The following is a 43240-nucleotide window of genomic DNA, read 5'->3' as shown; positions in this document are numbered from 1 at the left end:
TGCGTCGGCATTGCCCGACAGGGTGATGGGTAAGGCGCCCTGTTCTTCACGCAGCAGTGTCTGAAGCTGCCAACCCTGTTGCGCGGCATAGTCGCAAATATTTTGCCGCGCGCGTTCAGGATCTAATGTTGCATTATCGATATAGTGCGTGTCTTCAATTAACAATCTGGTCGGCGAGAGCGGCAGGCTGTACACGAAGCGATAACCATTTTGCTGATCGACCGTGGCATCCATGATAATGGGAGACGATAAACCATGCGGTTGGCTCAATCGCCATTCCTGGCCAATAAACGCCTGGAAGCCCACGCTCAGTGCTGAGTTTGCCGCATAACCCCGCCCGTCAATCACCGCGCGTGCACCGATAACCTGACCCTTTTTCAACCGAACAGATTCCGCATTAACCTCTGCGACCGCGGTATCCATCCACAAGTGCGGGCCAAACTGTCGCTGTAAAACCTCAGCGAAACGCTGAGAAGTAATACAGAAGTAGCCGCTGTTCAGCTTACGACGGCGTGTGGGAAAGCGCACCTGATAGTCGGGCCAGTGATGAACCACCAGCGGAGCTATCCAACGATGTTGGCTCTCAGTCAAATCATCGTGGTGAAATGACCACGTATGATTCCCGCCCGCCTGGGGTGCGGCGTCGATAAGCAAAATACGCATATCAGGTTGCTGCTGCTGAAGACGCAGGGCGATAAGGCCATTCGCGAGTCCAGCCCCCACGAGAATCAGATCATAATGCGGTTGCATAGCCGCTCCCACTTAAGACAGGCTGACCGGTGCGCATAACCTGCTCAATGATATCGGCAGCGGCCATGGTGCCCCCTGCCAAACGAAGGGCGGTCTGGATCTTCGCCATGCGCTGCTGAAAGTCGACGTTGGTCAGCAATGAACGCATCTGACGAGCCAAAGCATGGCTGGTGGTAAAGCGGGAAGCACGCTTGCCGATGCCGTGATAAACGATGCGTGACGCGACGCCGGGCTGATCAAAGGCCAGTGGAAGCGCTAAAAGGGGCGTCCGGTAATTAATCGCGTCCAGTACCGTATTCATGCCGCCGTGGGTGATCGCCAGCTGCGCCTGTGACAGCGCGGCTGACTGATCGGCAAAATCCACCACCTGTGTATGACGGCTTCGCGCCAGTTCTTCACTCTGAGAGTCCGTAAGACGACCACAGTGGGCTAACAGGAGCTGACCGTCAATTTCTTCACAGGCTTTCACTATCGTTTTAAACAGCCCATAACGGTGTCCCTGAAGCGTGCCCAGCGAGGCGAAAATCCGGGGTTTTTCTGAGGATGTAAAATAACGGGATGAAGACGTTGATGGTGCGTACGTTTCGCGCAGAGGCCCGACGGCATGAAAACAAGCCGGTAACGCTTTGCGGGGAAAATCCAGTTCAGGAACAAGCTGGCTGATTTGCGCCAGTGGCGAAAAACACTGGTGAAGCTTTTGCCGGGGGGCTAAGCCCATTCTGTGGCTGTGTTCGGCAATGACACGGTCATGACGACGCATTAGCCAGTCATAAATTTTTTCACTGGCGGCATAACGTTCGCGAGCCGCGTCGCTGGTCCCGTATTCGAAAGGCATAACCGCCAGGGGCATATCCGGTTCACGATTGAGAGGCAGCGCGCAGGCTACGGAGATAAACGGCAGTCCCAGTGCTTCAGCAACGAGCGCGCCTGCCGGTTCCATTTGATCAACAATGACGCCATCTATCGCCAGATCGTTAAATGCCTGGGGGAGTTCGCGGCACAGCATATCGGTGGTGCGCGCCATTTCATTGATGAGCTTCAGCATTGACGGCCCCAGAGGATGAGCCGCCAGGTGTAGCACGCGCGTTAACGCGCCGGGGGGATGGCTGTCTGTCCCGACGGAATGAAATCCAATGGTTTCGCTATCGATCAAGTGTTTAATATCGTATTGCTGAATAAAGGTCACCCGATGACCGCGCGCGACCAGTTCCTGAGCGAGATTCTGTAATGCGCGAACATGGCTGTAAAAAGGCGGTGCGATCGCCGCGAAATGGCTCATGCAGCATCCTTAACTGACGGCAGCGAGTTTTTTGTCAAACCAGGCCTGAATAAAATGTTGAGTGGCGTGCCCGTGTTGGCAGGCCGCAGAGAGATGCTCACTGGCAAGATGAAGATGTTGTCTCAGACGTTCTTCAACCGCCCTCGGGCCTAACAGATTGACCAGCGTCGATTTACCGGCGTCCTGATTGCTATCCTTACCGGTGTCGGTCATGCCATCGGTCAAATCGTCCAGTAGTTGAAATGCCTGACCAAGATCAAGTGAAAAACGATGCAGGCAATCACGCGCTTCGCTGGAGGCATTCGCAACAATCGAGGCCATCTGCATGGAGGCACAAAACAGCGTGCTGGTTTTAAAGTGATTCGTCATCAGAATAGCTTCAGCGCTGCGCGGCTTATCCCCTTCAGACAGGTCCTTGAACTGACCCTGAACCAATCCTTGCATGCCGATGGCGTTTGACAGTTCAGAAACCGCCCGATTTTTTGCCAGCGGCGTGAGGCCATCTGCATCGGCAATTACGCCAAAGGCTTTACTCAGCAAGGCAACCGCCGCCAGTATTGCCACATGCTCTCCGTAATGAGAATGAATGGTAGGGCGTCCGCGCCGCAGCTTCGCATCGTCCATGCAGGGCATATCGTCAAGGATCAGCGAAGCCGCGTGGACCATTTCCACCGCACAGGCCAAATCCAGTAATCCGTCATGGCTGACAGCGCAACCCAGATCGCGGGCGGTCAGCAACAGCAACATGGGGCGAATACGTTTTCCCGGTGCCAGCGCACCTTCACGCATCGCGGCACCCACAACATCCCGTTCTCCCTCCACGGGCAATAACTGATCAAGGCGTCGATCAATATCAGCCAGTAACTGCTCCGCAGCATCGCGAGTGAGATGAACGTGTTTTTTTGCGCAGACCGTCATTCGGGCTGTCCTTATAAACGGATACATTTACGGCAACGCGAAAGATGCGGTGCCCTTCAAAAAGACGCTTAATCTGCCATAACATGGTTGGCAGGCTTACCCGTTATTTTACATTTAGGGTTACAGGTTTTTTTTGCTAAATCCACATCGTTAATACTAGTTGAGCTTGTGGAAAAGGTGGAAAATTCATAAACCTCCGTCGGATTGGCAGACCGTGCGGTACCTTTACCGGGTTGCCAGGGGTCAGCCTGTCAGCGCACGTAATGTTGCAATGACCTGAGAAACATCATCCGCACTGAGCGCCGTGTCTTTCGCAAACTTTACCTGACCATCAGGGTCCAGCACGATGACAGCGGCACCTTCTGGCTTAAGCTGCCAGCGATGTTGTGCCACGCCGCTACTGTCGATAATAAATTGTTGCCATGGTGAGGCTTTTTTACTGGAGCGGATACTGTTAATCACAAACAGACTGCTGCCAGGCAAAGCATCATCTGTATTCACGATGGTTGTGGTCTGGAACCGGTCTTGTGGCAGGTTGGCGCGCTGCAGGGCCGCAATAAGCGGGGCGGACTGCTCTTTGGCCGACAATCGTCCTGCAACATGAATAACTAAACGTGTCCGACCCGGAAGAGAAAGGCTGTTCCATTTTTGATAGTTAACCTTGCCGCCCTCCAGCCGCATTTCACCTTTATCCGCAATAAAAACCGACGGAAGGGGCTGCCCGATGACGATGTTATGCGCGCTGGCCCAGCAGGAAACGAGCAAAAGCGCCATCAATCCATAACGTTGCACAGTCTTATCCCTGTTTTTAGGATCTGAGTTACCAGCTTAGCAACTTTATTCACTTTCAACTGTTTTATGCCCAATCCTGTTTGAGATCAATATAGCCGGGGGAGGGCTGAACAAAAATGCATCAGCAAGTGAAGATCAGGAGGTGAAAAATGCACTCAGATCGTATGACATTATCTGAAATGGCAGCCTATCTAGGGGTTTCGCAGGCAACTCTGGTCAGGGCGCTTTGTAATGAGGGGGCGTTAGAGGGTGTGCCGCTTCCCGAAGGACTGGATCATCTGCCTCTGACGCAACGGCACTGGTTAAAAGAGGATGTCAGCCAGTTAAAACACGCGTTGCAACGCGTTCACGATATCCATCATGATTAAAGACACGGCTTAGCATGCATTCTGATTCATCAAACGCCCGCATAATGCGGGCATTTTTATTACTTGCCCTGCTCGTCACTTTCACCCAGGAAAAAATACCAGAGTGGAATCGACATTAAGCCGGTAAATACGGTGGTATAAAGCAGAATCATCATGGCCTGAGTGATATACATCATTATCGTCCAGTCGCTGAACGGAATATTGTATTGCTCAATTACGCCACTCACCATGGCGCGTGCCATAACGGTTCCCACAATAATTGCCAGAATGACCACGCTGCGCAGGAAATAACGCATCTCTTTACGCTTAACGGCAAATCGGGATTGAACAATCGCCAATGGAGACTGCTTATCCAGCGGCGTGACAACCTCCTGACGTGAAGCACGCTGTGCTTTCCGCCAGCGCTGGATATCAAGCAGTAAGAAGGCCAGTAAACTCACGCCCATCAACGGCAGCGCATAACCGAATGCGAGAGCCAGGATCAGGCTGGCCCCCTGCTGATAGCGCGGTAAGACCTGCCATGCTGCCAGCAGCGTTTGCGCGGGATTGGCCTGCGGTAATGCCGGGCGGCGAATCCACCACATGCGATAACCCAGAACGATCATCGCACATAACCCCGTACTAAACAGCGCCAGGATGAGTTGGTTCGGTAGGCCAAACAGCACGCCCATATGTGCATCCACGCCCCAGCGTGTCAGCTTCGCGACCAGCGGAAAATGGGCAAACTCCACGTGATCGACAATGCTGAAGTCATCAGGATTAACGGAAACCGAATCGACCTGACTTGGCCAGCGGCGATCGATCTCACTCACTGTCCATGCCTGACCGGCACTTTTCGGCTGGCGTAATTCAATTTTTGCCGCCTTGATACCTGCGCTACGTGCGGCCGCCTCAACCCTGTCCCAGTCAGCATCAGGCTGATTAAGGATAACGGGTTTGTCGGTCTTATGACCCGGCATGCCGGTCAGTGTGCCGCCCATTGCCATACCGTCCATCGTGGCATGATGTTCGGCATGAGGATCGGCAGCCACCACCGGTGCATCGCCATTTAGCGCTGTTCTGACCTGAGGCGTCAACCAGCCAAAATCGCTGCGCATTTTATCAATATTACTACCTGCCCACTGTGACCAGGTTAATCCCGTTACCGAGAAAAAGACCAGACCAAGGGACAGGACTAAGCCGAGCGTAATATGCCAGGAACGCGTTAATAAAAAGCCAGAACGCGGCTGTCTGACTTTGCGCCGCGGACGCGTACCCAGCCACAGCAGAATGCCACCCAGTGCCGCAACCCATAACCATGACGCCGCCAGTTCGCTGTAATTACGGCCAACATCGCCCAGCAGCAGACCGCGATGAACCTGATCGAGCCACATGCGAAGAGGTAATACGCCGCTGGTGCCATAAACCGTCATGTCCCCTTTTACAGCGAGCGTATAAGGGTCGATAAAAACAGAACGTGATTCTGAAGGGCCTGACTGCGGCTCTGAAAACTGCACACGCGTCGTGTCGTGTTCGCCCGGAGCGGGCCTTACGGCATAAATCCGGGCATTACCGGCATAACGCCTGGCCGCACTAATTTGATCGGAAAGCGGCTTTGCAGTGCCCTGGGCGTTGGTGGTGAGTGCATCTTTATAAATCAGGTTCTCTAACTGCGGCGTAATGACATACAGCGTGCCGGTTAATGCCGCAACAAAAATAAAGGGCGCAATAAACAGGCCAATATAAAAATGTAAACGACGAAGAACATTCAACATCGCCCCGCGTTGAGGAAGATTGTTTTCCCGTGAAAAAGTCATAGCGATTCCATATTTTCAGAATACCGGGCTTTTCCTCCTGCGCCATGGCGTAAGAAGAAAAGATCACATCGAGGAAATAAACAACCGGGGCAAGGGTGGTGCGCGGGGTCGATAAATACCGTTCAGGCGCGGTAACGCCAGGCGCGCAATGTGCCGGGGCGGAGGAGCGCGACAGGTCAGGCAGATCAACCAGATGAAGGGAATAAATACCCACAACATTAACGGAACATGCACCAGCAGATCGCAATAACCGCAGGCGAGGCCGTCGTTCATCATACTGTGATCGGTCATCGCCATATCGCTGTGATGATCCATCATCGGCATATCCGCACTCATGCCTGACATCGTCATCGCATCATGGCGTTCAGCAAGATTTTTTGATACCACAGGTGCAATAAACAACAGCAGTACAGCCAGTATCGCAATACAGGCGCTCAGTCGTTGTTGTTTACAGCGGGTGGATTTCATTATCAGAACAGGATAGTTATTCACAATTTCAGGGCGGCAGTGTAACGCGACGGAGATAAAAGGGTTAAAAAAAATGGCATTTAAGCCATCGAAAGTCGCACCTTTTGAACACCTTCACTCAAATTGGCTTTGAAATTAACTTTATCGTTACTCATGCCGTACATTTGAATAACATTATTTGTCGGTGATATCGTAATAAAGGAGATCTAATGAAAATCGTAACACTCGATGGCGACACATTGCCCGTGCCACCGACTCAGCCCGCCTGGTGTAGTGACTGGCAATTTCGAACGGACACGGCCGAAGACGAGATCGTTACAGCACTAAAGGGGGCGACCATTGCCATCACCAACAAGGTGCCCTTACGTGCGGCGACGCTGGCACAGCTCCCCGACCTGCGATACATCTGTGTCACGGCAACGGGCTATGACTGCATTGATATTGCAGCCTGCAAAGAACGTGGCATTGTGGTGAGCAACATTCCGGGTTACTCAACGCAAAGTGTTTCGGAAGGCGTGATAGCCTTTATTTTTGCCTTGCGGCGCCAGATCGTGGAATACGCCAACAGCACGCGTCACTCCTGGCCTGAATCCTCTCATTTTTGCCTGCACCGGGCGCCGATTCAGGATATTGCTGGCGCAACGCTGGGTATTGTTGGAAAGGGCGACATCGGCAGCGCAGTCGGCAGGCTGGCACAGGCCTTGGGAATGCGTGTGCTTTATGCCGAACGCAAAGACAGCAGCAGGATCCGTGACGGCTATGTCAGCTTTGATGCGATGCTGGCCTCCAGCGATATCATTTCACTGCACTGCCCTCTTAGCGAGCAAACCCGTCATCTGATCGATCGCGAGACGCTGGAAAAGATGAAACCCCAGGCGTTACTGATTAACACCGCGCGGGGCGGCTTAATTCACGAGGCGCAACTGGCAGATGCCCTGCGGAATGGCACCCTTGCCGGTGCAGCGCTGGACGTTCTCAGCAGTGAACCCCCTGCGCGGGATCACCCTCTACTCCAGCCCGATATCCCCAATCTTCTCCTGACACCGCACATTGCCTGGGCGAGTAACAGCGGCATGCACAATCTGCTTCAGGGACTCATGGTGAACCTGGCGGGATTTGAGCAAAACCGGCCCGTGAATGTCGTGAGCTGAATCAGAATATCGAACGGCCGAGTTTGTCAGTCAGGCACTCCAGCGCGGCGGTGCCGGCTAACGAATTGCCCGCGCTATCCAATCCGGGTGACCAGACCGCGATGCTCATTTCACCAGGAATGACGGCAATGATACCGCCGCCAACCCCGGATTTGGCGGGCATGCCCACCCGCCAGGCAAATTCGCCAGCCCCGTCGTACATACCGCTGGTAATCATTAGCGCATTGATCTGCCGCGCCTGGCGGGACGAAATCAGGGACGCGCCATCCAGGGTTTTTCCCTGATTAGCCAGATAATTAAAACTGCGAGCCAGTTCAATACAGTTCATGGACAATGAGCAGTAGTGAAAATAAGTCTGCATAACGCTGGTGACGTCGTTGTCAAAATTACCAAATGACTTCATCAGCCAGGCGATAGCCGCGTTGCGGGCAGAGTGTTCGTATTCAGAACGGGCGACGTGACGATCGTACTGAATATCCGATTGCTGACTGAGCTGACGGATTATTTCCAGCATACGCTGACGCGGTGCTGTCAGTCGGGTTTCAAGCAAATCGCAGATCACCAGCGCCCCGGCGTTAATAAAGGGATTACGGGGTTTTCCCTGCTCCAGTTCAAGCTGAACCAGCGAATTAAAAGGCTGACCGGAGGGTTCTTTACCCACTCGCCGCCATATCTCCGCATCCTCATAACGCGTCAGCGCGACGGTGAGTGAGAGCACTTTCGAAATGGACTGGATCGAAAAACGAGTTTCAGCATCGCCTGCCTGAAAAACTGTGCCATCACGTAAACAGACCGCTATACCCAGATGGTCGGCCGCGACGTCAGCCAGCGCCGGAATGTAATTAGCGACTTTGCCCTGATGAACTAACGGACGGACCTGCTCAAGAACGGCTTCAAGCAGTGAATTACTGAGAGTGGTCACACACGCGTCTCCAGAAAGATCGTTGATGGCGCAGGATGATGAGCGTCCTCAGGCTGCAAATCAATGGCTTGCAGATAAAATTGTCAGAGGAGGCCTGAAATTTTATCAGGCGTGATGATTACCCTACATCATCCCTTATGCAGCAGCAGGTTGCTGATTTAGTAAAATTCGGAGATAAATAAAAGCGAGGAATTATGGCGGGGATGCGATAACCTCTGGATTTAATTTGCATTGTTGGTGCTGTTCAGCACGCTAATTTTGAGGTCAGGCATGCGCGCTTTTGTCTCAAACCGACCCGGTCTTTTTCGCCCCCGTCGGCTACGGTTGTTACAATATCTTATTCGGCGAGATAAAACGCCGGTTGCCTTATTACTGCTTGCCGCGCTGGTAGGCGTATTAACAGGCCTGACGGCGGTGGCATTCGACAGAGCGGTAAGCTGGGTCATACATTCCCGCCTCCACTGGCTGAGCCAGTTTGAAAACAATGCCTTGTTAATGGGCTTATTTGCCTTTATTTTTTCCGCAGGGCTGGCAGCGTCAGGCTATTTTCTTGTCAGGCAATTTGCGCCTGAAGCGGGTGGATCGGGCATTCCTGAAATAGAAGGTGCGCTGGAGGAGTTAAGGCCCGTACGCTGGTGGCGAGTTTTACCGGTGAAGTTCGTTGGGGGGCTGGGCGCGCTGGGCTCGGGCATGGTGCTTGGGCGAGAAGGGCCGACAGTTCAAATTGGCGGCAACATTGGACGCATGTGTCTGGATATCTTCCGCATGCGGTCTTCTGAATCCCGTCATACTATTCTGGCTACCGGTGCTGCTTCAGGCCTGGCCGCCGCCTTTAATGCCCCGCTGGCAGGCATTCTGTTCATCATTGAAGAAATGCGCCTGCAGTTTCGCTTTAGCCTTATTTCTATCAAAGCCGTGTTTGTTGGGGTCATTACCTCAAGCATTGTTTTTCGCGCGCTGAACGGTAACGAACCCATCATTAACATCGGGCAACTGAAAGATGCGCCGATACAAACCCTGTGGTTATATTTGCTGTTAGGGATTCTATTTGGTGGCTGCGGTGTGGCCTTTAATCGTCTGATATTCACGCTGCAGGATCTGTTTCAGACTCTTCACAAGGGCCAAACCTCGCGTTGGGTGCTGGGCGGTGCAGTGTTGGGCGGATTATGCGGTCTGCTGGGGCTGGTACTGCCTCAGGCCGTTACTGGCGGTATTACGTTAATTCCCGACTTTTCAGCCGGTACATATACCTCCGCCGCTTTACTCTCCCTGTTTTTTCTTCGCGCGCTGACCACCTTGCTGTGTTTCGCATCCGGGGCGCCAGGCGGTATTTTCGCGCCGATGCTGACGCTCGGCACATTACTCGGCATCAGCGTCGGTCAACTCTGTGTTGCGATGTTTCCGGCGTATCATCTTGAAGCGGCAACTTTTGCCGTTGCGGGCATGGGAGCGTTATTTGCGGCCTCGGTACGCGCACCCTTGACCGGCATTATTCTGGTGCTGGAGATGACGAATAATTATCAGCTTATTCTGCCAATGATTATTACCTGTCTTGGGGCTACCCTGTCTGCGCAATATTTCGGCGGAACGCCGTTGTATTCAACGCTTCTCGCCCGGACTCTGGCAAAGCAGCAACAAAGTGAGGCGGAGGCCAATGCAACGCACGATCGGGCCTGAGTGAGCAGGGCGAAATTGCGCAGATATTAACGCTAGGAATCTGGCCTGAGGTCGGACGGCAATCATTCTTGAAACGGGTCAGCGAGCTGAAATCAGTGGTTTTTTCCACTATGCAGTCCTTTAACCAATCCATACCGGTTGAAGAGCAACTGCGGGCATTGTCACAACATCCTGCGGGCGAACCTTTACCTGCCGCTGCCCGGTCTCAACTGGAAATGCACCTGAAGCAACTGACGGCCCGTTATGCTGAAATAACACACCAGGGTTCACAATAAAGGTGGGGTAAAAACTTCACGAGGTTCAGTCTGTTACCCTACGATTTTCCCTTTCGGTAGCGGGCGATCGCGCGCTGCCAAAACAGGTATCTTGCGACGTCAGCAAGTCAGTGAGTGCGGTGTATGACAAAAGGCGTCTATCGGAACGGCACGCTGTGGCGATGATTGCAGCCATCGCTTGCAAGAAAAAGCGGGTTTTGCAGAACAGTACAGGGCAGCGGTTGCGCCAAGGGAAGGTTATGCAAAATTGTCTGGTGAAGGTGTCTTATTGCAGTGTGAAGACCGCCCAGCAGGTAGCGATGTATCTGACCTACAGGAGAGAAATTTCAAAATAGCGCGAACATTAATGCTACCGGAAAACTCATAGGCCATGTTGCACCAACCAGAAAAGCACTCAACAGTTTGATGCTGAGCTTGTCTTTGGCGATAAAGAAGGTGATGAGTGCCGCTACCGAGGCAACAATGCCATAGAAGACCAGCATGTGTTGATAAAGTGTCATTTTTGCCTCAATACCTGTTTAAATGTTTGATGCAGATCATGCGGATTTTTGTGATTCAGATCAAGTATCAGGCCTTTTGTGTAAATAAAAAAAAGGCGTCAGACCGGTTTGCTACCGGCAATCTGGCGCTAAATACTGGCGATTTCACCCTGAAAGATGACAGTAAAATAAGCCTTATTCCCCTTCACAGGCCGATCCTTAAGGCCTGTCGCCCCTGGCGAACTGCCGTTTTTATTTCTCTTCTCCTCTCTTCTGTGGGCTCCTGTCTCACTTCTCTGTCGGGTTTTGAGACATATACTGTTTCACTGTGGATTGGATGAATTTCACTCTCGTCCCAGGATAACCTCTCGATAACACAGGAGTATCAGGTGAAAAAATTTCCTTATCTGTTGTTAATCTTTTTATGTCCTGCTGCATTGGCTTTAACCCTGCAGTCGAAAGACTTCAGCGATAATGGCTTGTTAGATAAAAAATTTGCCGGTGCGAATAAAAGTAATGCGGCCTGTACCGGCGAAAACGTATCACCCGAACTTAACTGGTCAGAGAGTCCGGCCGGTACCAAAAGCTTTGCCTTACTGATTACCGATCCCGTGGGGGCTAAAGGTCTCGGGGTGAGTCATATGGTGGCTTACAACATTGCTTCTGAACGCAGTGCTTTTGCTCAGGGTGAACTGACAACGGGGAAAGGTTACACGGGTGGGAAAAACTCACCGGGCACCGCCCATTACTACGGCCCCTGTCCGCCTGTCGGTTCAGGCATTCACCACTATAACTTCGTGCTGATTGCCACGGATCTTGCACCCTCTGCGCTTGAACCGGGTTTGACTCATGACGAGCTGTTGAAGAAACTCAAAGGACATGCCCTGGGTGCGGCCAGCACGGTGGCCCGGTTTGGTAATGACTAGACTGAATGTACACATAAAAAAACACCCTGCGGACAGGGTGTTTTGGATGAAAACGGCGGGTTATTTCGCGTCAGCTGGCGCGGGTCGATCGGATTCAGCCTTTCTGTCCATTTTATTAATCAGGCTTTGGGCTTCGGCTTCGCTTGCGACAGCAGGAGAAGAGCCGGTTAAGGGCTTACGGGCCGTTTCACGTACCGTCAGAATCGTCAGTAATCCCACCACCCCTGCAACCATCATGTAGTACGCCGGCATCATGGTATTTTGCGTGGTATCAACCAGCCATGCGGTAAGTAAAGGCGTGGTGCCGCCAAACAGTGAAACCGAAAGATTGAAGCCGATCGCCAGTGCACTGTAACGAATATCAGTGGCAAAAAGCGCGGGTAGCGTTGAGGGCATGGTGCCACTGAAGCAGGTGTGCAGAATACCCAGTATGAGCAGGCCGGCAAAGACTGCCCACATATTATGTGAACCGATCAACATAAAGCTGGGGATAGCGAGCAGGATCAGGCCCACTGCACCGAAGCCAATCACCGGGCGACGACCAATTCGATCGGTCCAGCGGCCCCACATCAGCGTTAACGGCATCATGACAAACATCACGATCATTACCAGCAGCAGCCCGCTGAGCTCAGGTAAACCCAGTACGCCGGTAAGATAGCTGGGCATATACGAGGTCAGCATGTAGTTGGAAACGTTAAACAATAAGACCAGCCCGATACACTTCATCATGGGCACGCGGTGCTTACTTAACATCTTGAAGAGCGTCAGGCGCGGTTTACTCTGCTCCAGCTCCTCCTGCTTCTGCATATGTTGTTTAAAAGCCGGTGTTTCCTCGAGTTTCAAACGCACATACAGGCCGAACAAGCCAAGGGGCGCGGCAATAAAGAAGGGCACGCGCCAGCCCCAGGACATCATGGCTTCTGATGAGATAAAGCTCGTCATTACGGTCACCAGACAGGCACCCAGCAGGTAGCCGCCTAATGTACCGAACTCCAGGAAGCTTCCCATAAAACCACGACGTTTATCTGTCGAATACTCTGCGATGAAGGTTGCTGCACCGCCATATTCGCCACCGGTAGAGAATCCCTGAACGAGTCGGGCCACCAGCAGCAGGATGGGTGCCATGATGCCGATTGAGGCATAGGATGGAATGATGCCGATGCAAAATGTGCCTATCGACATCATGATCATGGTGATGGCCAGCACTTTCTGACGTCCGATTCGGTCACCCAGCGGACCGAATACCAGACCGCCCAGTGGGCGGACTAAAAACGCCGCTGCAAAGGTACCAAAGGTCGCGATCAACTGAATTGCCGTATTGGCATCGGGGAAAAAGACCTTACCAATGATAACAGCCAGGTAGCTGTAGACGCCAAAGTCAAACCACTCCATGGCATTACCCAATGCGGCGGCACCGACAGCGCGTTTTAACATGTCATTATCGATAACGGTTATGTCATCAACCGTGAGTTTTTTTTGCTTTTTATTCCAGAAATGTTTTTTAGGCCTGGGTGACGATGAACGGTTTGTATCCATATTTTCCTCAAACTACTTAAATGAAGACGACCTATAGCTTTCGCAGCCAGTCAGCGAGGTTAACGGAAATAAAGGAAGAGAAAGCTATAAGAGGCCAGTGACATTAATGATAGAGCGTTCTTAACCGCAGCGAGAAAACATAGTACATGAATGTAATTTTTTGCAAGTAATCAGGAAAAAAGAGTGATTAATAAGTGAGATAGACATAAATCATTTTTTACCTTTGTTTACATTTTGGCACATCTGATGGTGCCTGAGTCCCTTTTAAACGGTATTCAGGATGGCGGATTCGCCTATTGCATGCGGTATTCAGGGGCAAACCAGAATCCGCCAGCGTGAGATTGCTGGCAGATTACCCTTAATTATGCCGGTTCAGCCGCCGGCGTTCGTCCGGTGCTCCACCACAGCAGTAAGGCCACCAGGGCGATACAACCCAATGCGCTAAAGGCAATACTGTAGGAATAGCGAGCCACAATCAGCCCCGTCATCGCCGGGCTCATGGAGGCACCTACGCCTTGCATTAGCATCACCACACTCTGACCCGCATTAACGTGCCCGCTGCCGCGCAGCAGGGAGACAATGTAGCCCGGCACGGCAACGCCCAGTATTCCTGCCGCAATGCCATCAAGCACCTGGACTGGAATAACGAATAGCGTCTCTGGAAATTCTGCCGCAATAAGCGCCCGAAGCGGCATCATTAACAGGGCCGTCATGATCAAATAGCGATAGCCAATTTTATCCACACGGCGTGAAACGTAAATCGCGACAGGGATCATCACCAGCTGAGAAATAACAACCGTTGCCGCAGCATACAAACCGGGATCGACCGCATCTGGCCCGGTTGATGAGGCAACGCGCATACTCAGCATGGGCAACAGTGCGGCGTTGGCCAGATGAAACAGCAGTAAAGTCAGACCGGTTACCAGCAGTGCGGGTTTGCGCGCCAGGATCCACAGGCTCAGCGTCGGCTTTTGAGACTGATTGTCTTCTAATCCGCGCGCAACCTCATGATTGATATCCTCTCCACGTATCGCCAACGTCGCGATGGCGGCAAAGACGGCCATTATCATCATTAAAATGAAAACGGCGCCGAGCCCCCATTTCCAGGCTGCGAATCCTGCCAGTACAGCCGCCAGAGTGTTTCCGGCATGGTTGTAAGCCTCGTTCCGCCCCATCTGGTGGTTGAACCCTTTTTGCCCCGTCAGGCCCAGCGTTATCCCTGCTACGGTCGGGCCAATAAAGGCGGCAGCAATACCGGCAACGATCTGTGAAATGATCGCCGTCCAGGACTGGTTGCTGTACCAGAGTAATAAGGTCGCAACGGTAATCACGATGCATCCTGTCAGGATGACAAGACGTTTATAGCGCGTTGCATCCGCCACCACGCCTGCGGGCAACGTTGAGAGGAGCCCTGCAATGCCGCCTGAGGTCATGACCAGGCCTATTTCATCCGGGCTCCAGTGGCGTTCTGTCAGAAAAATGCCTAAAAATGGTCCCAGACCGTCTCTGACGTCGGCCAGAAAAAAACTCATCAGACACAGTGCCTGAAGTGACCGTTGTGACATGTGATTTTCCCTGTAGCAATAGTAAGGTTTGGGTGACCAACACATTTCAATAAGTAACGCAATGAATCATGGCAGCAAAAATACCAAGTAACATAACGTTAAAGTTACAAAATGAAAAAATTCACTTTTTATGTAATCTGGTCTAGCGGCGGTGGGGTCTGAAGGCCGTTCTGTGGTGAGAGGTATCCATGCAGGGGTACACTGTCGTCCACCTTCTCTGGCGGCGTCGACAACTGTCCCATTTAAGGCGTTCCAGAATCAAAATTTTCTGCTGTGAGCCCGGTTAGACTCAGAGGACGTGAGAGGCTGAAGAAGGCGAAGCCCTATGTTAAACACACGAAGCCATGTGCAGGGCATTCCTGCGTTCACTGGGGTAATCGGGCAGGCGGTAAGCTTATCCTTGCCGTACATGGCTATTTTTCCCATTAAAGAAGATCAATGCATTGAGATTCTGGCATCTGAGGCTGTAAAAGCGGGATATAGCATACTGAGTTTCGATCTTCCTGCTCATGGTGAAAGGCGTCATGTAGAGTCTGAATACCATGTAACATAAGCCGTTGATGACATTAAAATCATGCTTGCTTATGCTCAGAAACGATTCAGTGCAACGGCACTATTTGCCTGCAGCATTGGTGCCAGTTTTAGCATGATTGCAGCTCAGAAAATAAAAATAAGTCAGGCATTATTTCTTTGGCCTGTTATCAATCTCGACAGTCTCATCAGAAAAATGATGGTCAAGGCTGATGTTGATGAAAACCGGCTCAATCGCGAGAAGGTCATCATTGCTTCTGACGGCACGGTTTTTCGAGCCGATTATCTTGCGTATCTTCAGCAGCACCGGGTTTCGGGAGAAAACTTGCCCCTGAATATTATGGATGGAAGCCAGGACCAGATTGCCGATTTCAGTGCGGTTGTCACCTTTCACACCGCCACAAAGCGGTACTGGCGACGGTGCAAGGGGCTGAACACAATTTTCATCACCCTCGGAGACATCAGGCGTTGAGGGCGTGGGTTCAGCGCATTTTACATAAGTGAGTTAATTATCTGAAACGTAAGGGTTTTGCGGATCCCGAACCCAGAATGTCACATCGCTTATCCAGTAAAGACTCAACGGAGGCGCGATTGCCTTTATCCCAGCCGCGACGGGTTGCCAGCAGGATGAACCCTTTTTCACCCGAGAACGTTGTCGGCACTAACGCCACGCCATATTCAGCCAGCATAGGCGGCGTCAGGCGAAAGTAGTGAGCAACGGACGCGATAGGGTAAATGCCCATCGCTGTAGGTTGAAGGACACGGCGAGCGTAATAAGTATGCGTTAAGAGCTTATCGGGCAGGGGATGCCACGCATCCTGAATATAGGGACGTTCAGCCCTTAACTGCCTGTAAACATCTTCTCGCAGGCAGGTGAGGTGGATATGTAGCTGATTCTGACTGCGGCCCCAGGCCGAGTTGATTGCCATGCCCAGCATGTCCTCCGGCACAGGCCTGCCGTATTGAGACATCAACTGATAACGCATCAGCCAGGCGTAGCCGAAATAATCTGGACGGCCAGGCATGAATAGCCACGGGCTTTCAATACCGGATACCGGAATCGTGGGAACCAGAATGAAATGATAGGGATAACGAGGGTTTTGAATAATGCTAAAACCCTGCCGTTTGCCCTCTGGAATATAGATTTGCTGACAGGGTGACGGGTGGCCAGTGTAGTGATAATTCACCATGCAAACGTTGTCCGTTACCGCCCATAATGCATCTGAGCGTGCGCATCCCGCCAGCGTGAGTGCCATTATAGTCAGTACCATCAGGCGAAAGAGCAGACTTAGCATAAACGCAGCCGTTCACTGTCAGGTACCGGCAACGTTTCACAACCTTTGATTTTTTTAACGCTCACCGCCCTTGCTGCCATATCGCCTTTGTCCTTACGTCTGAGCGGATTGGAATGCCTCTACGTTAGCGCCACTCCGTTATAAACACCATTGGGTTGACCAGAAAGTACTGAAATATTATGACCTAACCTGCCCATCCGATTCTGGCAGCACAGGTATAAACGTTATAATGACGTTATATTATCCGCCATATTCCATTACTCACCCTGCGAAAAAGCGATTAAATTCTCTCGCAATCAACGAATGGTTAACTGCGTTAGCGTGGTTAATAAAACATCCACTTTGGGCAGGAGCTGCTTACGCCGGGGCCAAATCACACTGAGTGGCAGCCCCTCGGGTTGCTGCTGCGGCAGTAAGATTTCCAGTTCACCACTGTCAACGGCGTTCTGTACCAGCCACGAGGGCATTTGTGCAACGCCTAATCCGGCAATTACTGCCTGTAGTTGTGCATCCACATCAGCCAGCGCCATGCGAAAGGGAACGTCCCGCCAGTACGAATGACCGTCTTTACCACTAAATAACCAGGGTTTTGGCGTGTTATCGGCCCGTTCATACAGAATGGCCCGATGCTGCATGAGTGCCTGTTCATTTTGCGGCCTTCCTTCGCGTTCCAGCCACGCTGGCGAGGCACAAAACACCATGCGTTCACGACCAATATGACGGCAGCCCATTGATGCGGGTAAATCATCTGAGCCGCCAATTCTGACCGCAACGTCGATGCCTTCATCAAACAGATCGATGAAGCGATCTGAAAAACTCATTCTCAATTCAAGCTCGGGATGCTGCTGACAAAACGGAATCAGCAACGGCATCACGTTCAGCCGACCATAAGTATGCGGCACGGCCAGTCTCAGACGGCCGGAAGGAATAATCCGTTGCGCAGCCAGGACGGCTTCTGCTTCGGCCAGCTCTTCCATGATGCGTAAGCAGGTTTGGTAATAGGCGCTGCCCGCATCCGTCAGTTGCAGTTTTCGCGTTGTGCGTTCGAGCAGGCGCGAGCCCAGTCGCATCTCCAGTCGGCTAACGCTTTTACTGATGGCAGAACCCGTGACATGTAAACGGGCAGCCGCAGCGGTAAAACTCCCGCTTTCTACACTGGCCACAAAAGGAACAATGTCTTTAAGACGCTGATCGTGCATGATTGATGAACTCAGGTTGATAATGATGTGAATTATTACCCAAAATAGGAATGAAATTCTCTATTACGCTTAGCATTACGCAAAAAGAGGAGAATTAACATGCAAAAGCAGGCTTTGATTGTTGGAATCAGTGGTGTGATTGGTCGAGCGTTAGCAGAAAGGCTAAATAACGAAGGCTGGCAGGTCAGCGGGTTGTCACGGGGCCGCAGCGCGGTACCTGAGGGCTGCAGCAACCTCACCGCAGATTTAACCGATCCTGAAGCGGTAAAAACGGCATTGAAAGCGGTCAAACCTGATGCAGTGTTCTTCAGCGTCTGGGCGCGCCAGGACAGTGAAAAAGAGAATATCCGCGTCAATGGCGGCATGATCCGCAACGTTATTGAAGCGCTTGGCGAACGCCTCCAGGGCGCACATGTGGCGCTGGTGACGGGCCTTAAGCACTATCTGGGGCCATTTGAAGCTTACGGCAAAGGCGCTGTGCCGGTCACGCCTTTCCGCGAAGAGCAGGGTCGTCAGCCGGTAGACAACTTCTATTATGCCCAGGAGGATGAAGTCTTCGCTGGCGCCGAAAAATATGGCTATCGCTGGAGCGTCCACCGTCCGCATACCATCATTGGCTATGCGCTCGGAAATGCCATGAACATGGGGCAGACTCTGGCCGTTTACGCCACCTTATGTAAAGAAAAAGGCTGGCCGTTTATCTTCCCGGGTTCACCCGAGCAATGGAATGGCGTGGTGGATATGACCGACGCCGGTCTTCTGGCTGAACAACTTGAGTGGGCGGCGACCAGCCCGGCCGCGGCAAATCAGGATTTCAACGCGGTAAACGGTGACGTTTTCCGCTGGAACTGGATGTGGCCAAAACTGGCGGCGTATTTTGGTCTTGAGGCTGCCGCTTATCCGGCGAAAATGATGCCGCTTGACGGGCGCATGCAGGAGGCGGCCAGCGTATGGCAGGCGCTTGCTCAGCGTGAAAACCTGCGTGAACAGGATATCACGCGTCTGGCCTCATGGTGGCACACCGACGCGGATCTGGGGCGACCCATGGAAGCCTTCACCGATATGAGTAAAAGTCGCAAGGCGGGCTTTACTGGCTACCGGAGCACTCTGGATTCCTTCACTCAGCTTTTCGATAAGCTGAAGCATGAGAAAATCATTCCTTAATCATGTCCTGGAGCGCCCCGACGGGCGCTCATTACCGCTGCGCTTATTGTCTATACTGATATCTGACTTTTTCAAGGGAGCAGGACGATGACGACATGTTTTATTATTGGCGCGGCGGGCAACGTTGGCTCTCATCTGACGAAACAGCTCAGCGCTAAGCAACATGCGGTTTCTGCACTGCATCGTAAATCTGAGCAGGCTGAAGCACTTAAATCCGCCGGAGCGGTTCCCGTGGCGGGGGATCTCCAGAAGCTGACCGTGGATCAACTGGCGCAGAAAATGGCCGGCCACGATGTGGTGATTTTTAGCGCTGGGGCGGGAGGCGCGGGGATTGAGCTGACCAACGCCATTGACGGCGAGGGGTTGTCCCTGGCGGTTGCCGCAGCCGAAAAGGCCGGTGTGAAGCGGTTTTTGCTGGTCTCAGTCTTCCCGGATGCCGCACGTGGCGAAAAGACATCTGAAGGTTTCGAAAATTACATGCGCGTGAAGCGGCTGGCTGATGTTCGCCTGGTCGAAAGCCAACTCGACTGGGTGATTCTTCGTCCCGGTACGCTAACCAATGTGGCGGGCCGCGGCACCGTACGTGCAGATTTTGCCATTCCTTACGGGTCGGTCTCGCGTGAGGATGTGGCCGCCACGCTGGCGGCTCTGGTCGAAACACCGCAAATTTCGCGCAAAATTATTGAGCTGACCGAAGGCGACGAAAGCATAAGCGACGCCATGTTCCGTCTGCAACGATGATAAAAAACGGCCCCTGTAACGGGGCCGTTTCATCATGTTTACCGCCGCGTGTTTATTTCACACAGCGCGAGCAGTGCTCACGTTCGATATGCTGGAAGAAGTCATTTCCTTTGTCATCCACCAGGATAAAGGCCGGGAAATTTTCGACCTCTATTTTCCAGATAGCTTCCATCCCCAGTTCGGCATACTCCACGCACTCCAGACTCTTGATGCTCTGCTGCGCCAGAACGGCAGCCGGACCACCAATGCTGCCTAAGTAAAAACCGCCGTGCTTGTGGCAGGCATCGGTGACCTGCTGGCTACGGTTACCTTTTGCCAGCATGACTTTGCTGCCGCCATTTGCCTGCAGAAGATCGACATACGAATCCATGCGGCCTGCCGTCGTCGGGCCCAGTGAGCCAGATGCGTAACCCTCCGGTGTTTTGGCCGGACCTGCATAATAGACAGGGTGATCTTTAATGTACTGCGGCAAGCCTTCGCCGTTATCAATGCGTTCTTTTAGTTTGGCATGGGCAATGTCACGCGCAACGATGATGGTCCCGGTCAGGGACAAACGTGTCGAAACCGGGTATTCCGAAAGCTGGGCAAGGATGTCATTCATCGGGCGATTCAGGTCGATGTGAACCACTTCGCCTTCACCTTGCTTGCGCAGTGCCTCAGGGATATAACGCCCAGGATTGGCTTCCAGTTTTTCAATCCAGATACCCTCGCGGTTGATTTTAGCTTTAATATTGCGGTCAGCGGAGCACGAAACCCCCATGCCAACCGGGCAGGATGCGCCGTGGCGAGGCAAACGCACTACGCGGATATCATGTGCAAAATATTTGCCGCCGAACTGTGCTCCCAGCCCAAGCTGCTGCGCCGCTTCCAGTAACTCCTGCTCAAGCTGAACATCACGGAACGCCTGACCATGCTCGTTACCTTCTGTAGGTAAACCATCATAGTAGTGAGTCGATGCCAGCTTGACGGTTTTCAGTGTACTTTCGGCAGAGGTGCCGCCAATGACAAAGGCGATATGGTAGGGAGGACAAGCCGCAGTACCCAGCGTACGCATTTTATCGACCAGATAATTTTTAAGCTTGCCGGGGCTGAGCAGTGCTTTGGTTTCCTGATACAAATAGGTTTTATTGGCGGAACCGCCGCCTTTGGCGATGCAAAGGAATTTGTATTCATCACCGTCCACGCTGTAGAGGTCAATCTGCGCCGGAAGATTGGTGCCGGTGTTCACTTCTTTATACATATCCAGCGCGGCATTTTGGGAGTAACGCAGGTTATCTTCAATATAGGTATTGTAGATACCTTGCGACAGCGCGGCTTCGTCACCGCCACCGGTCCACACTCGCTGGCCTTTTTTGCCCATGATGATGGCGGTGCCGGTGTCCTGGCAGGTTGGCAAGACACCTTTAGCGGCGATCTCGGAGTTTCGTAAGAACTGCAGTGCGACGTATTTATCGTTATCGCTGGCTTCAGGGTCAGCCAGAATTGACGCAACCTGCTGCTGGTGGGCCGGGCGCAACATAAAAGACGCATCATGAAAGGCCTGCTGGGCCAGCAGCGTCAATGCCTGTGGGTCCACTTTTAATATGGACTGGCCGTCAAACTCAGCCACGGAAACGTGGTCGGGGCTAAGCAAATAGTATTCGGTGTCCTCGTGGGCAAGAGGAAAGGGGTTCTGATAAAAAAAAGGTTTGTTCGACATAGTATCTCACTTAATGACGTGCTGGCTCCGTTAACGCAGGCTGACAGGAGCAACATCAAAGGCGAATGAGTTGTTTATTATGCTTGCCAGCCATAAGCACAGGCTGGCAAGTGTTGGCATGTTATCGTATGACGCGTCGAAATGCATTTGACACAATCAGAACATCCACACCATCCAGGGGTAGGCGATGAGCATCATAGCAATCAGGAAGATAGCGCCAAAGATGGTGCCCAGACGCCAGTAATCTTTCGTAGGTAAATAGCCGCTGCCGTAATAAATAGGGCTTGGGCCGGTACCGTAAGGGGTGATAATCCCCATCACACCCAGTGAAGTACACAGCATCAGGCAAAACACGGGCATGTTAATACCTGGAATGGAAGCTGCAATGGTTAACATCGCAGGCAGCAAGGCGGTCGTATGCGCGGTGGTACTGGCAAACAGGTAGTGCAGCAGGAAGAAGGCAATCAACAGCACCACAGCCGACACTTGAGGATCGTATCCCTGCAGTAACATTCCCCCTTCTTTGCCTAGCCAGGCGATAAAGCCTACGCGGGCTAAACCATCGGCCAGCGCAACCAGTGTGGCAAACCAGGCAAAGGTGTTCCAGGCGGCTTTATTGCTGGTGATGTCGTTCCAGTTAAGTACCCCGGTCCACAGCATCAGGATAATCACCAGCAGAGCGGCCATGGCCGGTTCGATCCAGGCAGTGGCAAAAATCCACATCAGTAGCGCACAGACAACAAACACCAGTAACAGGATTTCATTACGGGTCAACTTACCCAGTTTTTCCAGCTCAGCAATCGCCCAGCGAGGCACTTCATCATTCACCTTCACTTCAGGCGGATAGAACCAGTACGCCAGCAGCGGCATGGTCAGAATCAACAGCAGGCCCAGTGGCAAAAAGGCAAGGAACCACATTCCCCAGGAGATATCAAAACCAATGACGCTTTTGACCAGCGCAAGGGCGAGCAGGTTGGGGGCCAGGGCGGACAGGAACATGGAGCTGGTGATACAGGCAGCGGTGATAGCAACCCACATCAGATAAGATCCAATTTTACGCGCGCTGGGGTCATTGGGTTTTGAACCATAAAGCGGCGGCAGATTGGCAATGATGGGATAAATGGTACCGCCACTGCGGGCCGTGTTCGACGGGGTGAAAGGGGCCAGCAGCAAATCCGCGAAGGTGATGGCATAGCCGAGGGTTAAACTCCGGCGGCCCAGGTATTTCACCAGAATCAATGCCAGACGGCGGCCGAACTGGGTCTTGTCATAGCCCGCAGCGAACATGAATGCGCCAAAAATCAGCCAGACGGTTGAGTTACCGAAGCCGCTGACCGCCCATTTAAATGACTCACTTGCCACTTTAAATTTGGGGTTGGCCAGTTCTGCCGGGCTAAAGAGCAGGAACTGGCTGAACAAGGCGATGACGACGACGCCGGTCAGACCAATCACTGCGCCGGGCAAGGGTTCAAAAATCAGCCCGACGATGACGCCGACGAAGATGGCAAAGAAGTGCCATGCATAAGGTTCAAGACCCGCTGGCACGGGGACGAGTAACAACAGGACGGCGACCAAAACCGGCAAAAGAAGCATAAGTGCTTTATTTTTGCCCGCAGCTGCAGGGGCTGCTTTTGGAGGCTCTTTGACGTTTGAGAGTTTTTTCATAGTATTTTTCTACGTGTTAAGGATAATTCGAGCAGCGTCCCGGCAATTCGTCCATAGGGAATTTTTTATTCTAAATTATGAGAATAAACCGTGATGCCTTATAATTCTTTAACTTGTCCTCTGGTGCGATGGAGGCATTTATAAAAGATTATGTGGATATGATGCGATTAATTAAAAACAGAATATTGATCCAGATCAAGTAAGTTAAAATATACGATTAAATTTTTAACAACTAAATTATTAATAACCTAGAGCCAAATATTTAAACTGCAAGAATAAGGGTTTTAAGCTTCACTTTGGGAAGGGCGAGCAACAAAATTATATGTTTAAGCTATTGTTTTTATTGTAGTATTTTTAATTTCCCAATTCTCATTGATTTTCTTTAACTATTGATTAACAATAAATATACATCACGATCCTGCTTTAATCAAATAGTAAACCTGAAATATTTAAAAGTTAAAAAACTAAAATTAAAACTTATGAAACTAAAATAATTGGTATATTAGCGTTATGACATCGGACCACTTATTTATTAATAAAAAAAGCGTCCGCACAGAATTCCCGAGTTTTGAATTTTTGGAGTTAATCGCAATGAATACACTCACCCCCATTCTCAATCCCATTACGTTGCCGCGTGGCGCAGTTTTAAAAAATCGCCTGATCATGGCACCCATGACAACCTGCACCGGTTTTTATGACGGAACGGTCACCAGTGAACTGGTTGAATATTATCGTGCCCGTGCTGGCAGCATCGGAACGGTCATTGTTGAATGCTGTTTTATCGATCCAAAAGGTCCCGCGTTTCCAGGGGCTATAGCCATCGACAGCGACAACAAAATTCCGGGCCTAAAGCGAATTGCTGACGCCATCAAGCAGGAAGGTTCGACAGCGATTTTGCAGATCTATCACGGCGGCCGCATGGTTGAGCCTGAGCTGATAGGGGGGAAAACCCCTGTCGCCCCAAGCGCCATTGCCGCACCTCGTGAGGGTGCCACGACGCCGCGCGCGCTAACGGCAGAAGAAGTGGATACCATGATCACTAAATTTGGTGACGCCGTTAACCGCGCCATTAAAGCCGGATTTGATGGCGTTGAAATTCATGGCGCAAACACCTATCTGATACAGCAATTTTACTCACCCAATTCCAATCAACGCGATGACAAATGGGGCGGCAGTCGCGATAACCGTGCCCGCTTTCCGCTGGAAGTCCTCGAAATTACCCATAAAATGGCCGCGCGATTTGCACATAACGGGTTCATCATCGGCTATCGTTTTTCCCCTGAAGAACTTGAAGTCCCGGGCATCCGTTTCGATGACACCCTGTACCTACTGGAAAAGCTGGCGGCACGCGGGCTCGATTATGTCCACTTTTCTGTTGGGCAGCTTATGCGCCCCTCTATCGTTGATACCACCGATCCAACCCCGCTGATTGAGAAGTTTATTAACATGCGGTCCCCAACGCTGGCGAAAGTGCCGGTCATTGGCGTTGGCGGTGTGGTAAACAAAGAAGATGCGGAAAAAGCGCTGGAAAAAGGCTATGACCTGGTTGCGATTGGTAAAGCCTGCATCGCTTATCCCGACTGGACAGATCGCATTATCAATAATGAGCATCTTGAACTTTACATCGACAGTAACCAGCGTGAAGCGTTATTGATCCCTGAACCGCTGTGGCGTTTCTCGCTGGTTGACGCCATGATTCGCGATATGAGTGAGTCGGGACGCAAATACAAAGCCGGTGTTTATCAGGAAAAAGTTGAGGCCGAAGCGCTTAAGCTGAAGATCAACGTCACGCTGGATACCGACCGTATTACAGATATCTCGCTGGTACCGGACGACACGCTGGACGTTGACTTCACTACCACCTTCGAAAGCCTGCGTAATCGTATTCTGGTGGCTAACAGCCCACACGTTGATGCTATCACCGGCGCGACCACGCAGAGTGAGGCCCTGAAAAAAGCAGTATCGCGTGCAATGACCACTTCAAATAAAGCCCATGTGATTGAAGAGGGCGGTAATCCCAATGCACCGCAACAGTATGATGTGGTGGTCGTGGGAAGCGGCGGTGCCGGTCTGGCCGCGGCCATTCAGGCGCATGATGAAGGTGCCAAAGTGGTTGTCATTGAGAAAATGCCCACTATCGGCGGTAACACGATCAAAGCATCCGTAGGGATGAACGCCGCCGAGACGCGTTTTCAGAAACTGAAAGGTATCGAAGACAGCAAAGAACTGTTTTATGAGGAAACGCTCAAGGGCGGTAAGTACAAAAACAACCCGACCCTGCTGCGCGAGTTCGTTGATTTGGCGCCTGAAGCCATTGACTGGCTGGCCGATCACGGTATCGAACTGAATGACATCACCATCACCGGCGGCATGAGCATTGATCGTACGCACCGTCCTGCCGACCGTTCGGCCGTTGGCGGCTTCCTGATCAGTGGGTTAGTGAAAAATATCAATAACCGTAATATTGACGTCCTGCTTGAAACCGCCGTAGAGGAAATTTTGTTCGACAACGGCGCGGTCAGCGGTGTCAAAGTGGTGGATGAATACAACGACAGCCGTATTCTCAATGCGAAAAGCGTCATCGTCGCAACAGGTGGCTTCAGCGCCAACCGGGAAATGGTGGTGAAATACCGCCCTGAGCTGGATGGCTTTGTCACCACCAACCATAAAGGGGCCACTGGCGCAGGCATTGCGATGCTGCAAAAAATTGGTGCGGATACTGTGGATATGGGCGAGATTCAGATTCACCCAACGGTTGAGCAAACCACATCCTATCTGGTGTCAGAGTCTATTCGTGGCGGTGGGGCCATTCTGGTCAGCCAGGCGGGACAGCGCTTCTGTAATGAGATGGAAACCCGCGATAAAGTTTCTGCGCAGATTATTGCACTGCCGGAGAAAAGCGCCTGGATTGTCTTCGATGAGCAGGTTCGTATGAATAACAAAGCGGCCGATGAGTATATTGCCAAAGGATTTGTCATCAGCGCGCCAACCGTAGGCGAGCTGGCGGTGAAACTGAATATGGAACACCGGACGCTGGAAGAAACGCTGCATCGCTATAACGGCTTTGTGATAAAGCAGAAAGACGCGGACTTCGATCGTCAGACCGCGCTGCGTCATCCGTTGAACGAGGGCCCTTTCCATGCGATCCGCATCGCGCCCGGTGTTCACCACACAATGGGTGGCGTCACCATTGATACCACCACAGCCGTGCTCGACAGCCATAAACAGCCAATCCACGGTGCCTGGGCGTGCGGTGAAGTTGTCGGCGGGATCCACGGTGCAAACCGTATCGGTGGTAACGCGGTTGCGGACATCATCATCTTTGGTATTCTGGCAGGTGCCAACGCTGCGGCGTTAGCCAAACGCTAGTCGTCACCGCCGGCATCTGCCCGCATGCAGGTGCCGGTTTTATTCCCTCCCAGAGCGGTGTCGCTTATGCAAACCGAGTCGCAAGTCTGTGCTTATTCCGCCGTCCTGATGGGATCGCCCATTCTGCTTAAGCTATTCGAGCACGACGAAAAGCTTGCGGCACAGGCTTTCAGATTAATCAAACAGTACGAAAATCTGCTGACGGTTAACCGGACGCACTCCGAAGTGATGGCGATTAACCATGCTGCCGGTCAGCATCCCGTGAGCGTCAGTCAACCCGTCTTTGATTTAATTCAGCGCGCACTTAACGTCAGTCTGTTACCAGACAGCAGTTTTAATCTCACGATTGGCCCGCTGGTGAAATGCTGGAAAATTGGCTTTCAGGGTGACTGCGTTCCTGCGCGGGAGACAATACTGGCAACGTTGCCCTTAACCTGTCCTGAAAATGTCCAGCTTGATGCGGAAACGCGTTCGGTGTTTCTGAACAAAACGGGGATGGAAATTGATCTGGGTGCCATCGCCAAAGGCTACATTGCCGATCGTGTGCAGGCCTTTTTGCAGCAGCAGGGCGTCGATAGCGCGTTGATTAACCTTGGCGGCAACGTGCAAACATTAGGCGCACCTCGTGATGCGCCGCAGCAGGGATGGGCAATCGGTCTGAAAACCCCTTTTGCGGCCCAGGATGCCCTGATTGGGGTCATTCATGTTGTGAACAAATCCGTTGTGACGTCCGGGATCTACGAACGTTACTTCGAACAGGATGGCGTCTGTTATCACCATATTCTTGACAGACATACCGGCTATCCGCTGGATAATGAGCTGTATAGCGTGACCATTATTTCCGACCAGTCGATCGACGGTGATATTTATACCACGCTGATTTATGGCATGGGCGTTGAGAAGGGCATTGCGTATCTGAAAAGCCATCCTGATATTGAGGCTGTCTTCGTGACGCGCGACAAGCAGGTCATTTGCTCGTCACAACGTCACTTTCACTTCACCTTACTGGATAACCGCTTTCAGCTCCGTCATTGACAGTACTGGCGTAAAAGCGTGTGGTACTCCGGCTGCAGACGATAGCGATACACCGGACGTCCCGTGACGCCGTAGTGAATACTGGTAAACAAAATATTGCTCTGCGCCAGCCAAATCAGGTATTTACGGCACGATACGCGAGAAATATTCACCTCAGTGGCCAGCTCATCGGTAGAAAACTCGGTACCGGGGTGCGCATCAATCCACAAACACAGCGTGCGTAATGTCTGTGGCGTCAGCCCTTTTGGCAGGCGTTTTGTCTCGCTGGCATTGGCCTGATTACCATGCAGCAGTTGATCCACATCGGCCTGCTGATAAAACTGATGATTATCCATCAGCCGTTTTTTCTGACGCCATCCGGTCAGCGCCTCTTCAAAGCGGGAAAACTGAAAGGGTTTTATCAGATAATCCACAACGCCGTAGTTCAGCGACGTTTTAATGGTCGCCGCATCGGCAGCGGATGAGATGATAATGACGTCAACCGGACGCCCCGCACTGCGCAGCTCTGGCAACAGGTCCAGTCCGTTTTCCTGCTGCATATAGATATCCAGCAAAATAAGATCAACGGGCGGATCTGTCTGCAACAGGCGCTCTTTGGCTTGCTGTAAGGTGGACGCGGTACCACAGCAGGTAAAACCGTCAATCTGCCCGATATAGCATCGGTTCAGTTCGGCCACCATGGCATCATCGTCTACGACTAACACATTGATCATTCGCTAATATTCCCTCTTTCCCACGGAAGTTGAACCAGAAACTGGGTATAAACGCCCGGTTCTGATTCCACGCTGACGTTACCGCCCAGACTTTCCGTTTGTTGCTTGAGTAAAAACAGTCCAACGCCACGATCTTCACCTTTGGTAGAGACGCCGCGTTCGAAAATGGCGGCGAGCTGATCGGCAGGAATACCGGGGCCATCGTCACTGACCTCGCACGACAGCCAGCCGTTTTGATAATGCAGCATGACATGGATTTCCCCTTCCATTTCCGGATCAAGCGCTTCCAGCGCGTTTTCAATCAGATTGCCCAGTACCGTGATAAGTGCTGCGATTTGCTGTTCACTGCCGTTGTCGGGCAGATAGCTGGCTTCGCTCAGGATCAGCTGGTGGCCTTCATCTGTTACGCGGTTAATTTTGCTCAACAGGAAGCCTGCAATAACAGGCGACTTAATCTTCTGTAGCAGCGAACCTATTTCCGTTTGATAGTTATTGGCCGTTTTAAGGATGTACTCTTCCATCTGCGCATAGTTTTTCATGTGCAGCAGACCAAGAATCACATGCAGCTTGTTCATGAATTCATGGGATCGCTCCCGCAGTGCATCGACATAGTTTACCATGCCGTCGAGACGCTGCATTAGCTGGCTGATTTCTGTTTTATCCCTGAATGTGCTCACTGCCCCAATAATACTGTCACGACTGCGCACCGGCACGGTGTTACTGATCAGTATTTTGCCGCGTACGTTGAGCTCTTCGTCATAAGAGGCTTTGCCTTCGTGCAATGCATCGCGTAAATGCGTCAGCATCTGTGCATTTTCCGGCACGCGGTCACCGCTCAGAAACGCTTCGCGGGTGGTTTCTTTTAACAGCTGCTGCGCAGCCTGATTAATCAGGCTGACGCGGGATTGATCGTCAACCGCAATCACACCTTCTTTAATCGAATCGAGAATAGCCTGACGCTCTTCAAACAAGCTGGAAATCTCATACGGCTCTAATCCCAGTAAAATGTGCTTTAAGCGTTTCACTAAGATTAATATGCCGAGCATGCCAACCAGTCCGCCAAACAGCACGGTCCAGAGAATATTCCAGCGGCTTTTCGCAATTTGCGCCGCGACGTCATTCACCGAGATCCCAATGGCCACCACGCCAATTTGCTGATGCGCCTGATTGAAAACGGGCGTAAATACCCTGAGCGCCTCAACCAGTACGCCATGATTCACCGCGACATTCTCCCTGCCGCGTAACGCCGGTTTAATATCGTTCCCGACAAAGTGCTGATTAACCACTTCAGGGTTCGGGTGAGAGAAGCGAATACCGCGCATGTCGGTGACGACGACAAACAGCAAATCGTTACGTTTTCGCGTTGCCTGCGCGATCGGTTGAATGATGGTGCTTCCGTCTGGCCGCGTCAGGGCCTGCTGAATCTCCGGGCTGTCGGCCAGAGTGCGCGCCACCGCCATCGCTTTATCTTTCAAATGCGAACGGGTGAAGTTATCGATCTGGATGTAATAAAGCAGATGGACGCTTAATATTACGGTCATCAGCACGGCCGCCATCATCAATGACGACAGGGTGCTGAGCTTCATTGGGCGCTTCTTTAACGATCGTTGTGGCCGGGAGTCATTCATAGTCAGCATCAGATGTGTTGAGGTACGCGTTGCAACATACGCGAAGTCGTCGCACCAGTACAGTTTGCGCCTGAAATCCAGTAAATTAAGCAGGTTAGCGTGCTTTTAACCGTGGATATCTGGCATGATGACGGACAACGCCTGTAAATCATACTGACAGCATGGCAGGTAAATCAGAGAGTGCTGGACAAAATGTATGTGTGAATCGACATATTCGTTTTCGCGCCGGTAAGCATTACGCCAGGTTGCGCTTGCAGAGTCAGGACAGATGAAGAAAAAAAACAGTACACCCACGCCTCACGATGCCACCTTCCGCCAGTTTCTTACGCAGCCAGAGATTGCGCGTGATTTTATGGAATTGCACCTGCCTGCGGAATTACGGGCCGTGTGCGATCTCAGCACGTTAAAACTCGAATCCGGATCTTTCGTTGAAGATGATCTTCGCCAATATTTCAGCGACGTGTTGTACAGCCTGAAAACCGCACAAGGCGATGACGGCTATGTTCACGTCCTGATCGAACATCAGTCCTCACCGGATAAGCACATGGCATTCAGGCTGCTGCGTTATGCCGTGGCGGCGATGCAGCGCCACCTTGAAGCCGGCCATAAAAAATTGCCGCTGGTCATCCCTGTCTTGTTCTATACCGGGAAACGTCGTCCTTATCCTTATTCCACGCGCTGGCTGGATGAATTTACCGATCCTGCGCTGGCCAACCGGCTCTATAGCACGGCTTTTCCGCTGGTGGATGTCACGATTATTCCTGACGAGGAGATTGCAGAGCACCGCAGTATGGCCGCGTTAACCCTGCTTCAGAAACATATCCACCAGCGCGATTTAGCGGAGTTGGTTGATAAGCTTGTCCCGGTCTTACTGGCGGGCTATCTTTCTTCATCACAGGTCGTATCGCTGATACACTATATCGTGCAGGCGGGAGAAACCGCCGACGCCGAAGCATTGGTAAGAGAACTGGCACATCGCGTGCCGCAACACGGAGACGCACTGATGACCATTGCGCAGCAACTCGAACAAAAAGGCATGGAAAAAGGCATCCAACTGGGTCGCGAAGAAGGCCGCTCAGAGGGAGAGCGCGAAGCGACGCTGAAAATCGCCCGTACTATGCTTCAAAGCGGTCTTGACCGTGAGACGGTTATGAAGATGACCGGCCTGAGTGAAGACGAACTGGCGCTGATTCGCCACTAATCCGTGTCCCTGAAGGCGTATCGTTCAGGGACGTCAGGTTGCGTGTACTGCCCATACTTTTTCGCCAACCGCCTCATCCTGTTCCGTGCATGTTAATGCACGTTTGCCGCAGTAAATAACCCCACTTTCCGGTCAGGCGCCGCCATTTCCGTTTATTCGTCGCACAGAGAATATTTGTGTTAGGGCATTGTATATTTCGAAACGCCCCTTTATTGTGTGGTTAAAATATATCGATAACAAAGTTAATCTTTTGTAACTAAATTAACTGCTAAACCCTGTCTTTTAATTTTTTAACTATTTTCATATTAACTACGAAATAACAATATTTTAAAGTTTCGGAACTTTTTTTAACTAGTTCTCCACGAAATCGTAGATCCCTAATGATTAAATCAACTAAATTTGTACCTGCACTGTCGCTTGCAGCGTTACTCGTTTCTTCAGTGACCCACGCTGAAAATTCACCAGAAAAAACAGATGTTCTGCTGATTGGCGGCGGTATCATGAGCGCCTCTCTGGGCACCCTGCTGGAAGAGCTGCAACCGGGCTGGAAACAGATCATGGTTGAGAAACTTGATGGCGTAGCGCTGGAATCGTCCAACGGCTGGAACAACGCCGGTACCGGCCACTCAGCCAACATGGAACTGAACTACACGCCAGAGCGTGCAGACGGTTCTATTGACGTGACCAAAGCGCTGGAAATCAACGAAGCCTTCATGATTTCTCGTCAGTTCTGGAGCTCTCAGGTTAAAGACGGCGTGTTAAATAATCCGCGTTCGTTCATTAACTCAACGCCGCACATGAGCTTTGTCTGGGGCGATAACGTTGATTATCTGACGAAACGCTATGCCGCACTGCAGAAAACTGTGCTGTTCCAGGGCATGAAGTTCTCAACCGATCACAAGCAGATCGCGCAGTGGGCGCCGCTGGTTATGGAAGGTCGCGATCCACAACAAAAAGTGGCTGCTACCTGGACGCCAGTAGGAACCGACGTTAACTATGGTGAAATCACCCGTCAGTTAATTGGCAGCCTGAAGAAGAACGATAATTTCCGCCTGGAAACCTCTTCGGAAGTGACCGATTTTAAACGTAACAGTGATAATTCCTGGCACGTTACCATTAAAGACGCCAAAAATGGCGGCGAACGTACCGTAGACGCGAAATACGTCTTTATCGGTGCAGGTGGCGGTGCGCTTAAACTGCTGCAAAAAACCGGTATTCCGGAAGCCGACAATTACGCAGGTTTCCCGGTAGGGGGATCCTTCCTGGTGACAGAGAATAGCGCCATTGCCGATCGCCATCTGGCAAAAGTGTATGGTCAGGCTTCCGTGGGTGCGCCACCGATGTCGGTTCCGCATCTGGATACCCGTTACCTTGATGGTAAGCGTGTCGTGCTGTTTGGACCTTTCGCAACGTTCTCAACCAAGTTCCTGAAAAATGGTTCGTTGTTTGATTTACTGAGCACAACGACCACGCACAACTTTATGCCGATGACCCACGTAGGCATGGATAACTTTGACCTAGTCAAATACCTGATCGGTCAGGTTATGTTGAGCGATGATGACCGTTTTGCCGCGCTGAAAGAGTACTATCCTGAAGCGAAGAAAGAAGACTGGAAACTGATTCAGGCCGGTCAGCGCGTGCAGATCATCAAAAAGGATGCGGATAAAGGCGGCGTGCTGAAACTGGGTACGGAAATTGTGACCGATCAGCAGAAAACCGTTGCCGCATTGCTGGGTGCATCGCCTGGCGCATCCACGGCTGCACCTATCGCAATCAATGTGATGCAGAAACTGTTCCCTGAACAATTCAAGTCAGCAGAATGGCAGGAAAAAATCCGTAAAATCGTTCCTGCTTACGGCCAGAAACTGAACGACAACCCTGCGCTCACGCAGCAGGTCTGGGATGAAACGGCAGCAACGCTGCAGCTGACCAAGCCGCCGGTTATTCAGATGGGCAATCAGCCAACTGAAGCGCCCGCTGCTAACAGCGAAAAAGCCCCAGCCTCGGCGAAGCACGATATGGCGCTGTAATACGGTCATCTGAACGAAACTAAGCCCGCGCCATCCGTGACGCGGGCTTTTTTTTTGTTTAGAAGGGCGTTAACACGTTTTCAGGTTTTATCTTCGCGCCAGTTAGCCCAGGGATCATCACTGGCTGGGGGCGCAGAATCCGGCTGAGATTCACTCAGCGAAGCCAGATAGAGCGCTTCCACTTCTGCCCGCGCCCACGGCGTACGGCGTAAAAACTTCAGGCTGGACTTCACGCTGGGGTCGTTTTTAAAACAGTTAATATTGATGCGCTTACTCAGTTCAGGCCAGCCATACTGTGCGACAAGGCTGTTGACCTGCATTTCAAGCGTAACGCCATGCAGGGGATCTTTAGAGGCGTGAACGGTCATAGTCTTTCCGATAAATGCGGTAAAAAACCGATCCTGCAGTATGGTGCCTCAGGGTGCAAGCGCTGACTGAACATATTCGCTGTCTGTTCTGAAAATCTGCTGCACGCATTCCTGGGCTATCTGAGCGCGCTGTATCATTTCACTCTCTGCGCCTCACCGACTTCGGGAACAAAACAGACGAAGCGCACCTTTCGCCTTCCCCCGGTCACTGCCGGGCCCGTTAGTCACAACGATCTACCCGGCAGGAATAACATCCTTGCCTGGCGTTATGGACCTGGATATAGCGCACCGTCGGGTGGCTAAAAAAGTGCGTTATCATTTCGTCTGCTGCTTTTCCTTCACAGACGTCTGCCTGGATAAGTAAATCTTGCGCATCAAAGCCCCGTGACGAAAGAAGCCGGTGCGTCATGACCGGGGGTAATGCATTAATGTAAATGCCCTGTTGGGTACAGTGCTCCCAGAGGTAGATCGCATGAGAACCATAATAAGGCGTTTGGGCCGGTTGATAGAGATGATTAATCAGCAGCGCGGTTTCACCCGCCGGGATATCACGCAGTGAAATTCTGTCGGGATAGCCAGGAGCGTTTTCTACTTTCAGTCTCATTACGCCATGTTGTTTTAAATAGCGCTCGTTCTGTCCGTAAAGGTGAGTGAAAGCATCGGCTTTCAGGCCTGAGATTTGATAGGTCATTGTGATCCTCCGGTTATCAACAGAAGGACGATAACGTTTCTGCGTCAGCCGTTCTCGCTGTTTTCGGCCACGGAGATGATCACGCCAGTGGTGCGCGATATCCCATAGGTGCTGCGCTTTTTCTTCGCCTTAAAGAGATCTGCAAACGGCAAGTCCATCAACGCCGTGACGTCCAAACAGATGATAACCTGTTGATTAAAGGGGCAGGGAGGCATTCAGAGGGAGGGTGCAGCGGACTTATGCGCCAGCAGCATGGGAAATAAAAGCGCTATGCCGGTGACACTGTCACCGGCATGATGAAGCACTTAGCGTAATGACTGGGCTGTTTTCTCAAGCAGTGCCAGCAGGACGGTAATATCTTCCAGCGTCACGGTTGGATTTAACAACGTCATTTTCAGACAGGTAACGCCGTTATGCTCGGTCACGCCAACGTTGGCGCGACCTGATTCCAGCAGAGCATCGCCAATACGCTGATTGAACAGCGCAACGTCGGCATCGCTCCACTCCGCCATCTGTTGTGGACGATAACGGAACAGGACGCTCGCCAGTTGAGGTTTCATAACCAGTTCCAAGGCGTCGTGCTGCTCAACAAACTGCGCCACCTGCTGAGCCAGCGTTACGCCATGGTCGATAATGGCGGCGTACTGCTTCTGACCGAGGGCTTCCAGCCCCATCCACAGTTTCAGCGCATCAAAACGACGGGTGGTCTGCAACGATTTCGAAACCAGATTCGGCACGCCCTGTGCTTCATCAAACTCAGAGTTCAGGTATGCCGCCTGATAGCGCATCAGCTCATAGTGACGGGCTTCTTTTAACAGAAAAGCACCGCAGCTTATGGTCTGGAAAAACTGTTTGTGGAAGTCCAGCGTAACGGAATCCACCAGGTCCAGCCCGTCCAGATAATGACGATACTTCTCTGACAGCAGCAATGCACCGCCCCAGGCCGCGTCAACGTGCACCCAGATTTTCTGCTCTGCGGCCAGTTTGACGATATCACGCAGCGGATCGATAGCACCGGCGTCGGTGGTGCCTGCTGTCGCGACAATGGCCAGCACCTGTTCATTATTGGCTTTCGCCTGTGCCAGTTTGTCAGCCAGATCGGTCATGTCCATGCGTGCAAACTCATCGCATTTCACTAACGTCACGGACTGGTAGCCCAGGCCGAGGAGCGCCATGTTCTTCTGCACGGAGAAGTGGGCATTCTCTGAACAAAAGACTTTGATCTTTCTGAGATCGCCGATCAGCCCGTCCTGCTGAACAGAATGGCCCTGACGGGCAAAGAAGGCATCACGCGCCAGCATCAGCCCCATCAGATTGCTCTGGGTGCCGCCGCTGGTGAACACGCCGGCATCGCCTGCCTGATAACCCACCTGTGAACGCAGCCATTCAATCAGCTTCATTTCAATCAGGGTGGCAGAAGGCGCCTGATCCCAGGAATCCATACTCTGGTTCGTCGCGTTAATCAGCACCTCGGCAGCCTGGCTAATGACCAGACTCGGGCAGTGCAAATGCGCCACACACTGTGGGTGATGGACCGACAGACTGTCTTTCAGGAAATACTCAATCGCGCGCTCAATGGCGGCCTGGTTGCCCAGGCCCTCGGGATTAAAGTCCAGTTGGATACGTTCGCGCAGTTCAGCAACTGTTTTACCCTGATACATTTCAGGCTGTTCCAGCCACTTAACCACTGCCGCACTGCTTTGTGCGATAGCCTGCTGGTAAGCCTCAGTGCTTTGCACTGAGGACGCCAGAATCGGATTTGACCGTGACATCGAATTTACTCCACTCAAACTGCTTCGACGCCAGCGGCAAGCAGGGCGCTTTCGAACTTATCCAGGAAAACCTGCATTTCGTCATGATTGATCAACAGGGAAGGCAGCAGACGCAATACGCAACCGTGACGTCCCCCGCGCTCAAGGATCAGACCGTTTTCAAAGCATTTCTTCTGAACCAGAGCCGATAAATCGCCATCGGCCGGGTAGCAACCCATATGATCCTGCGCTTCGTTCGGCTTGACCATTTCAATACCGATCATCAGGCCAAGACCGCGAACGTTACCGATGGCAGGATAACGTTTCTGCAGTTCGGCAAGTTTGCCTTTCAGCCACTCACCTTTTTCAGCGACGCTGCCAGCGATGTTGTTTTCTTTCAGCAGCTTCAGCGTGGTCAGGCCGGTTGCCATGGCCAGCTGGTTGCCACGGAATGTCCCGGTGTGGTGGCCAGGTGACCAGGCATCAAACTGCTTTTTGATCCCCAGCACGGCAAGCGGCAAACCGCCGCCGACGGCTTTTGACATTACAATGATATCGGGCTCAATACCGGCATGCTCGAACGCAAAGAATTTACCGGTGCGGGCAAAACCTGCCTGAACTTCATCCAGAATCAGCAGAATACCGTGTTCCTGGGTGACTTTACGGATGCGCTGCAGCCATTCAGCCGGGGCAGGGTTCACGCCGCCTTCACCCTGAACTGCTTCGAGGATCACGGCCGCAGGTTTGCGCACACCACTTTCAACGTCGTTGATCAGGTTTTCGAAGTAGTAGGTCAGCGCTTTTACGCCCGCGTCACCACCAATGCCCAGCGGGCAACGGTACAGGTGCGGATAAGGCATAAACTGCACTTCAGGCATCATGCCGTTAACGGCTTCTTTCGGTGACAGGTTACCGGTGACAGAAAGCGCACCGTGCGTCATGCCGTGATAACCCCCTGAGAAGCTGATCACCCCTGAACGGCCAGTATGTTTCTTCGCCAGCTTGATAGCGGCTTCAACGGCATCCGCGCCGGAAGGACCGGTGAATTGCAGGCAGTATTCTTTGCCCTGACCCGGTAACAGGGAGAGCAGGTATTCTGAAAACGCATCTTTGAGTGGCGTGGTCAGATCCAGAGTATGTAACGGCAAGCCGCTGGTAATGACATTTTGGATGCTTTGCAGTACGTCAGGGTGATTATGACCTAACGCAAGCGTTCCGGCACCGGCAAGACAGTCAAGATACTGTTTGTTCTCGACGTCTGTGATCCAGACACCATTAGCTTTCGCAATCGCTAATGGTAATTTACGCGGATAACTTCGAACATTTGATTCAAACTCGGCCTGGCGGGCCAGATAAGACTCATTGTTACCGTTTAATGTATTCGCATTCAAACTATCAATACGGACTTTATCCGTCATCATATCTCTCCTACAACCGGGCGTGGCATCACGCTGCAGTTGGATAAGTGAATAAAATTTAGAGCTAGTGTTAAAAACGCGGCCAATATATTGGTTTTTATCACAGGACTCAATGATTAATTTTATGAGGATTTGTTAATGTATTTACTTTATAAACCAGCGACTTAGACCCAAATTAACGGTCAGGGCAGCCACTTTTATCAAAACCTGTAAACAATAAAGCGCCAAAAAACACCTGCTTATCGCATTTCAGCATCAGTCTGGGCGAGAAAAATAAAGTGTGTTAGCAAGCATTTCTGCGCGAATAAGCGATAAAATTTGAGATTAATCAAGCCACAAAATGTAAAACGCGCGCCATTTGAATGACACATTTAAAGCGTACTGCACATCATTCGTATAACTTCTATTTAACATTTAATTAATGGCAATAAAGATGAAAACGGCGCTTTACTGACTTCCCGCTCCGTTAACGCATAAATTGCACAAAGTGGTGAATGTCGGCCAACGCCTGCTCAATTCGCGAGGGTGAAGACGTAATACTCAGCAGATCGGCGTAGCCGTTGAGTAAGGCGTTAAGCTGGCGTGCGCTGCGTGCCACATCATCCGTATGCAAGCACCCTTGTTCAACGCCCGCGCGAATAATCTTGCAGAGCAACGCATCCCAACCGGCGATAATCTTGTCGGCCAGTTCAGCGTAATCGGCATTATGGCTGGCCATTTGCCAGAAGGAAGCATAAAGCCGCCAGACTGAATCTGATGTGTCAGGAATGTGGCCTTCAATCATAGAGTGTAGTTGCTGCACAGGATCCAGCGCGGCCAGCTCAAGGGTGAAATCATCCAACTCGCGCTGCATATAGTGCTCCAGCGCAGTCAGGGTGAGCGTGTGCCAGTCAGGAAAGTAGTGATAAATATGGCTGCGTGAAATACCCAGCGATTCCGTTAAGTCACGTGTCGTGGTTTTTTCAATTCCCTTCTCGATAAACAGCGCGATGGCGCCCGCAATAATCGTCTCTTTGCGTGTTTCTCCAGACGTTGCCGTTGATGCTTTCATTGTGACTCCTGGATTGACTTTGAGCAATCGCTCAAATACGATGCGCTGGCTATTGAGCGACCGCTCAATTTTAACCGTTTACCAAAAGAAAATCATGTGTTCTCACAAAACAATAACGCCGGAGACGGCGCCGCAAAATGCCATTGCCACCCTCAAGATGCTGGGACGTCGTCACAGTAAAAAGCTCTTTCTTACCCTGCTGTTAGTGGTGGCGGAAAACGTTACCTACCTGCTTTATCCGCTGTTAGCCGGGTTCGCCATTAACGCCATTGTCACCGGGCAGGCGCTTCATGCTGTGCTTTATGCGGTCATGGTCTTTGCAATGTGGGCAATAGGCGCCGCAAGACGCAGCGTTGATACCCGCACCTTCGCCCGTATTTATGCCGAACTGGCCGTGCCGGTTATCGTGGCACAACGTCACGAGAAGCAAAATGCTTCCACTATCGCCGCTCGCGTGACATTGTCACGTGAGTTTGTCGATTTTTTTGAGCTGCATCTGCCAACGCTGATCACCTCTCTGGCATCGATTAGCGGCGCAGCCATTATGCTTCTGGTAATTGAGTTCTGGACGGGCGTGGGCTGTCTGATCATTTTGTTGATACTTGCCTGCTTTCTGCCGGGCTTCTCGCGCAAGAACGAAGCGCTGTTTGGCCGTCTGAATAACCGGCTTGAAAAAGAGGTTAGCCTGGTCACCGTTGCCCAGGCACCCGCTCTGGCGAAACACTACGGCGTACTGGCGCGATTACGCATAGGGCTATCCGATCGCGAGGCGTTAGGTTTTATAACGATAGGTACAGCAGCGGCGCTGCTGTTTGCCTTTACCATCCTGTCCATGACCCGTAAAGGGATGGGTGACGCAGGGCACATCTATTCGGTCATGACCTATCTGTGGATGTTTGCCATGAGCCTGGATGACGGACCGCGATTGCTTGAAAAATATTCGCAACTGAAAGATATCGGCAAACGCGTCAATACGGGAAGCTAAGTTGAACCTGGGCAGCCGCAGGCAATCGTCTGACGCGGCCCATTTCTGCTGCTGAGCCGGGCAAACGCTACCTCGCTCACCGGACTGTCAGCGGAGACTTGTCACCAGCCATTGTGCAAGCTCATCCAGTTCGTGCTGCTGCAGCGGATAGTCCGTTTTCAACGTTTCTACATGCTGAGCCATAACGTCAGGCTGATAGGCTGCACCCTGTAAGCGGGAGGCCAGCACCTCCAGTGGCGCAGGGTTCAGGCTGTCGCTAAATATCTGACAGCGGCTAATGGCGCCCCGTTCAACATCAAAATGTATCTCCACGCCGCCCCATACAAAGCGATGATCCAGAAGATGCGAAAAGTCTGGCGCCTGGCCAAAATTCCACGCCCAACTGCTTTGACGGGCAAACTGTTGTTCAAAGCCCGGCAGATCCGGCAGGTTATCAGGAGAAATAACATCGGGTTCACAGCGAGTTGCAAAGTGTTCAAAACAGGCTTCCGTGATGGCATGGCAAAGGCGTTCGTAGCTGATATTGGGCACCAGCGTTTGCAGGTTTGTCACGCGTGCTCGCACGGAGGCGATGCCTTTCGCCTGTAACTTTTTCACGTCGGGATTGAGATAATCAGCCAGGCGCGACAGATCGGCATTAATTAGAACTGTGCCGTGATGAAAGCCACGGTCGGGCGTTTCGCGATAAGCAGAGCCGGATATTTTGCGCACGCCATCACCGGTGTCGATCACCAGATCGTTTCGTCCTGAAACCTGCGCATTGACGCCCAGCGTTGCCAGTGCCTGCAGGATGATAGCGGTTGAGACACTTTTATAGTAACCTGGCTTGCCCGCCATAAAGGTAAAGCAGCAGTTGCCCAGATCGTGAAACACCGCGCCGCCTCCACTGCTGCGTCGTGCCAGCTTAATACCGTCCTCTGCCATACGACGTGTATTGCACTCTTTCCACGGGTTCTGCGCCCGACCAATGACCACCGTTTCCGCATTACGCCACAAAAACAGTACGCGCTGGTTAGCCGGCATCTGGCGAAAAATACACTCTTCTACCGCCAGGTTAAACCAGGGATCGTTCGATTCTGATAACAGTAAACGTAATGGGGGCATGATCAACTCCGTTTGCTTGAGAACGTGTGCCGCTGCAGCAGGGCAGAATGGCAGTTTACTTCACTCCGCTTCAAAGACAACGATCGCCCTCCATAGCCTGAAAATGCCACATGGGCCAGCGTGCTCTGAGTTCCGCTTCGTATCAAATTTGTTTAATATCGATTTAATATATTTATAACCCAAGCAACTATCTGGTTTATCCTCAGCGGATTGTTAACATTTAGTTAATTACCAGTGGATCATTGAGAAAGAGACGTTCATGATCCCGCAGACTGAAAGCGGCAGATGGCAGACTCACCAACCATTATGCTGTTGAATTGGCGCTTAACCAGCGGCTTCAGGTGCGAACGCGGCAGGGAATGGCTGTGTATCCTGGCCCAAATATTATGCGCACTGCCAGCACAATAATCCGTATTACGCAGGCTGATTTGCTGCCAGCGACAGGTGGCTTTTACTGGAAGATATGATGAATCACTATTCACGCCGACGCGTGCTGAAGATGGTCGGTCTGGTTGCTGTAACCAGCGCTGCCGGACATCTGCTCCCTCTTGCTCGCCTCAACGCCGCCCAGCCCGATGCCCAGACAGATGAGCTGGATATCTTTATGCAGGTTTCTCAGCAGCTTACCCAGCAGGATGAACTTAACGAAACCGTGGGTGCTGCGCTGTATGACACGTTGAGTCAGATCCAAAAGAATTTCTCCTCTGCGCTTTTGCGTTTGAGTAGCCTGCTGGCCCATCAGCCCGATCTGTTGCAACAGGAACGCCTGCCGTTTGCTGAGAGTGACGCAGGTAGCGCGAAGCTGGCGAGCACTATCCTGAGCGGCTGGTACACCGGGGTTGTGGGCAAAGGCAAAAATGCACGCTACATCACCTACATTAACACGCTCGCGAATCAAATTGTGAATGACAAACTGGTACCGCCGAGCTTCTCCTATGGCGTCTGCGGCAGCTGGGCGAGTCAACCGTGATCCTTTTTATGAGTAATGTCATCAATGAAGAAGAATGAGTCGGCGGATGTCGTTGTGATAGGCGCGGGCGTAAATGGCGCTTTGCTGGCTACCCGACTGGCCAAAGCGGGTAAATCCGTTGTATTACTTGAGTCCGGGCCGAAAATTGGGCGCGATGAGCTGGTCGAGCGCTTTCGCAGTTCCGCCTTTAAGTCTGACTTTATGTCACCTTATCCCTTTTCTCCCATGGCACCTCAGCCACGCTATACGCCTGAGCCTAATGATTATCTGCAACAGCTCGGTCCGCAGGCGTTTAATGCGCAATACATCCGTATTTTTGGCGGCACCAGCTGGCACTGGGCTGCTCAGCTGTGGCGCTTTGTGCCAAATGATTTTCAGCAACACACCCTTTATGGCGTGGGCAAAGACTGGCCGATCGGCTATCAGGATTTGGAGCCCTATTACTATGAGGCAGAGGTCATTGCTGGCGTCGGCGGTTCGCCTGATAACGGCTCGCCACGCAGTAAACCGTTTCCGATGGCGCGCGTGCCGGCTTCATGGCTTCAGCAACGCGTCACGGCCAGACTGGCACCCGACTTCACCGTGCTGGACGACAGCACGGGACGCAACAGTCGCAGTTACGATGGTCGCCCGGCCTGCTGCGGTAACAACAACTGTATGCCGGTGTGTCCGATTGATGCTCAGTATCACGGCGGTCTGGCCGCTCAGCAGGCTGAGGACACAGGCGTTCAGGTGATCACCGAGGCGGTCGTGTATAAGCTTGAGCATGACGCGCAGGGCAGGATTGTTGCCGCCCACTATTATGACTGGAATAAAACCAGCCATCGCATTACGGCACAGACATTTGTTCTGGCGGCCAATGCGATTGAAACGCCAAAGCTTTTACTGATGTCGACCAGCGATAAATTTCCGCACGGGATTGGCAATGCCCGTGACAATGTTGGTCGTAATCTCTGCGACCATCCCGCCATTGGCGTCACCTTCGACGTGGATGAAGAGATTTGGCCCGGACGCGGACCTGTCAGTCCCTGTTCAATAGGGCAGTTCAGAGACGGCGAATTCCGCCGCGAACATGCGCCATTCCGTCTGGATATCTCCAATGCATCACAGGTGGCAGCGGTGACGAAGGAAGTGCTGGAAGAGGGGTACTTTGGTAAAAAACTCCAGGAGCAGGTTCGTTTTCGTGCGGCCCGCCGACTGAGCATTAAAAATGCGCTGGAACAGCTCCCCAATCCCGATAACCGCGTGACCCTGAGCAGCAATAAAGATGCATTAGGATTACCCACGCCTGCGCTGTTCTGGGATGTGGATGACTATGTGCAGAAGGGCACGGAAAAAACGCGAGAGTGCTACGATGCGATAGCGGCAAAACTGGGTGGGACCAATATCCGACACAGCAAAAGCGGTAAATTTTCGAACCGTCAACATATCATCGGTACGTTGTCGATGGGACTCGATCCGGCAACCAGCGTAACCGATGTCTGGGGACGGGCGCACGATCATGAAAACCTGTTTATGGTCGGTACCGGCGTGATGCCAACGGTCGGCACCTGTAATGTCACGCTCACCGCCATGGCGCTTGCGCTGCGTACCGCTGATAAGATTTTGCAGGAGACACAGCATGGGTAAGCGATTGAGCCGATTGCTGCCCGCCACGCTGCTAATGCTGACTGCAACTCAGAGTAGCGCGTGGGCGGAAAGCCAGACTGACCTCATAAAACGAGGGGAAT

Annotated in this window: 37 protein-coding genes and 1 pseudogene (1 of these 38 only partly in view); 16 read left to right on the top strand and 22 right to left on the bottom strand. The window is 52.0% G+C overall.

All coding sequences use genetic code 11. The features are described 5' to 3' along the window. The 4 genes from crtY to DFO57_RS15820 form a co-directional block, all read right to left on the bottom strand. On the bottom strand, positions 1–750 hold a 750-nt coding region (gene crtY / locus DFO57_RS15835; protein ID WP_110015514.1), incomplete at its 3' end, for a lycopene beta-cyclase CrtY. Beyond that, the gene (locus tag DFO57_RS15830; protein WP_029571296.1) at positions 734–2029 is read right to left on the bottom strand and encodes a glycosyltransferase; all 1296 of its coding nucleotides are present in this window, start codon (positions 2027–2029) and stop codon (positions 734–736) included. The genes crtY and DFO57_RS15830, both read right to left, overlap by 17 nt. A 9-nt stretch (positions 2030–2038) precedes the next feature. Further along, positions 2039–2947: a polyprenyl synthetase family protein gene (locus DFO57_RS15825; RefSeq protein WP_014333254.1), complete on the bottom strand. Its 909-nt coding sequence runs from the start codon at positions 2945–2947 to the stop codon at positions 2039–2041. Positions 2948–3190: 243 nt separating this feature from the next. Next, positions 3191–3739, bottom strand: a complete 549-nt coding sequence (locus tag DFO57_RS15820; RefSeq protein ID WP_105080746.1) for a YtfJ family protein — start codon at positions 3737–3739, stop codon at positions 3191–3193. Between the two features lie 149 nt (positions 3740–3888). Between DFO57_RS15820 and DFO57_RS15815 the strand changes: the two genes are divergently transcribed. After that, positions 3889–4107 (top strand): helix-turn-helix domain-containing protein, encoded by a 219-nt coding sequence (locus DFO57_RS15815; RefSeq protein ID WP_014333252.1) that lies wholly within the window; start codon positions 3889–3891, stop codon positions 4105–4107. A gap of 59 nt (positions 4108–4166) precedes the next feature. Here DFO57_RS15815 and DFO57_RS15810 read toward each other — a convergent pair whose 3' ends face one another. Together DFO57_RS15810 and DFO57_RS15805 are read right to left on the bottom strand one after the other, a co-directional pair. Beyond that, entirely contained in the window at positions 4167–5903 is a 1737-nt protein-coding gene (locus tag DFO57_RS15810) for a DUF2534 family protein (protein ID WP_105080747.1), read from the bottom strand. A gap of 63 nt (positions 5904–5966) precedes the next feature. Beyond that, entirely contained in the window at positions 5967–6371 is a 405-nt protein-coding gene (locus DFO57_RS15805; protein ID WP_233255869.1) for a DUF2946 domain-containing protein, read from the bottom strand. A 209-nt stretch (positions 6372–6580) separates the two neighbouring features. Here DFO57_RS15805 and DFO57_RS15800 point away from each other — a divergent pair, with 209 nt between their 5' ends. Next, the gene (locus DFO57_RS15800) at positions 6581–7522 is read left to right on the top strand and encodes a D-2-hydroxyacid dehydrogenase (RefSeq protein ID WP_013027987.1); all 942 of its coding nucleotides are present in this window, start codon (positions 6581–6583) and stop codon (positions 7520–7522) included. Position 7523: 1 nt separating this feature from the next. Here the strand turns inward: DFO57_RS15800 and glsB are convergent, their stop codons facing one another. Continuing rightward, the gene (gene glsB, locus DFO57_RS15795) at positions 7524–8444 is read right to left on the bottom strand and encodes a glutaminase B (protein WP_105080748.1); all 921 of its coding nucleotides are present in this window, start codon (positions 8442–8444) and stop codon (positions 7524–7526) included. 258 nt (positions 8445–8702) lie between these two features. Here glsB and clcA point away from each other — a divergent pair, with 258 nt between their 5' ends. Both clcA and DFO57_RS15785 read left to right on the top strand, forming a co-directional pair. Then, positions 8703–10121 (top strand): H(+)/Cl(-) exchange transporter ClcA, encoded by a 1419-nt coding sequence (clcA, locus tag DFO57_RS15790; protein ID WP_072137458.1) that lies wholly within the window; start codon positions 8703–8705, stop codon positions 10119–10121. A gap of 77 nt (positions 10122–10198) precedes the next feature. Beyond that, a pseudogene (locus tag DFO57_RS15785) lies at positions 10199–10396 on the top strand (VasL domain-containing protein); the annotation flags it as partial. Positions 10397–10722: 326 nt separating this feature from the next. Here the strand turns inward: DFO57_RS15785 and DFO57_RS15780 are convergent. Next, a complete protein-coding gene (locus DFO57_RS15780) occupies positions 10723–10896 on the bottom strand; it encodes a GhoT/OrtT family toxin (RefSeq protein ID WP_014333244.1) in 174 nt (57 codons plus the stop codon). Positions 10897–11264: 368 nt separating this feature from the next. Here DFO57_RS15780 and DFO57_RS15775 point away from each other — a divergent pair, with 368 nt between their 5' ends. Next, the gene (locus DFO57_RS15775) at positions 11265–11801 is read left to right on the top strand and encodes a YbhB/YbcL family Raf kinase inhibitor-like protein (RefSeq protein ID WP_024471506.1); all 537 of its coding nucleotides are present in this window, start codon (positions 11265–11267) and stop codon (positions 11799–11801) included. Positions 11802–11861: 60 nt separating this feature from the next. Here the strand turns inward: DFO57_RS15775 and proP are convergent, their stop codons facing one another. After that, a complete protein-coding gene (proP, locus tag DFO57_RS15770) occupies positions 11862–13337 on the bottom strand; it encodes a glycine betaine/L-proline transporter ProP (RefSeq protein WP_013027960.1) in 1476 nt (491 codons plus the stop codon). 362 nt (positions 13338–13699) lie between these two features. Next, the gene (locus tag DFO57_RS15765; RefSeq protein WP_014598266.1) at positions 13700–14902 is read right to left on the bottom strand and encodes an MFS transporter; all 1203 of its coding nucleotides are present in this window, start codon (positions 14900–14902) and stop codon (positions 13700–13702) included. Between the two features lie 574 nt (positions 14903–15476). Here DFO57_RS15765 and DFO57_RS22925 point away from each other — a divergent pair. Then, positions 15477–15905, top strand: coding sequence for a hypothetical protein (locus DFO57_RS22925; protein WP_233255868.1), 429 nt, complete (start codon positions 15477–15479; stop codon positions 15903–15905). 37 nt (positions 15906–15942) lie between these two features. Here the strand turns inward: DFO57_RS22925 and DFO57_RS15755 are convergent, their stop codons facing one another. Next, positions 15943–16728: a CDP-diacylglycerol diphosphatase gene (locus DFO57_RS15755; RefSeq protein ID WP_014604678.1), complete on the bottom strand. Its 786-nt coding sequence runs from the start codon at positions 16726–16728 to the stop codon at positions 15943–15945. Positions 16729–17024: 296 nt separating this feature from the next. Then, entirely contained in the window at positions 17025–17927 is a 903-nt protein-coding gene (locus DFO57_RS15750) for a LysR family transcriptional regulator (protein ID WP_013027955.1), read from the bottom strand. Between the two features lie 99 nt (positions 17928–18026). Between DFO57_RS15750 and DFO57_RS15745 the strand changes: the two genes are divergently transcribed. Both DFO57_RS15745 and DFO57_RS15740 read left to right on the top strand, forming a co-directional pair. Next, positions 18027–19091, top strand: coding sequence for an SDR family oxidoreductase (locus DFO57_RS15745; protein WP_014333237.1), 1065 nt, complete (start codon positions 18027–18029; stop codon positions 19089–19091). 87 nt (positions 19092–19178) lie between these two features. Then, entirely contained in the window at positions 19179–19832 is a 654-nt protein-coding gene (locus DFO57_RS15740) for an SDR family oxidoreductase (RefSeq protein ID WP_110015513.1), read from the top strand. A 52-nt stretch (positions 19833–19884) separates the two neighbouring features. Here DFO57_RS15740 and fumA read toward each other — a convergent pair whose 3' ends face one another. Both fumA and DFO57_RS15730 read right to left on the bottom strand, forming a co-directional pair. Then, positions 19885–21531: a class I fumarate hydratase FumA gene (gene fumA, locus DFO57_RS15735; protein WP_014598272.1), complete on the bottom strand. Its 1647-nt coding sequence runs from the start codon at positions 21529–21531 to the stop codon at positions 19885–19887. Positions 21532–21687: 156 nt separating this feature from the next. Beyond that, positions 21688–23196, bottom strand: a complete 1509-nt coding sequence (locus tag DFO57_RS15730) for a DASS family sodium-coupled anion symporter (protein ID WP_110015512.1) — start codon at positions 23194–23196, stop codon at positions 21688–21690. Positions 23197–23787: 591 nt separating this feature from the next. Between DFO57_RS15730 and DFO57_RS15725 the strand changes: the two genes are divergently transcribed. Beyond that, positions 23788–26565, top strand: a complete 2778-nt coding sequence (locus tag DFO57_RS15725) for a flavocytochrome c (protein ID WP_064352080.1) — start codon at positions 23788–23790, stop codon at positions 26563–26565. 66 nt (positions 26566–26631) lie between these two features. Beyond that, complete coding sequence (locus tag DFO57_RS15720; RefSeq protein WP_019105902.1) at positions 26632–27600, top strand: FAD:protein FMN transferase; 969 nt, start codon at positions 26632–26634, stop codon at positions 27598–27600. Here DFO57_RS15720 and dcuR read toward each other — a convergent pair. Beyond that, positions 27594–28313, bottom strand: coding sequence for a two-component system response regulator DcuR (dcuR, locus tag DFO57_RS15715; protein ID WP_013027948.1), 720 nt, complete (start codon positions 28311–28313; stop codon positions 27594–27596). The two genes, DFO57_RS15720 and dcuR, sit on opposite strands and share 7 nt — an antisense overlap. Beyond that, positions 28310–29950: a sensor histidine kinase gene (locus tag DFO57_RS15710; RefSeq protein ID WP_071887057.1), complete on the bottom strand. Its 1641-nt coding sequence runs from the start codon at positions 29948–29950 to the stop codon at positions 28310–28312. Before DFO57_RS15710 ends, dcuR begins: the two co-directional genes overlap by 4 nt. A 259-nt stretch (positions 29951–30209) precedes the next feature. On the opposite strand from DFO57_RS15710, the gene DFO57_RS15705 reads away from it, so the two are divergent. Both DFO57_RS15705 and mqo read left to right on the top strand, forming a co-directional pair. Then, positions 30210–31142 carry an Rpn family recombination-promoting nuclease/putative transposase gene (locus DFO57_RS15705; protein WP_110015511.1) on the top strand — a complete coding sequence of 311 codons (933 nt, stop codon included), beginning with the start codon at positions 30210–30212 and terminating at the stop codon, positions 31140–31142. 380 nt (positions 31143–31522) lie between these two features. After that, positions 31523–33172 carry a malate dehydrogenase (quinone) gene (gene mqo / locus DFO57_RS15700; RefSeq protein WP_014598277.1) on the top strand — a complete coding sequence of 550 codons (1650 nt, stop codon included), beginning with the start codon at positions 31523–31525 and terminating at the stop codon, positions 33170–33172. Positions 33173–33252: 80 nt separating this feature from the next. Here the strand turns inward: mqo and DFO57_RS15695 are convergent, their stop codons facing one another. The 5 genes from DFO57_RS15695 to DFO57_RS15675 all read right to left on the bottom strand — a co-directional run bounded on the left by DFO57_RS15695 (position 33253) and on the right by DFO57_RS15675 (position 38451). Beyond that, positions 33253–33540 (bottom strand): VF530 family DNA-binding protein, encoded by a 288-nt coding sequence (locus tag DFO57_RS15695; RefSeq protein ID WP_014333227.1) that lies wholly within the window; start codon positions 33538–33540, stop codon positions 33253–33255. Positions 33541–33760: 220 nt separating this feature from the next. After that, a complete protein-coding gene (locus DFO57_RS15690) occupies positions 33761–34231 on the bottom strand; it encodes a DUF1203 domain-containing protein (RefSeq protein WP_014604674.1) in 471 nt (156 codons plus the stop codon). 305 nt (positions 34232–34536) lie between these two features. Next, positions 34537–36003: an aspartate aminotransferase family protein gene (locus tag DFO57_RS15685; protein WP_014604673.1), complete on the bottom strand. Its 1467-nt coding sequence runs from the start codon at positions 36001–36003 to the stop codon at positions 34537–34539. A 14-nt stretch (positions 36004–36017) separates the two neighbouring features. Continuing rightward, a complete protein-coding gene (locus DFO57_RS15680; protein WP_014598279.1) occupies positions 36018–37400 on the bottom strand; it encodes a diaminobutyrate--2-oxoglutarate transaminase in 1383 nt (460 codons plus the stop codon). A gap of 466 nt (positions 37401–37866) precedes the next feature. Next, on the bottom strand, positions 37867–38451 hold the full coding sequence (locus DFO57_RS15675; RefSeq protein ID WP_029569642.1) for a TetR/AcrR family transcriptional regulator: 585 nt from the start codon (positions 38449–38451) through the stop codon (positions 37867–37869). Between the two features lie 94 nt (positions 38452–38545). Between DFO57_RS15675 and DFO57_RS15670 the strand changes: the two genes are divergently transcribed. After that, positions 38546–39436, top strand: coding sequence for an ABC transporter six-transmembrane domain-containing protein (locus DFO57_RS15670; RefSeq protein WP_029569643.1), 891 nt, complete (start codon positions 38546–38548; stop codon positions 39434–39436). Between the two features lie 87 nt (positions 39437–39523). Here the strand turns inward: DFO57_RS15670 and DFO57_RS15665 are convergent, their stop codons facing one another. Continuing rightward, positions 39524–40540, bottom strand: coding sequence for a lipoate--protein ligase A (locus DFO57_RS15665; protein WP_110015510.1), 1017 nt, complete (start codon positions 40538–40540; stop codon positions 39524–39526). 466 nt (positions 40541–41006) lie between these two features. Here DFO57_RS15665 and DFO57_RS15655 point away from each other — a divergent pair, with 466 nt between their 5' ends. The 3 genes in view from DFO57_RS15655 to DFO57_RS15645 are tightly spaced (at most 24 nt apart) and all read left to right on the top strand, a layout consistent with a single transcriptional unit that may run on beyond the window. Beyond that, positions 41007–41510 (top strand): sugar dehydrogenase complex small subunit, encoded by a 504-nt coding sequence (locus tag DFO57_RS15655; RefSeq protein WP_110015509.1) that lies wholly within the window; start codon positions 41007–41009, stop codon positions 41508–41510. A gap of 24 nt (positions 41511–41534) precedes the next feature. Then, positions 41535–43139, top strand: coding sequence for a GMC family oxidoreductase (locus tag DFO57_RS15650; RefSeq protein WP_072137396.1), 1605 nt, complete (start codon positions 41535–41537; stop codon positions 43137–43139). Further along, positions 43132–43240, top strand: the 5' portion of a protein-coding gene (locus DFO57_RS15645; RefSeq protein WP_110015508.1) for a cytochrome c. Its footprint extends 1250 nt past the window's final position; the window shows 109 of its 1359 coding nt (coding positions 1–109); the start codon lies at positions 43132–43134; its stop codon lies off the right edge, out of view. The genes DFO57_RS15650 and DFO57_RS15645 overlap by 8 nt, the downstream gene beginning before the upstream one ends.

Origin of the sequence: Pantoea sp. AG702, from assembly GCF_003182295.1 — a bacterium.
Taxonomy (GTDB): Bacteria; Pseudomonadota; Gammaproteobacteria; order Enterobacterales; family Enterobacteriaceae; genus Pantoea; species Pantoea ananatis.
This window is presented reverse-complemented; position numbering and strand designations above follow the sequence as displayed.

Excerpts from the sequence above, each read along its gene's own strand:
- DFO57_RS15830 (WP_029571296.1), bottom strand. The coding sequence starts at position 2,029 with ATGAGCCATTTCGCGGCGATCGCACCGCCTTTTTACAGCCATGTTCGC.
- DFO57_RS15815 (WP_014333252.1), top strand. The coding sequence starts at position 3,889 with ATGCACTCAGATCGTATGACATTATCTGAAATGGCAGCCTATCTAGGG.
- DFO57_RS15705 (WP_110015511.1), top strand. The coding sequence starts at position 30,210 with ATGAAGAAAAAAAACAGTACACCCACGCCTCACGATGCCACCTTCCGC.
- DFO57_RS15825 (WP_014333254.1), bottom strand. The coding sequence starts at position 2,947 with ATGACGGTCTGCGCAAAAAAACACGTTCATCTCACTCGCGATGCTGCG.
- DFO57_RS22925 (WP_233255868.1), top strand. The coding sequence starts at position 15,477 with ATGCTTGCTTATGCTCAGAAACGATTCAGTGCAACGGCACTATTTGCC.
- DFO57_RS15670 (WP_029569643.1), top strand. The coding sequence starts at position 38,546 with ATGTGTTCTCACAAAACAATAACGCCGGAGACGGCGCCGCAAAATGCC.
- proP (WP_013027960.1), bottom strand. The coding sequence starts at position 13,337 with ATGGATACAAACCGTTCATCGTCACCCAGGCCTAAAAAACATTTCTGG.
- fumA (WP_014598272.1), bottom strand. The coding sequence starts at position 21,531 with ATGTCGAACAAACCTTTTTTTTATCAGAACCCCTTTCCTCTTGCCCAC.
- DFO57_RS15690 (WP_014604674.1), bottom strand. The coding sequence starts at position 34,231 with ATGACCTATCAAATCTCAGGCCTGAAAGCCGATGCTTTCACTCACCTT.
- DFO57_RS15710 (WP_071887057.1), bottom strand. The coding sequence starts at position 29,950 with ATGCTGACTATGAATGACTCCCGGCCACAACGATCGTTAAAGAAGCGC.
- DFO57_RS15655 (WP_110015509.1), top strand. The coding sequence starts at position 41,007 with ATGAATCACTATTCACGCCGACGCGTGCTGAAGATGGTCGGTCTGGTT.
- DFO57_RS15665 (WP_110015510.1), bottom strand. The coding sequence starts at position 40,540 with ATGCCCCCATTACGTTTACTGTTATCAGAATCGAACGATCCCTGGTTT.
- DFO57_RS15780 (WP_014333244.1), bottom strand. The coding sequence starts at position 10,896 with ATGACACTTTATCAACACATGCTGGTCTTCTATGGCATTGTTGCCTCG.
- DFO57_RS15675 (WP_029569642.1), bottom strand. The coding sequence starts at position 38,451 with ATGAAAGCATCAACGGCAACGTCTGGAGAAACACGCAAAGAGACGATT.
- DFO57_RS15695 (WP_014333227.1), bottom strand. The coding sequence starts at position 33,540 with ATGACCGTTCACGCCTCTAAAGATCCCCTGCATGGCGTTACGCTTGAA.
- DFO57_RS15765 (WP_014598266.1), bottom strand. The coding sequence starts at position 14,902 with ATGTCACAACGGTCACTTCAGGCACTGTGTCTGATGAGTTTTTTTCTG.
- DFO57_RS15810 (WP_105080747.1), bottom strand. The coding sequence starts at position 5,903 with ATGACTTTTTCACGGGAAAACAATCTTCCTCAACGCGGGGCGATGTTG.
- DFO57_RS15650 (WP_072137396.1), top strand. The coding sequence starts at position 41,535 with ATGAAGAAGAATGAGTCGGCGGATGTCGTTGTGATAGGCGCGGGCGTA.
- mqo (WP_014598277.1), top strand. The coding sequence starts at position 31,523 with ATGATTAAATCAACTAAATTTGTACCTGCACTGTCGCTTGCAGCGTTA.
- DFO57_RS15720 (WP_019105902.1), top strand. The coding sequence starts at position 26,632 with ATGCAAACCGAGTCGCAAGTCTGTGCTTATTCCGCCGTCCTGATGGGA.
- DFO57_RS15755 (WP_014604678.1), bottom strand. The coding sequence starts at position 16,728 with ATGCTAAGTCTGCTCTTTCGCCTGATGGTACTGACTATAATGGCACTC.
- DFO57_RS15740 (WP_110015513.1), top strand. The coding sequence starts at position 19,179 with ATGACGACATGTTTTATTATTGGCGCGGCGGGCAACGTTGGCTCTCAT.
- DFO57_RS15745 (WP_014333237.1), top strand. The coding sequence starts at position 18,027 with ATGCAAAAGCAGGCTTTGATTGTTGGAATCAGTGGTGTGATTGGTCGA.
- DFO57_RS15805 (WP_233255869.1), bottom strand. The coding sequence starts at position 6,371 with ATGAAATCCACCCGCTGTAAACAACAACGACTGAGCGCCTGTATTGCG.
- DFO57_RS15800 (WP_013027987.1), top strand. The coding sequence starts at position 6,581 with ATGAAAATCGTAACACTCGATGGCGACACATTGCCCGTGCCACCGACT.
- DFO57_RS15725 (WP_064352080.1), top strand. The coding sequence starts at position 23,788 with ATGAATACACTCACCCCCATTCTCAATCCCATTACGTTGCCGCGTGGC.
- DFO57_RS15680 (WP_014598279.1), bottom strand. The coding sequence starts at position 37,400 with ATGACGGATAAAGTCCGTATTGATAGTTTGAATGCGAATACATTAAAC.
- DFO57_RS15685 (WP_014604673.1), bottom strand. The coding sequence starts at position 36,003 with ATGTCACGGTCAAATCCGATTCTGGCGTCCTCAGTGCAAAGCACTGAG.
- dcuR (WP_013027948.1), bottom strand. The coding sequence starts at position 28,313 with ATGATCAATGTGTTAGTCGTAGACGATGATGCCATGGTGGCCGAACTG.
- DFO57_RS15750 (WP_013027955.1), bottom strand. The coding sequence starts at position 17,927 with ATGCACGATCAGCGTCTTAAAGACATTGTTCCTTTTGTGGCCAGTGTA.
- DFO57_RS15730 (WP_110015512.1), bottom strand. The coding sequence starts at position 23,196 with ATGAAAAAACTCTCAAACGTCAAAGAGCCTCCAAAAGCAGCCCCTGCA.